The organism is Streptomyces sp. NPDC003027 (assembly GCF_053591435.1).
This window is the reverse complement of sequence record NZ_JBSFTU010000007.1, coordinates 1-56,451: the sequence shown is the minus strand read 5'-3', so window position 1 is coordinate 56,451 and position 56,451 is coordinate 1. Positions and strand designations below refer to the sequence as shown.

General features: G+C 72.7%; 50 protein-coding genes and 2 pseudogenes (1 of these 52 only partly in view). 32 read left to right on the top strand and 20 right to left on the bottom strand.

From position 1 onward, the window contains the following. From lnt to ACWDX6_RS07930, 4 genes are all read left to right on the top strand, one after another. Positions 1-590 carry the end of an apolipoprotein N-acyltransferase gene (gene lnt / locus ACWDX6_RS07945; protein WP_451484074.1) on the top strand. The gene continues 1,024 nt to the left of window position 1, outside the view, so 590 of the gene's 1,614 nt are visible here — the last part of the coding sequence; its start codon lies beyond the left edge, outside the window; it ends in the stop codon at positions 588-590. A 24-nt stretch (positions 591-614) separates the two neighbouring features. After that, a complete protein-coding gene (locus ACWDX6_RS07940) occupies positions 615-1,097 on the top strand; it encodes an NUDIX hydrolase (RefSeq protein WP_451484073.1) in 483 nt (160 codons plus the stop codon). A gap of 223 nt (positions 1,098-1,320) precedes the next feature. Continuing rightward, positions 1,321-2,082 carry a 3-hydroxybutyrate dehydrogenase gene (locus tag ACWDX6_RS07935; protein ID WP_451484072.1) on the top strand — a complete coding sequence of 254 codons (762 nt, stop codon included), beginning with the start codon at positions 1,321-1,323 and terminating at the stop codon, positions 2,080-2,082. A 66-nt stretch (positions 2,083-2,148) separates the two neighbouring features. Beyond that, complete coding sequence (locus ACWDX6_RS07930) at positions 2,149-4,038, top strand: helix-turn-helix domain-containing protein (RefSeq protein ID WP_451484071.1); 1,890 nt, start codon at positions 2,149-2,151, stop codon at positions 4,036-4,038. A 4-nt stretch (positions 4,039-4,042) separates the two neighbouring features. On the opposite strand, the gene ACWDX6_RS07925 is transcribed toward ACWDX6_RS07930, so the two are convergent. Next, complete coding sequence (locus ACWDX6_RS07925; protein WP_451484162.1) at positions 4,043-5,278, bottom strand: cation:proton antiporter domain-containing protein; 1,236 nt, start codon at positions 5,276-5,278, stop codon at positions 4,043-4,045. A 207-nt stretch (positions 5,279-5,485) separates the two neighbouring features. Between ACWDX6_RS07925 and ACWDX6_RS07920 the strand changes: the two genes are divergently transcribed. The 10 genes from ACWDX6_RS07920 (at position 5,486) to ACWDX6_RS07875 (ending at position 16,666) form a co-directional block, all read left to right on the top strand. Then, positions 5,486-6,166 carry a class I SAM-dependent methyltransferase gene (locus ACWDX6_RS07920; protein ID WP_451484070.1) on the top strand — a complete coding sequence of 227 codons (681 nt, stop codon included), beginning with the start codon at positions 5,486-5,488 and terminating at the stop codon, positions 6,164-6,166. Positions 6,167-6,398: 232 nt separating this feature from the next. Beyond that, complete coding sequence (locus ACWDX6_RS07915) at positions 6,399-7,253, top strand: NAD(P)-dependent oxidoreductase (RefSeq protein WP_451484069.1); 855 nt, start codon at positions 6,399-6,401, stop codon at positions 7,251-7,253. Positions 7,254-7,477: 224 nt separating this feature from the next. Then, a complete protein-coding gene (locus tag ACWDX6_RS07910) occupies positions 7,478-8,848 on the top strand; it encodes an MFS transporter (protein WP_451484068.1) in 1,371 nt (456 codons plus the stop codon). 164 nt (positions 8,849-9,012) lie between these two features. Next, positions 9,013-9,159, top strand: a complete 147-nt coding sequence (locus ACWDX6_RS07905; protein ID WP_451484067.1) for a hypothetical protein — start codon at positions 9,013-9,015, stop codon at positions 9,157-9,159. Between the two features lie 34 nt (positions 9,160-9,193). Further along, complete coding sequence (locus ACWDX6_RS07900) at positions 9,194-9,601, top strand: DUF3662 domain-containing protein (protein ID WP_451484066.1); 408 nt, start codon at positions 9,194-9,196, stop codon at positions 9,599-9,601. 220 nt (positions 9,602-9,821) lie between these two features. Next, positions 9,822-11,222, top strand: coding sequence for a globin domain-containing protein (locus tag ACWDX6_RS07895; protein WP_451484065.1), 1,401 nt, complete (start codon positions 9,822-9,824; stop codon positions 11,220-11,222). Beyond that, positions 11,219-12,025: a pyridoxamine 5'-phosphate oxidase family protein gene (locus ACWDX6_RS07890; protein WP_451484064.1), complete on the top strand. Its 807-nt coding sequence runs from the start codon at positions 11,219-11,221 to the stop codon at positions 12,023-12,025. Before ACWDX6_RS07895 ends, ACWDX6_RS07890 begins: the two co-directional genes overlap by 4 nt. A gap of 329 nt (positions 12,026-12,354) precedes the next feature. Further along, positions 12,355-12,558, top strand: coding sequence for a cold-shock protein (locus ACWDX6_RS07885; RefSeq protein ID WP_030689787.1), 204 nt, complete (start codon positions 12,355-12,357; stop codon positions 12,556-12,558). 208 nt (positions 12,559-12,766) lie between these two features. Beyond that, positions 12,767-14,206 (top strand): DEAD/DEAH box helicase, encoded by a 1,440-nt coding sequence (locus ACWDX6_RS07880; RefSeq protein WP_451484063.1) that lies wholly within the window; start codon positions 12,767-12,769, stop codon positions 14,204-14,206. Positions 14,207-14,602: 396 nt separating this feature from the next. Next, a complete protein-coding gene (locus tag ACWDX6_RS07875) occupies positions 14,603-16,666 on the top strand; it encodes a phosphocholine-specific phospholipase C (protein WP_451484062.1) in 2,064 nt (687 codons plus the stop codon). 33 nt (positions 16,667-16,699) lie between these two features. Here the strand turns inward: ACWDX6_RS07875 and ACWDX6_RS07870 are convergent, their stop codons facing one another. Further along, on the bottom strand, positions 16,700-17,500 hold the full coding sequence (locus ACWDX6_RS07870; RefSeq protein ID WP_451484061.1) for a DeoR/GlpR family DNA-binding transcription regulator: 801 nt from the start codon (positions 17,498-17,500) through the stop codon (positions 16,700-16,702). A gap of 149 nt (positions 17,501-17,649) precedes the next feature. Here ACWDX6_RS07870 and ACWDX6_RS07865 point away from each other — a divergent pair, with 149 nt between their 5' ends. Together ACWDX6_RS07865 and ACWDX6_RS07860 are read left to right on the top strand one after the other, a co-directional pair. Beyond that, positions 17,650-18,609, top strand: a complete 960-nt coding sequence (locus ACWDX6_RS07865) for an SIS domain-containing protein (RefSeq protein WP_451484060.1) — start codon at positions 17,650-17,652, stop codon at positions 18,607-18,609. Continuing rightward, positions 18,609-19,463, top strand: a complete 855-nt coding sequence (locus ACWDX6_RS07860) for a class II fructose-bisphosphate aldolase (protein ID WP_451484059.1) — start codon at positions 18,609-18,611, stop codon at positions 19,461-19,463. The genes ACWDX6_RS07865 and ACWDX6_RS07860 overlap by 1 nt, the downstream gene beginning before the upstream one ends. Here ACWDX6_RS07860 and ACWDX6_RS07855 read toward each other — a convergent pair. From ACWDX6_RS07855 to ACWDX6_RS07835, 5 genes are all read right to left on the bottom strand, one after another. Further along, on the bottom strand, positions 19,450-21,210 hold the full coding sequence (locus ACWDX6_RS07855; protein WP_451484058.1) for a VanW family protein: 1,761 nt from the start codon (positions 21,208-21,210) through the stop codon (positions 19,450-19,452). The genes ACWDX6_RS07860 and ACWDX6_RS07855 overlap by 14 nt on opposite strands. Before the next feature lie 126 nt (positions 21,211-21,336). Next, the gene (locus ACWDX6_RS07850; protein ID WP_451484057.1) at positions 21,337-22,803 is read right to left on the bottom strand and encodes a GH1 family beta-glucosidase; all 1,467 of its coding nucleotides are present in this window, start codon (positions 22,801-22,803) and stop codon (positions 21,337-21,339) included. Positions 22,804-22,892: 89 nt separating this feature from the next. Continuing rightward, positions 22,893-23,786 (bottom strand): carbohydrate ABC transporter permease, encoded by an 894-nt coding sequence (locus ACWDX6_RS07845; protein ID WP_451484056.1) that lies wholly within the window; start codon positions 23,784-23,786, stop codon positions 22,893-22,895. A 4-nt stretch (positions 23,787-23,790) separates the two neighbouring features. Continuing rightward, on the bottom strand, positions 23,791-24,792 hold the full coding sequence (locus tag ACWDX6_RS07840) for a carbohydrate ABC transporter permease (protein WP_451484055.1): 1,002 nt from the start codon (positions 24,790-24,792) through the stop codon (positions 23,791-23,793). 149 nt (positions 24,793-24,941) lie between these two features. After that, entirely contained in the window at positions 24,942-26,258 is a 1,317-nt protein-coding gene (locus tag ACWDX6_RS07835) for an ABC transporter substrate-binding protein (RefSeq protein ID WP_451484054.1), read from the bottom strand. 177 nt (positions 26,259-26,435) lie between these two features. On the opposite strand from ACWDX6_RS07835, the gene ACWDX6_RS07830 reads away from it, so the two are divergent. Next, positions 26,436-27,464: a LacI family DNA-binding transcriptional regulator gene (locus tag ACWDX6_RS07830; RefSeq protein WP_451484053.1), complete on the top strand. Its 1,029-nt coding sequence runs from the start codon at positions 26,436-26,438 to the stop codon at positions 27,462-27,464. Positions 27,465-27,676: 212 nt separating this feature from the next. On the opposite strand, the gene xylA is transcribed toward ACWDX6_RS07830, so the two are convergent. Continuing rightward, entirely contained in the window at positions 27,677-28,846 is a 1,170-nt protein-coding gene (xylA, locus tag ACWDX6_RS07825) for a xylose isomerase (protein WP_451484052.1), read from the bottom strand. A 155-nt stretch (positions 28,847-29,001) separates the two neighbouring features. On the opposite strand from xylA, the gene xylB reads away from it, so the two are divergent. From xylB to ACWDX6_RS07800, 5 genes are all read left to right on the top strand, one after another. Next, entirely contained in the window at positions 29,002-30,525 is a 1,524-nt protein-coding gene (gene xylB / locus ACWDX6_RS07820; protein ID WP_451484051.1) for a xylulokinase, read from the top strand. Between the two features lie 148 nt (positions 30,526-30,673). Beyond that, positions 30,674-31,681, top strand: a complete 1,008-nt coding sequence (locus tag ACWDX6_RS07815; protein ID WP_451484050.1) for a phosphatase PAP2 family protein — start codon at positions 30,674-30,676, stop codon at positions 31,679-31,681. A gap of 43 nt (positions 31,682-31,724) precedes the next feature. Then, entirely contained in the window at positions 31,725-33,947 is a 2,223-nt protein-coding gene (locus ACWDX6_RS07810) for an NADP-dependent isocitrate dehydrogenase (protein ID WP_451484049.1), read from the top strand. Between the two features lie 99 nt (positions 33,948-34,046). After that, complete coding sequence (locus tag ACWDX6_RS07805; RefSeq protein WP_403292269.1) at positions 34,047-34,337, top strand: hypothetical protein; 291 nt, start codon at positions 34,047-34,049, stop codon at positions 34,335-34,337. 85 nt (positions 34,338-34,422) lie between these two features. Further along, positions 34,423-35,949 (top strand): sigma-70 family RNA polymerase sigma factor, encoded by a 1,527-nt coding sequence (locus ACWDX6_RS07800; RefSeq protein WP_451484048.1) that lies wholly within the window; start codon positions 34,423-34,425, stop codon positions 35,947-35,949. Between the two features lie 28 nt (positions 35,950-35,977). Here the strand turns inward: ACWDX6_RS07800 and ACWDX6_RS07795 are convergent, their stop codons facing one another. The 4 genes from ACWDX6_RS07795 to ACWDX6_RS07780 form a co-directional block, all read right to left on the bottom strand. Next, positions 35,978-36,721 (bottom strand): CAP domain-containing protein, encoded by a 744-nt coding sequence (locus ACWDX6_RS07795; protein ID WP_451484047.1) that lies wholly within the window; start codon positions 36,719-36,721, stop codon positions 35,978-35,980. Positions 36,722-36,992: 271 nt separating this feature from the next. Further along, a complete protein-coding gene (locus tag ACWDX6_RS07790) occupies positions 36,993-37,877 on the bottom strand; it encodes a universal stress protein (protein WP_451484046.1) in 885 nt (294 codons plus the stop codon). Between the two features lie 229 nt (positions 37,878-38,106). Continuing rightward, positions 38,107-38,550 (bottom strand): hypothetical protein, encoded by a 444-nt coding sequence (locus ACWDX6_RS07785; protein ID WP_451484045.1) that lies wholly within the window; start codon positions 38,548-38,550, stop codon positions 38,107-38,109. A 10-nt stretch (positions 38,551-38,560) separates the two neighbouring features. Beyond that, positions 38,561-38,737 (bottom strand): CsbD family protein, encoded by a 177-nt coding sequence (locus ACWDX6_RS07780; protein WP_451484044.1) that lies wholly within the window; start codon positions 38,735-38,737, stop codon positions 38,561-38,563. Positions 38,738-38,902: 165 nt separating this feature from the next. Between ACWDX6_RS07780 and ACWDX6_RS07775 the strand changes: the two genes are divergently transcribed. Continuing rightward, a complete protein-coding gene (locus tag ACWDX6_RS07775) occupies positions 38,903-39,142 on the top strand; it encodes a CDGSH iron-sulfur domain-containing protein (protein WP_451484043.1) in 240 nt (79 codons plus the stop codon). A gap of 169 nt (positions 39,143-39,311) precedes the next feature. Here ACWDX6_RS07775 and ACWDX6_RS07770 read toward each other — a convergent pair whose 3' ends face one another. Next, positions 39,312-40,496, bottom strand: a complete 1,185-nt coding sequence (locus tag ACWDX6_RS07770; RefSeq protein ID WP_451484042.1) for a zinc-dependent alcohol dehydrogenase — start codon at positions 40,494-40,496, stop codon at positions 39,312-39,314. A 111-nt stretch (positions 40,497-40,607) separates the two neighbouring features. Beyond that, positions 40,608-41,645: an NAD-dependent epimerase/dehydratase family protein gene (locus tag ACWDX6_RS07765; RefSeq protein WP_451484041.1), complete on the bottom strand. Its 1,038-nt coding sequence runs from the start codon at positions 41,643-41,645 to the stop codon at positions 40,608-40,610. Between the two features lie 105 nt (positions 41,646-41,750). Here ACWDX6_RS07765 and ACWDX6_RS07760 point away from each other — a divergent pair, with 105 nt between their 5' ends. Continuing rightward, positions 41,751-41,993 (top strand): DUF5133 domain-containing protein, encoded by a 243-nt coding sequence (locus ACWDX6_RS07760; RefSeq protein WP_451484040.1) that lies wholly within the window; start codon positions 41,751-41,753, stop codon positions 41,991-41,993. 356 nt (positions 41,994-42,349) lie between these two features. On the opposite strand, the pseudogene ACWDX6_RS07755 reads toward ACWDX6_RS07760, so the two are convergent. The 3 genes and pseudogenes from ACWDX6_RS07755 to ACWDX6_RS07745 form a co-directional block, all read right to left on the bottom strand. After that, positions 42,350-43,096, bottom strand: a pseudogene (locus ACWDX6_RS07755) (metallophosphoesterase family protein); the annotation flags it as partial. Positions 43,097-43,122: 26 nt separating this feature from the next. Then, a complete protein-coding gene (locus tag ACWDX6_RS07750; RefSeq protein WP_451484039.1) occupies positions 43,123-43,377 on the bottom strand; it encodes a BON domain-containing protein in 255 nt (84 codons plus the stop codon). Beyond that, positions 43,364-44,092: a nucleotidyltransferase family protein gene (locus ACWDX6_RS07745; protein ID WP_451484038.1), complete on the bottom strand. Its 729-nt coding sequence runs from the start codon at positions 44,090-44,092 to the stop codon at positions 43,364-43,366. The genes ACWDX6_RS07750 and ACWDX6_RS07745 overlap by 14 nt, the downstream gene beginning before the upstream one ends. Before the next feature lie 185 nt (positions 44,093-44,277). On the opposite strand from ACWDX6_RS07745, the gene ACWDX6_RS07740 reads away from it, so the two are divergent. Beyond that, complete coding sequence (locus tag ACWDX6_RS07740; RefSeq protein WP_451484037.1) at positions 44,278-44,694, top strand: STAS domain-containing protein; 417 nt, start codon at positions 44,278-44,280, stop codon at positions 44,692-44,694. Positions 44,695-44,720: 26 nt separating this feature from the next. Further along, positions 44,721-45,173 (top strand): ATP-binding protein, encoded by a 453-nt coding sequence (locus ACWDX6_RS07735; RefSeq protein WP_451484036.1) that lies wholly within the window; start codon positions 44,721-44,723, stop codon positions 45,171-45,173. A 72-nt stretch (positions 45,174-45,245) separates the two neighbouring features. Here the strand turns inward: ACWDX6_RS07735 and ACWDX6_RS07730 are convergent, their stop codons facing one another. After that, entirely contained in the window at positions 45,246-46,187 is a 942-nt protein-coding gene (locus ACWDX6_RS07730; RefSeq protein ID WP_451484035.1) for a SigB/SigF/SigG family RNA polymerase sigma factor, read from the bottom strand. A gap of 133 nt (positions 46,188-46,320) precedes the next feature. Here ACWDX6_RS07730 and ACWDX6_RS07725 point away from each other — a divergent pair, with 133 nt between their 5' ends. Beyond that, the gene (locus ACWDX6_RS07725; RefSeq protein ID WP_451484034.1) at positions 46,321-46,950 is read left to right on the top strand and encodes an ATP-binding protein; all 630 of its coding nucleotides are present in this window, start codon (positions 46,321-46,323) and stop codon (positions 46,948-46,950) included. Positions 46,951-47,034: 84 nt separating this feature from the next. Beyond that, the gene (locus ACWDX6_RS07720; RefSeq protein ID WP_451484033.1) at positions 47,035-50,007 is read left to right on the top strand and encodes a HAMP domain-containing protein; all 2,973 of its coding nucleotides are present in this window, start codon (positions 47,035-47,037) and stop codon (positions 50,005-50,007) included. Positions 50,008-50,100: 93 nt separating this feature from the next. Here the strand turns inward: ACWDX6_RS07720 and ACWDX6_RS07715 are convergent, their stop codons facing one another. Beyond that, the gene (locus tag ACWDX6_RS07715; RefSeq protein WP_451484032.1) at positions 50,101-52,419 is read right to left on the bottom strand and encodes a PP2C family protein-serine/threonine phosphatase; all 2,319 of its coding nucleotides are present in this window, start codon (positions 52,417-52,419) and stop codon (positions 50,101-50,103) included. A 255-nt stretch (positions 52,420-52,674) separates the two neighbouring features. Between ACWDX6_RS07715 and ACWDX6_RS07710 the strand changes: the two genes are divergently transcribed. From ACWDX6_RS07710 to ACWDX6_RS07700, 3 genes are all read left to right on the top strand, one after another. Next, a complete protein-coding gene (locus ACWDX6_RS07710; RefSeq protein WP_451484031.1) occupies positions 52,675-53,049 on the top strand; it encodes a hypothetical protein in 375 nt (124 codons plus the stop codon). Beyond that, positions 53,046-54,077, top strand: a complete 1,032-nt coding sequence (locus tag ACWDX6_RS07705; RefSeq protein ID WP_451484030.1) for an iron-containing redox enzyme family protein — start codon at positions 53,046-53,048, stop codon at positions 54,075-54,077. The genes ACWDX6_RS07710 and ACWDX6_RS07705 overlap by 4 nt, the downstream gene beginning before the upstream one ends. Before the next feature lie 125 nt (positions 54,078-54,202). After that, the gene (locus tag ACWDX6_RS07700) at positions 54,203-54,526 is read left to right on the top strand and encodes a plasmid stabilization protein (protein WP_403292306.1); all 324 of its coding nucleotides are present in this window, start codon (positions 54,203-54,205) and stop codon (positions 54,524-54,526) included. A 90-nt stretch (positions 54,527-54,616) separates the two neighbouring features. Here the strand turns inward: ACWDX6_RS07700 and ACWDX6_RS07695 are convergent, their stop codons facing one another. Beyond that, on the bottom strand, positions 54,617-55,915 hold the full coding sequence (locus tag ACWDX6_RS07695) for a D-alanyl-D-alanine carboxypeptidase family protein (RefSeq protein WP_451484029.1): 1,299 nt from the start codon (positions 55,913-55,915) through the stop codon (positions 54,617-54,619). Between the two features lie 162 nt (positions 55,916-56,077). Between ACWDX6_RS07695 and ACWDX6_RS07690 the strand changes: the two are divergent. After that, positions 56,078-56,330, top strand: a pseudogene (locus ACWDX6_RS07690) (potassium transporter TrkA); the annotation flags it as partial. Positions 56,331-56,451 lie beyond the last annotated feature (121 nt).

Genomic DNA, 56,451 nt, shown 5'->3' with positions numbered 1-56,451 from the left:
CCGAGGACGGACCCGTCGCCACCTACGACAAGCGGCATGTCCAGCCCTTCGGCGAGTACATCCCGATGCGGCCCTTCGTACGCCTCTTCAACAGCAACGTGGACCGGGTGAGCCGCGACTTCGGCCCCGGCGACCAGGTCGGCGTCTTCGACCTCGCGGGGACCCGGGTGGGCCTGGCGACCTGCTACGAGGCGGCCTTCGACTGGGCCGTACGGGACACCGTCACGCACGGCGCCCAGCTCGTCACCGTACCGAGCAACAACGCGACCTTCGGGCGCAGCGAGATGACCTACCAGCAGCTGGCGATGTCACGGGTGCGGGCGGTCGAGCACAGCCGCTCCGTCGTCGTCCCGGTCACCAGCGGTGTCAGCGCGATCATCATGCCGGACGGCAGGATCGTGGCGAAGTCGGCGATGTTCACCCCCGACGTGCTGGTCGAGGAGGTGCCGCTGCGTTCCTCGCTCACGCCGGCCACGCGGATGGGCACCCTGCCGGAGGCGCTCCTGGTGGCGGTGGCGGCCGCCGGTCTCGGCTGGTCCGCGCTGCGCGCCGTCCGCGCCCGTCGGAACTCCCCGGCCGCCGGTTCTTGATCCGTAAGGCTTTAGGGTCGGGACATGGGTACTCCTGACTTCATCCGCGACCTGCGGGCCAGCGCCGGCCACCAGCTGCTCTTCCTGCCCGGCGTGAGCGCGGTCGTCTTCGACGACCGGGGGAGGGTGCTGCTCGGCCGGCGGGCCGACAACGGCCTGTGGTCGATCATCGGCGGCATCGTCGAGCCCGGGGAGCAGCCCGCCGACTGCGCGGTGCGCGAGGTGTACGAGGAGACCGCCGTGCGATGCGAGGCCGAGCGGGTCGTGCTCGTCCAGACACTGCGCAAGCCCGTCGTCTACCCGAACGGCGACCGGTGCCAGTTCGTGGACATCTCCTTCCGCTGCCGGGCGGTCGGCGGCGAGGCGCGGGTGAACGACGAGGAGTCGACGGATGTCGGCTGGTTCGAGGTGGACCGGCTCCCGGAGATGAAGCGGTTCTCGCACTTCCGGATCGAGCAGGCGCTCGCCGACGAACCCACATGGTTCGACACCACGCCGCAGGGCTGAAGTATGGGCTCGGCGCACATCGGTCGGGGGTGGCGCGCTTCATAAGGTGCGGAGCATGAGCGCCCCCACCCCCTCAGGTCCCGCGCCGGCCCAGGTACCGGCCCCTTCCCCCCGTCCGGTACGGGCGCCGGCCGCCGGACCGGCCGCCGCAGCGAGGCCCGCGTCGGCCGCCGGACCGAGGCCCGCGCCGGCCCCCGCAGCGAGGCCCGCGCCCGGCTCGGTCATGCTGGACCTCGCCGGACGCACCGCGCTCGTGACCGGCGCGGCCGGCGGCATCGGACGTGCCTGCGCGCTCCGGCTCGCCGCCGCCGGGGCCCGGGTCAGAGCCGTCGACCGGGCCGCCGACGGCCTGGAGGCGCTCGCCCACGAGGCCACCGGCCTGCCGGGCGCGGTCGAGCCGCGACTCCTGGACCTCACCGACCTCGCCGCCGCGGAGACCGTGGCGGCGGGCGCCGACATCCTCGTGAACAACGCCGGACTGCAACTCGTCCGCCCCATCGAGGACTTCCCGCCGGACGTCTTCCACACCGTCCTGACCGTCATGCTGGAGGCCCCGTTCCGGCTGATCCGAGGCGCCCTGCCGCACATGTACGCTCAGGGCTGGGGCCGGATCGTCAACCTCTCCTCCGTGCACGGTCTGCGCGCCTCTCCCTTCAAGTCCGCCTATGTGGCCGCCAAACACGGACTCGAAGGACTCTCCAAGACCGCGGCCCTCGAAGGCGCACCCCATGGAGTCACCTCCAACTGCGTCAACCCCGGCTATGTGCGCACCCCCCTGGTCGAACGGCAGATCGCCGACCAGGCGGCCGCCCACTCCATCCCGCCGGACCGGGTCCTGACCGAGGTGCTCCTCAAGGACTCGGCGCTCAAGCGGCTCATCGAACCGGAGGAGGTCGCCGAGGCGGTGCTCTACCTCTGCACCCCGCAGGCCTCCTTCATCACCGGCACGTCCCTGACCCTCGACGGCGGCTGGACCGCCCACTGACGTTTTCCACAGGCGGTCGTCCACAGGGCTGGTGCGACCACCCGTACGGCAGGTATCCCTGTGTCCATGTCCCAGGAACAGGTCTCCTACCTGGAGCTCCTCGCACGAGGAGCCGCGGTGGAGGCGTACGACAGGCCCGTGCTGCTCGCCCGTGCGAGCGGCGCGGGCCCGGAGGCGCTGGCCGGGCTCGAACAGGCCAAGCAGCTCGCCCTGCGGGTCCGGGCCGAGCTGGAGGGGCGGCGGCGCCGCGAGGCCGAGCTGTCCGCCCTCTTCGAGACCGCCCACGACCTCGCGGGGCTGCGCGACCTCGACGCGGTGCTGCGCGCCATCGTCCAGCGCGCCCGCTCCCTGCTCGGCACCGAGGTCGCCTACCTCAGCCTCAACGACCCGGTCGCGGGCGACACGTACATGCGCGTCACCGAAGGCTCGGTGTCCGCGCGTTTCCAGCAGCTCCGGCTCGGCATGGGCGAGGGCCTCGGCGGGCTCGTCGCCCAGACCGCCCGTCCTTACGTCACCGACGACTACTTCGACGACCCGCGCTTCCAGCACACCCGCACCATCGACTCCGCCGTCGGCGACGAGGGCCTCGTCGCCATCCTCGGCGTACCGCTGACCCTCGGCAGCCAGGTCATCGGCGTGCTGTTCGCGGCGGACCGGCGCGCACGCGTCTTCGAACGGGAACAGGTCGCCCTGCTCGGCTCCTTCGCCGCTCACGCCGCCGTCGCCATCGACACCGCCAACCTGCTCGCCGAGACCCGCTCCGCCCTCGCCGAGCTCGAACGCGCCAACGACATCATCCGCGAACACAGCGGCGTCATCGAACGCGCCTCGGAGGTCCACGACCGGCTCACCGAGCTCGTGCTGCGCGGCGGCGGCGTCCTCGACGTGGCCGGCGCGGTCTCCGAAGTCCTCGGCGGGACCGTCGAGTTCGTCGAGGGCGGAGGCGGACCCGCCCCGCTCGCCGACGGCCACGCCCTGCGGGACGGCGACCACTGGGTGGCCGCCGTCTCGGCCGGCGGCGAGACCTTCGGCGCCCTCGTCCTGCGCGGTCAGCCGGACCTCGATCCGGTCGACCAGCGCACCCTGGAGCGGGCCGCCCTGGTGACATCGCTGCTGCTGCTCGCCCGCCGCTCGGCGGGCGAGGCCGAACAGCGGGTACGGGGCGAGCTGCTCGACGACCTCCTCGACGCCCCCGACCGCGACCGACGCCTGCTGCGCGAGCGCGCCGCCCGCCTGCGCACCGACGTCGACGCGCCCCATGTGGTGCTCGCCGCCCGCATCGACCGGACGGAAGCCGCGGCCGGGAACGACACCGGCGTACGCGAGAGCGCGGACCGTCAGCGGCTCTGGTCGGCCGCCTCGCATCTGGCCGCCACGCGCCACGGCCTCGCCTCCGCGCGCGACGGCGGGACCGTGCTGCTGCTCCCGCTCGGCCCCGGCGAGAGCGCCGCCGAGCTGGCCCGGCAGACCGCCAAGCACCTCGGCGGCGCGCTGCGCGAGCCGGTCACGGTCGGCGCCTCCGCCCCCGTCGAGGCACCCCTCGCCCGCCCGGGCGAGGTCGCCGCCGCGTACGAGGAGGCCCGCCGCTGCCTGGCCGCGCTGCGTCTGCTGCACCGCGCCGGACAGGGCGCGGCCGCCGAGGACCTGGGCTTCCTCGGTCTGCTGCTCGCCGACAGCCGGGACATCGAGGGCTTCGTCGAGCGCACGATCGGTCAGGTCCTCGCGTACGACCGGCGCCGGGGCACGGACCTGGTGCGCACCATGGAGGCGTACTTCGCGAGCGGCATGAGCCCCGCGCGCACCAAGGACGACCTCCATGTCCACGTGAACACGGTCGCCCAGCGCGTCGAGCGAATAGGCCGCCTCCTCGGCCCGGACTGGCAGTCCCCGGCCAGGGCGCTCGAGATCCAACTGGCACTGCGCCTGCACGCGATGTCGACGGCGGTCACCCTCTGACCGCTCACGGCGGTGCGGGCGAGGAGCGGCGCAGCCGGTCGAGGCGCCGGATGATCGGTGTCGCGGCAGCACCATGGAGGACGACGGAGAGCAGGACGGTGAAGGCGACCACGGACCAGAGCTGTCGTGCGTCGGCTTCGAAGGCGTCGCTGTGGCCGAGCGCGTAGGCGAGGTAGAACAGCGAGCCGATGCCGCGGATACCGAAGAAGGCGGTGACCGCTTTCTCCCTCGGTCCCGCCGCGAAGCCGATCAGGCCCAGCCACCCCGCGGCCGGCCGGACGACGAGGACGAGCAGGACGGCGACGAGGGCGCCTTGCCAGCTGAGGATGTGCAGTCCCCCGGTGACGAGGAAGCCTCCCAGCAGGAAGAGCAGGCACACGGTGAGCAGCCGTTCGATCTGTTCGGTGAACTCGTGCAGTACACGGTGGTAGCCGTGGCTGCGCTCGGCCGCACGGATGGTGCAGGCCGTCACGAACACGGCGAGGAAACCGTAGCCGTGGAGCAGCTCGGCCGCTCCGTACGCCAGGAACGTGGCGCCGAGGGCGACGAACCCCTCCATGTGCTCCGACAGCCGCAGCGCGTTCGTCCGCGCGCGGAAGAACATCCGGCCCAGCAGGCGCCCGGCCACGATCCCCACCGCCACTCCGACGACGACCTTGACCAGGACGTCGATGAGCAGCCAGCGCCCGATCCAGTCGGCCGACCACCCGTCGCCGGCAGCCGTGGCGAGTGCGAGGGCGGCCAGGACGAACGGGAAAGCGAGTCCGTCGTTCAGTCCGGCTTCGGAGGTGAGAGCGAACCGGACCTCGTCCTCGTCGTTCTCCGCGTCCGTGGGCTCGCCCACCCGCACCTCGGCCGCCAGCACGGGATCGGTCGGTGCGAGCACCGCGGCGATGAGCAGGGCGAGCGCCGGCGGCCAGTCGAGCAGGAGCGCGGCGATGAACGCCGTCCCGGCGATGGTCAGGGGCAGGCTGATGCCGAGCAGGCGCCAAGGCCCGCCCCACGCGCGCCGGCCGAAGGGCCGGTTGAGGGCGAGACCGGCTCCCATCAGCGACACGATCACGCACAGTTCGGTCGCATGCTCGACCCAGATCCGGTCGCGCACCGGGTCCACCGTCGGCACGGGCAACGGCAGAGCCGCCACGATGGCACCGGCCGCCAGGAAGACCATCGGCATGGAGAGCGGCCGCTTGAACACGAGCCTCGGTACGACGGCCGCGCCGAGCGCACCCAGGCCCATCGCGAGATAGACGGTGTCGGAGACGATCACCCCGCTCCTCCTTTCCGAAACGGCTCCCTCCATGCGTGCTGTCGCGAGGCGAGCCTGAGGAGGCAGCACACGGACGAGGCGACGGTCGTGTGCGGGTGCCGGCCGTTCCCGACCACCGTTTTGCCGGACCGGCAAGAGGAGTGGCGCAACCGTGGGGCGACAGGCGACGGTGGGCCGATGACCGACGACATCGCAGCGGGATCGCCCGCGTCCACCAGCCCCTCGCCTGCCGACGGATACGTCGGAGACCCCGCCGTGCGTGCGGAGTGGGACGCTCGCTATGCCGATCGGCAGCAGCTGTGGAGCGGCCGGCCCAACGGCGCGCTCGTGGCCGAGGTCACCGGACTCACCCCCGGCCGGGTGCTCGACGTCGGCTGCGGCGAGGGTGCCGACGCGGTCTGGCTCGCGCGCGGCGGATGGGAAGTGACCGCGCTCGAGGTCTCGGGCGTGGCGCTGGAGCGGGCGGCCGGGCACGCGCGGGACGCCAGCGTCGACATCCGCTGGGTCCACGCCACACTGACGGATGCGGCGCTTCCGCCGGCCTCCTTCGACCTGGTGGCCGCGTTGTACCCGGCGCTCCTGAGCACTCCCGACGCCGCGGCAGAACGCGCGCTGCTCTCGGCCGTCGCGGTCGGCGGTGTGCTGCTGCTCGTCCACCATGCGGGCATGGACACCCAGCAGGCGCAGGAGAGCGGCTTCGACCCCGCGGACTACATCTGGCCCTCGACGGTCGCGCCTCTCCTCGACGACGACTGGGTGGTGGAGGTGGCTGAGCAGCGGCCACGCGTGGCACCCGACGGCGGCGCCGGCGCGCACCATACCGACGACCTGGTGCTGCGCGCACGACGGCTGCGCTGAGCCCTCCCGGGCCCCCGGCAGGCGTGGCGGGAAAGCCCGTTCGGCATGACCGAGCAAGCTGCCCTCGGTGAGCGGCGCACGCTTCGGATCTCCCTTGACCTCAACTTCGGTTCAGGTCTTAGCGTGACGTTTCACGAACGCCAAGGGCCGCCCGGGACGGGCCGGCTCACCGAAACCGGGGAGAGCGACTGTGACGAACACTGCCTCAGAACGTACCGATGCCCAGCCGGCCGTGACCGTGATCGGTCTGGGCGAGATGGGCTTCGCGCTCGCCGGCGCCTTCCTGGATGGCGGGCACCCGACCACGGTGTGGAACCGTACGCCGGAGAAGGCCGCCCCCCTGGTCGCCAGGGGCGCCGAGCGGTCCGCGACTGTCCGCGACGCCGTTGCCGCCAGTCCCCTGGTGGTCGTCAGCGTGAAGGGCAATGAGACGGCCCGCGCGATTCTGGAATCGTCGGCCGACGCGCTCTCCGGCCGCTTTGTGCTCAACCTCACGGACGGGACGTCCGCAGAGGCGAGAGCCGTCGCCGAATGGGTCATGGACCACGGCGCGCGGTACCTCCATGGGCAGATCATGACGATCGCTCCGGGCATCGGGGGAGCGGAGACGGTGGTCTTCTACGGCGGTTCCGACGCCGTGTTCGACGGCTTTCATCCGACGCTCCGGCTGATCGGCGGCCGGGGAACGCTGATCTCCGCCGACGCGGGCGTGCCGGCCCTGTACGGAATGGCCGTGCACGGCACCATGTGGGGCGCGCTCAACGGATTCCTGCACGCGGCCGCCCTGCTGTCCAGCGAGGGCATCGAGGTGAAGCGGTTCCTGGACGACGCCGGCCCGTCCATGGCCGCACTCCTGGGGTCCTTCCCGATGATCGCCGACGAGGTCGACCGTGGTGAGTACGCGACGCGGTACGGAGCGCTCCAGCACCACAGGCCCTCGGTCGAGGACCTGGTCCGCGAGAGCGAGGCGCGGAACATCGACGTCGAATTCCCCGGCTACACCCTCGGCCTGGTGGACAAGGCCGTGCGGGACGGCCATGCCGACGACAGCTACTCGCGTCTGATCGAGCACTTCAAGAAGGAGTGAGTACGTCAGCAGACGCCCGCGCCCTACACTCCGGCCATGGATACCGGGGTGATGGGGAGCCCCTTGCAACGGCGCGAGAGCCTCCGCCGGGGGCCCGGCATGGTGGCGGCCCGCATCGCTGCCCGCGGAACTATGGTGTCCCACCACATACGCGTCTGACCTGGGCGTTTCTACGGTATGGCGACACGAACCCGTCCCCGTAACCCCGCCCGGAAGTGGTGCACATGGCCGCCGCAACAACCGCTCCCACACCCCCCAGCTCCCTCAAGCGCATCGTCGCCGCCAGCCTCATCGGCACCACCATCGAGTGGTACGACTTCTTCCTCTACGGCTCGGCCGCCGCGCTCGTCTTCAACAAGCTGTTCTTCCCCGACTCCGACCCGCTGGTCGGGACACTGCTCTCGTTCCTGACGTACGCGGTCGGGTTCGCCGCCCGGCCGCTGGGCGCGCTGGTCTTCGGGCACTACGGGGACCGGCTCGGGCGCAAGAAGCTACTGGTGCTGAGTCTGCTCCTGATGGGCGGGGCGACCTTCGCCATCGGTCTGCTGCCGACCCACGCCACCATCGGCTCGGCCGCACCCCTGCTGCTCACCGTGCTGCGCCTGGTGCAGGGCTTCGCGCTCGGCGGTGAGTGGGGCGGTGCCGTGCTGCTGGTCTCGGAGCACGGAGACGCGAAGCGGCGCGGGTTCTGGGCGTCGTGGCCGCAGACCGGGGCGCCGGCCGGACAACTGCTCGCGACGGGAGTGCTGTCCGCCCTGACCGCGCTGCTCTCCGAGTCCGCGTTCCTCTCATGGGGCTGGCGCATACCGTTCCTGCTCTCCGGTGTGCTGGTGATCGTCGGCCTGTGGATCCGTCTCTCGGTCGACGAGTCGCCTGTCTTCAAGGCGGCGCTCGCCGCCGCCGCCGAACGCCAGGCCGAGGCCGGCGTGGTGGAGAAGATGCCGCTGGTCGCCGTCCTGCGCCACCACTGGCGCGACGTACTCGTCGCGATGGGCGCCCGCATGGCGGAGAACATCAGCTACTACGTGATCACCGCGTTCATCCTCGTCTACGCCACGACCTCGGTGGGCCTGAGCAAGCAGACCGCGCTGAACGCCGTCCTCATCGCCTCCGCCGTCCACTTCGCGGTGATCCCCGCCTGGGGTGCGCTCTCGGACCGGATCGGCCGCCGACCGGTCTACCTCATCGGAGCCGTCGGCGTCGGCGCCTGGATGTTCCCCTTCTTCGCCCTCATCGACTCCGGCGGCTTCGGCGCCCTGCTGCTCGCCGTCACCGTCGGACTCGTCCTGCACGGGGCGATGTACGCGCCGCAGGCCGCGTTCTTCTCCGAGATGTTCGCGACCCGGATGCGCTACTCGGGGGCCTCCATCGGAGCGCAGTTCTCCTCCGTCGCCGCGGGCGCCCCGGCGCCGCTGATCGCCACCGCGCTGCTCGCCGACTACGGCAGCTCGACGCCGATCGCCCTCTACGTGATCGCGGCCGCGCTCCTCACGGTCGTCGCCCTCGCCTGCGCCCGCGAGACCCGCAACCGCGACCTCTCCGAGGTCGCCGAGGACGCGGCCCCCGTCCCGGCCCCGGTGCGCGCCGACGTCTGATCCGAGCACGCCCGGGCCCATGGCCCCCTTCGCCGCGTCGGTGGAGGGGGCCCACCGGCGTGCTGGGCCGGCTTCCCGCTCGGCGTTCGGGTGGACCACGCGTCTCGCGGCATCGACGGGGCGTCACCGGGTAAGCGGACGGTACACGGCCCGAAGGAGGAGACATGTCCGGATTGATGGCACGTATCAAGCAGTTCACCCGCAGCCCGCAGGGACAGCGGGCGATCGCGTCGGCGCGGCGGGCTGCCGCGGACCCGCGCAAGCGTTCCCAGGCCCGCGGCCTGCTCGGCAGGCTTCGCGGGCGGCGGTGAGAACACCCGGGGACGAGGAGCGGAGGGCAGGCGTATGGCCAGCGGAAGGCTGACCCGGTGGGAGCGATCTCTCGAGCGCTGGCAGAGCGCTCTGCTCTCCAAGGCCCGTCGGCGCGAGCCCGTCGAGCTGCTCGACGCGCTGCGCCGTGAGTGCGACGCCCACGCCGTGGTGTGCAGCGAGCGCAGAGTGGTCGTGCCCAACGCCTACGAGGTGGAACTGGACACGAAGGTGCACGAGGCGTTGATGCGGCACGGCGGCGCCGACGTGGGGCAGGCGCTGACGGACGACCTGGCTCGCCACGGCGAGCGGAAGGGATACGAGTGGGCCGGGCCGCTCGCCGTACGCGTCACCCCGACGCGACGCCCATCCGGCGACCCGTACCGCGTGAGCAGCGGCCCCATGCCGCACGTGCGCGCCGACGCCTTCCCGGCGGCCGACTGAACACCCGGTACGGGGGCGCCGACCGGGCATGGGCGGTCGGCGCCGTCGTCGGGAGAACCTGTGAAGAATTGGCGGCCCGGGTGGCGATCGGCCTTGTCGGCGGATTCCCCCCAGAGGTGGAGCGAGAGGTCTGTGCCATCCGTTGAACCGACCGGTAACTTCCGGCAATGCCCGGGTTTCTCGGTGTTGAGACTCCGGAGAACCGGGACACAAGGGTGGTTTGCGCCGCCGAGGATCCCGTTCATGGATTCGGACGGGCGGGGTAGGGTCGAGCCCGCGAAGAGCGACCGAAAGACGTTCGAGGCGAGGCAATCCGATGGACGGCAGTAATGGGGGCGGGGGCTGGTTCAGTCCAAGTCCGAGCAGGAAATCGACCGGTACGGCGCAGAAGGCACGTACGGAAGAGGGCCCGATACCCGCGGGCCCCGCGGCCGACGGCCGCCCCATACCCGGCAATCCCGTTCCCGACGCTCTCGGCGGACAGGACGAAGGCGGTTCCCCCGAGGCCGTCCTGATCCGTCGGACCATGGCCGAGATCGAGCCGATCGCCGACAAGGTCACGTCGTATTTCTACGCGCTGCTCTTCCTCCAGCACCCGGAACTGCGCGGCCTCTTTCCCGCGGCGATGGACGCCCAGCGCGACCGCCTCTTCAAGGCGCTGCTCACCGCCGCGAGACACGTGGACGACACCGACACCCTCACCACGTACCTCTCCCACCTCGGGCGCGGTCACCGGAAGTACGGCACCCGCCCGGAGCACTACCCGGCCGTGGGGGAGTGCCTCATCGGAGCCCTCTCCCGCCATGCCACGCGGAGCTGGAACGCCGAGACGGAGGCCGCCTGGGTCGGCGCGTACACCGCCATCTCCCAGATCATGATCGACGCCGCCGCCGAGGACGAGCTGCGGGCACCCGCCTGGTGGGAGGCGGAGGTGGTCGCGCACGAGATGCGCACGCCCGACATCGCGGTCGTGACCGTGCGCCCCAACCACCCCTACCCCTTCCTGGCCGGGCAGTACGCCGCGCTCGAGACCCCGTGGTGGCCGCGCGTCTGGCGGCACTACTCCTTCGCCTCCGCGCCCCGCTCCGACGGGCTGCTCTCCTTCCACGTCAAGGCGGTGCCGGCCGGCTGGGTCTCCAACGCCCTCGTGCACCGCGCCCGCCCGGGGGACATGATCCGCCTCGGTGCCCCCGCCGGCTCCATGACCGTGGACCACAGCACCGACAACGGACTGCTGTGCGTGGGCGGTGGCACGGGCATCGCACCCATCAAGGCCATGATCGAGGACGTGGCCGAGCACGGCCGCCGCCGCCGCGTCCAGGTGTTCTACGGCGCCCGCCGCGACCACGACCTGTACGACATCGACACGATGCTCCGGATGCAGCAGACCCACCCGTGGCTCTCGGTCCGCCCGGTCGTCGACGACGGCCCCGGTGGCGATCTCTGCGGCCAACTGCCCGAGGCCGTCTGCCAGTACGGCCCCTGGCACACGTACGACGCCTATCTGTCCGGCCCTCCGGCGATGATCCGCCGCAGCGTCGACACCCTGGTGGGGATCGGCATCCCCTCCCACCGCATACGGCACGACTCCATCGAGGAACTGGTCGGAGCAAGGAATTGAGCACTTTCGAACAGGCCGGGCAGCAGGCGGCGGCGGTGCGCACGACCCGTCCCGGCAGCGACGGCGAACACTTCGTCCAGCAGCGCATGGGGACGACCGAGCGGGCCGACAAGTTCTACGCCGAGCAGGTCCTCGACCGGCTCAACCCCCGGATGAGGGAGTTCGCCGCCCGGCAGGAGATGTTCTTCCTGGCCACCGCCGACCGGCACGGGGAGTGCGACAACACGTTCCGGGCCGGCCCGCCCGGCTTCCTCCAGGTCCTCGACGAGCTGACCGTCGCCTACCCGGAGTACCGGGGCAACGGCGTGCTCGCCAGCCTCGGCAACATCGAGGAGAACCCGCACGTCGGCATCCTGATGGTGGACTTCCTCCGGGACCGCATCGGACTGCACATCAACGGCAGGGCGCGGATCGTCGCCGACGACGTCATGCGCCAGGCGCACCCCGGGCTCGCCGTGGACCCCGTACCCGGCCGCCGCGCCCAGCTGTGGGTGGAGGTCACGGTCGAGGAGGCGTACATCCACTGCGCCAAGCACATCCCCCACCTGCAGAAGGTGCCGGTCCAGGGCGGCAGCCGCGCGTGGGGCACCGACGACTTCAAGCGCAAGGGCGGCGACTTCTTCGGAGCCGGCGCCGAAGCGGCCGAGCGGGGACCGTTCCTTCCCCCTCCCCGTGCGGACGCGGCGGCGTGGCGCGAGGAGGCGTCGAAGGTGCTGGCGAGGGCCGAGCGGCGCACGGGCGCCCCCCGGGACGAGGTGTTCAGCGGCTGGTTCAGCAGGAACGCGGGAAACGTGTCCGTCTGAGACGGGCGACGTACGCCCATCGGCGCCCCCGGTCTCGCGGGGGCGCCCCGGCGGGACCGGGGGCGCCACAGCCGCGGCCACGGCACGCCGGCCAGGCCCGCCACCCCGTCTCAATTTTCTCGGGCGTCCACAAAGCACGGGACCCCTTTCCGTGCTACAGTCGACAGCAGTTGCAGTTGTGGTTCCCATAAGACTTCAAGTGCCCGAGACGATCTCGCATCGTCGGGCACTTTTGTATTTTCGGTTCTTTTTCCGGACGGGGTAATCATCGCGGCGACGCCGGGATTCGCACAGTGCGGACCCGGGTAATGCCCCGAAGGAGATATGGCATGGCTACTGGCACCGTGAAGTGGTTCAACTCGGAAAAGGGCTTCGGCTTCATCGAGCAGGAGGGTGGCGGCCCCGACGTCTTCGCCCACTACTCGAACATCGCCACCCAGGGCTTCCGTGAGCTGCAGGAGGGCCAGAAGGTGAGCTTCGACGTCACGCAGGGCCAGAAGGGCCCGCAGGCCGAGAACATCGTTCCCGCCTGACGCACACGCTGAGGCGTACCGACGCAGCTGGGGTCCCCACCGCGAGGTGAGGGCCCCGGCTCGTTCGTTTTTCCACGGTCCGGCTCCCGGAGCCGGACCCGCATGACATCGGGCCGCCTTTTCCCGCTCAGGCCCTCGCTCATTCCCCGTGCATTCGCTCCATGGCCGCATCGAATTCCCCGAGACCGCCATGTCGAGGAAGGTGTCCATGAACCGCTCGTCCGCGACGAACCGTCCCTCCGTGAATCGTTCGGCCCGCTCCGACGAGTTCGCGCTCCCGGAGACCCTGACGCCTCCCCTTCCCGCCGCGGCGAGCTTCGGTGACATGGAGCTGCCCACCGCCCTGCTGAACACGCTCGCCGAGCTCGGCGTCGAGACGCCCTTCCCGATCCAGGCGGCCACCCTCCCGAACGCCCTCGCGGGCCGTGACGTGCTGGGCCGCGCCCGCACCGGATCGGGCAAGACGCTCGCCTTCGGCCTCGCCCTCCTGGCGCGTACGGCCGGACAGCGGGCGGACGCCAGGAAGCCACTGGCCCTGGTCCTCGTCCCGACCCGGGAACTCGCCCAGCAGGTCACCGACGCGCTCACCCCGTACGCCGGCGCGCTGAAACTGAGGCTGGCCACCGTCGTCGGCGGCGTGTCGATCGGGAGGCAGGCGACGGCGCTGCGCGCCGGGGCCGAGGTCCTCGTCGCCACCCCGGGCCGCCTGATGGATCTCGTCGAGCGCAAGGACTGCCGCCTGGACCGGGTGGCCCTCACCGTCCTGGACGAGGCCGACCAGATGGCCGACATGGGCTTCATGCCGCAGGTCACCGAACTGCTCGACCAGGTGCGCCCCGACGGTCAGCGGATGCTGTTCTCGGCCACGCTCGACCGCAACGTCGACCTCCTGGTGCGCCGCTACCTCCAGGACCCGGTGGTCCACTCGGTCGACCCCTCCGCCGGCGCCGTCACCACCATGGACCACCACGTCCTCCAGGTGCACGGAGCCGACAAGTACGCCACCGCCACGGAGATCGCCGCCCGGGACGGGCGCGTGCTCATGTTCCTGGACACCAAGCACGCCGTCGACCAGTTCACCCGGCACCTCCTCGGCAGCGGGGTACGGGCCGCGGCCCTGCACGGCGGCAAGGCCCAGCCGCTGCGCACCCGGACCCTGGAACGCTTCAAGTCCGGCGAGATCACGGTGCTCGTGGCGACGAACGTCGCGGCCCGCGGCATCCACATCGACCACCTCGACCTCGTCGTGAACGTCGACCCGCCGACCGACCACAAGGACTATCTGCACCGCGGTGGCCGTACCGCCCGCGCCGGCGAGTCCGGCAGCGTCGTCACCCTGGTGACGGCGGGTCAGCGCCGGGACATGGCGCGCGTCCTGTCGGAAGCGGGCATCCGCCCCCTGATCACCCAGGTCCGCTCCGGCGAGGCCGAACTGAGCCGCATCACCGGCGCCCAGGCCCCCTCCGGCGTCCCGCTCGGCGGCAACGCGCCCGCCACGGACCGCGTCAAGCGCGGCGGTGCCGCCTTCCGGGGCATGGGAACCGTTCCGGGGAAGCCCGGTCGCGCCAAGAACGAGTCCCGGCGGGCCGCCGAGGCCCGGCAGACGGCCGAGGCCCGCAAGGCCGCCCGCATCCGCCGCGGCGCGTGACCCTCCGAGGCACGTGAGCCCCCAAGGCACGTGGCCCCCGAGGCGCGTCAGCCTTCAGCACGTGCGCCCCGAGGGCGTCAGCCCCGAAGGGTGAACCCCGACGTGTGAAACCCGGCAGCGAGACCCTCCGGCCGCCGGGCCGTCCGGCGTACCCGTAGGTCCCCACAGCCACGGGCATGGACTTCTCGTACGACTCCATGGACTCTTCGTCGCGCCCCGCCACGACCGGCCCGCCCACCCCTACGGTGAACCCGGCCGTGAGGACGCCCCGTTGGTTCCGCGTTCATGACCTGTACCGCGCCCCCACGCGTCGACGACACGCCCCCGTCCCCTCACCCCGCTGATCTTGGGCTCGCTCGGACCACCGTCCCCCATCCCGCAGAGGTGCTCGGACCCATGACTGAACTCCATCGGCGCCGCTTCCTCCAGATCGCCGGCGCCACCGCCGGCTTCGCCGCGCTCGGCGGCAGCATCGCCCGGGCCGCCGCCATCCCCGCCGCCCGGACCTCCGGCACACTCGCCGACGTCGAGCACATCGTCGTGCTGATGCAGGAGAACCGCTCCTTCGACCATTACTTCGGCTCGCTCAACGGGGTCCGCGGCTTCGGCGACCCCCGCCCCGTGACCCTCCCCAGCGGAAAGCCGGTCTGGTACCAGGCGGACGGCAACAAGGAGGTGCTGCCGTACCACCCCACCGCCGACGACCTCGGCATGCAGTTCATCGCGGGTCTCAACCACGACTGGGCCGGCGGCCACAAGGCCTTCAACAACGGCAAGTACGACCAGTGGATCCCCGCCAAGTCCGCGGGAGCGATGGCGTACCTGACCCGCGACGACATCCCGTTCCACTACGCGCTCGCCGACGCGTTCACCGTCTGCGACGCCTACCACTGCTCCTTCATCGGCGCCACCGACCCCAACCGCTACTACATGTGGACGGGGCACACCGGGAACGACGGCACCGGCGGCGGCCCGGTGCTCGGCAACGACGAACTCGGCTACGGCTGGACGACGTACCCCGAGCGCCTGGAGCGGGCGGGGGTCTCCTGGAAGATCTACCAGGACATCGGCGACGGCCTGAACGCCGCCGGCCACTGGGGCTGGATCAACGACGCCTACCGCGGCAACTACGGCGACAACTCGCTGCTGTACTTCAACTCCTACCGCAACTCCCAGCCCGGGAACCCGCTCTACGACAAGGCCCGCACCGGCACCGACGTCAAGAACGGCGACGGGCTCTTCGACATCCTCCGCGCGGACGTCGCCGCGGACCGGCTGCCGCGGATCTCCTGGATCGCCGCCCCGGAGGCGTTCACCGAGCACCCCAACTGGCCCGCCAACTACGGTGCCTGGTACATCTCCCAGGTGCTCGACGCGCTCACCTCCAACCCCGAGGTGTGGAGCAGGACCGCGCTGTTCATCACGTACGACGAGAACGACGGCTACTTCGACCACGTCGTCCCGCCCTACCCGCCGGCCTCCGCCGCCCAGGGGCTCTCCACCGTCGACACCACCCTCGACCACTTCCCCGGCGACTCCCGCTACGCCGCCGGCGTCTACGGCCTCGGCCAGCGCGTCCCGATGATCGTCGTCTCGCCGTGGAGCAAGGGCGGTTACGTCTGCTCCGAGGTCTTCGACCACACCTCGATCATCCGCTTCATGGAGCGGCGCTTCGGGGTCACCGAACCGAACATCTCGCCCTGGCGCAGGGCCATCTGCGGCGATCTGACCTCGGCCTTCGACTTCGGTCTCGAGGACACGGCGCCCGAGGCGCTGCCGGACACCAGCGGCTACCGGCCGCCGGACGGCGACCGGCACCCCAGCTACGTACCGAAGCCGCCCGCCAAGCCGGTCCTGCCCCGGCAGGAGCCCGGCGCCCGCCCCACCAGGGCGCTGCCGTACGACCTCGTCGTCGACGGATCGGCCACGCCGTCGACCGGCCGCTACACACTCACGTTCGGCTCCGGGGCCAGGGCGGGTGCGTTCTTCCACGTCACCGCACGGGGCCGCACCGACGGGCCGTGGACCTACACCACGGAGGCGGGCAAGTCCCTGTCCGACACCTGGAACAGCGCCTACTCGCAAGGGGTACACGACCTGACGGTGAGCGGCCCCAACGGATTCCTGCGCACCTTCAGGGGGCCTGGCAAGACCGCGGGGCCCGAGGTGACGGCACGTCATGACCGCGCCACGGGCACCCTGTCCCTCACCATGACCAACCCCGGCGCCGTCGACGTCAACCTGACGGTCACTCAAGCGCGGGCGTACGGTGGGCAGTCGCAGACCTTCAAGGTGGCGAGAGGAGCCACGGTGCGCCACACCGTGGATCTTCGTGGCAGCAGGCGCTGGTACGACCTCTCCGTCACCTCCGACCGTGACAGCGCCTTCCTCCGGCGCTTCGCCGGACATGTCGAGACCGGCGGCACCGGTGTCAGCGACCCCGGGATCGTCACCGGCTGAGCACGTGGCGAGGTGGGGAGTCGGTGCGGCCGGTCACACGGTGACGACCCGCACCCCGGCATCCGCGAGGTGCCGCGCCGACTCCGCCGGGATCGCCGCGTCCGTCACCAGGACGTCCACCCGGTCGAGGCCGCAGATCCGGGCGAAAGCGCGCCGGCCCATCTTGGATGAGTCGGTGACCACGACGACCCGGCTCGCGTGTTCGGCGAAGAGGCGGCTGATCGCCGCCTCGTCCTCGTGGTGGGCCATGACGCCCAACTCGGGGTCGACGCCGTCGACTCCGAGGACGACGACGTCGAGCACCACTTCGTCGAGCACGCCGGCAGCCAGCGGCCCGACCAGTTCGTAGGTCTGCGGGCGGGCCACACCGCCGGAGACGACGATCTTGATCTGCGGGCGTACCGCCAGCTCACCGGCGATGTTGAGCGCGTTGGTGACCACCGTCAGCGCGGGGGCGGGCGATGCCCCGTGCGTCTCGGCCCGGCCGGTGCCGAAGCGCAGCGCCAGCGCCCGGGCCACCTCCGTCGTCGTGGTGCCGCCGTTGAGTCCCACGACCTCGCCCTCGTGGACGAGGTCGGCCACCGCGGCGGCGATGCGCTGCTTCTCGGAGGCGTGCCGCGACGACTTGTAGCGCAGCGGCAGTTCGTACGAGACCCCCTGCGGAACCGCCCCGCCACGGGTGCGGACGAGCAGGCGCTGCTCGGCGAGCTCGTCCAGGTCCCGGCGGATCGTGGCGGGGGAGACCGCGAGCGCGGACGCGGCCTCGTCGACCTCCAGCCTGCCGGTGGACGCGAGCAGTTCGAGGAGCGTGTTCCACCGCTCGTGTTTGGACATGATCGCGATTTTAGCGCCGTACGACGTCCGGGCCCTGGACCGTACGGCCCGGCTCATGGATACTGCGCACCATACAGCTGCTCGAAGATGCTCGAAATAGCGATCGACTGAGCATGATCGAGCATCGTTTGTCTGTGAAGGAGCCGTACGTGCCCATCTCGGGACCCTCCCGCACCGCCGCCGAGATCGCTTCCCAGCCCGAAACCTGGCGCCGGGCCGCCGAGACCCTCCCCCGGCACCGCGCGGCCCTGCCCCGGCGCGGAGAGCGCGTCGCCGTGGTCGGCTGCGGCACCTCCTGGTTCATCGCCCAGGCCTACGCACAGCTGAGGGAGACCGGCGGGCACGGTGAGACCGACGCCTTCGCCGCCTCCGAGTTCCCGCTCGGCCGCGGCTACGACCGGATCCTCGCCCTCACCCGCTCGGGCACCACCACCGAGGTCCTCGACCTGCTCGGCAAGGTCAAGGGCTCCGTCGCGACCGGAGCGCTCACCGCGGACCCGGCCACGCCCGTGACGGCGGCGGCCGATGCCGTGGCCGTGCTCGACTTCGCCGACGAGGAATCGGTCGTCCAGACCCGTTTCGCCACTACGGCCCTCGCCCTCCTCCGCGCCCACCTGGAGGCCGAGTCCGCCCTGCCCGCCGGTGTCCGTACGGTCCAGGAGGCGGCCCGGGACGCCGAACGGGCCGTCGCCGAACCGCTCGCCGACGCGGTCACCGAAGCCGAGCAGTTCACCTTCCTCGGCACGGGATGGACCTACGGCCTCGCCCTCGAAGCCGGACTCAAGATGCGCGAGGCGGCCGGCGCCTGGACCGAGGCGTACCCGGCGATGGAGTACCGCCACGGCCCCATCAGCATCACCGCACCGGGCCGCGTCGCCTGGGTCCTCGGCCCCGTGCCCGCCGGTCTCGCCGACGACGTGGCCCGCGTCGGCGGCACCCTGGTCGCCGAATCGGGCACCGCGCACGGGGACCTCGACCCGCTCGCCGACCTCGTCCGCGCCCAGCGCCTCGCTGTCGCCCTCGCCGAGGCCCAGGGCCAGGACCCGGACCGGCCCCGCAACCTCACCCGCTCCGTCGTGCTGCCCTCCACCCACCGGGAGAACGGCTGATGCCCCTGACCACCACCGGCTCCGTCGTCCTCGGCGCGCGCGACGGGAACGCCGGAGCCGGCGCCTTCAACGTGATCCAGATCGAACACGCCCAGGCCATCGTCGCCGGCGCCGAGGCGGCCGGCCGGCCGGTCATCCTCCAGATCAGCGAGAACACCGCCCGCTACCACGGCTCCCTGGAGCCCATCGGGCTCGCCACCCTCGCCGTCGCCCGCCGCGCGGCGGTCCCCGTCGCCGTCCACCTCGACCACGCCGAATCCCCCGCGCTGGTCCGGGAGGCGGTCGAACTCGGCTTCTGCTCCGTCATGTTCGACGCGTCCAGGCTTCCGTACGAGGAGAACGTCGCCGCCACCGGCGAGATGGCGGGCTTCTGCCACCGCCACGACGTCTGGGTGGAGGCCGAACTCGGCGAGGTCGGAGGCAAGGACGGCGCCCACGCCCCCGGCGTCCGCACCGACCCCGACGAGGCACGCGCGTTCGTCGCCGCGACCGCCGTCGACGCCCTCGCCGTGGCCGTCGGCAGCTCCCACGCGATGGTCACCCGCGACGCCGTCCTCGACTTCGCCCTCATCGGCCGGCTGCGCGAGGCGGTGGGCGTTCCCCTCGTCCTGCACGGATCGTCGGGGGTCGGCGACACCGACCTCGCCCGGGCCGTCGGCGCGGGGATGACGAAGGTGAACGTCTCCACCCACCTCAACAAGGCCTTCACCCGGGCCGTACGCGACCGCCTGGAGGAGCGGCCGGGGACGGTCGACCCCCGCCGCTACCTGGGCCCGGCCAGGGACGCGGTTGCCCGGGAGGTCACCCACCTGCTGGGGGTCCTCACGGCGGACGCCGAACTCATGTGCACGTGACGCGGTCGCGCGGGGTGTAGTGCGTGCGGAACGTCTCGCGCTTGACCTCTTCGCCGTCGTCGCGGAACACCCGGTCGACCGTGATGTCGAAGCCCTCCAGCGGGGTCTGCGGCTCGCAGTGCGGGCCGGTGCCCTTCCGCTCGGAGGGCTCCGTCAGTTTCGTCCGAGGGCCCTCCACGGCCAGCACCTCGTCGTACTTCTTGGTGCCGTAGAAGGTGACGGTCACCGAGGAGTCCGTGGAGGTCGCCTCGATGTAGATGCCGTGGCCGGAGTCGTTGCGGAACTTCAGGTCCAGCGTGCCCCAGGCGACCGTCGCCTCCCGGCCGGCCGGGTAGCGCTCGATGTAGAAGGAGTGCGCCCCGTACTCGACCGGCTTCACCCCGGCGAAGAAGACCGCGTTGAAGACGGTGGTCGCGACGGCGGACACCCCACCACCCGGAGCGGAGTGGTACTGCCCGTCGAGGATCATCGTGCCGTCCACGAATCCGTTGGCCTTCGTACGCTCGCCGACGGTCCGGTTGAAGCTCCAGACCTCGCCGGGCCGCACGAGGGAGCCGTTGATCAGCTCGACCGCCCGGCCGATGTTGATCGTCCGGTACGGCGCCGGGGGGAAGTCGACCGTGAAGGTCGACATCCGCTCCTTGATCCCCAGCTCCCGCACCGACGTGGCCGTCAACTCCGGCTGGATCAGCTCGGTGGCGACGGGCGCGGTGCGGGCCGCCGCGCCCGTCCTCGGCAGCAGGGGCAGCACAGCGTCCTTCAGTGCCTTGGCGGACACCTCGTGGCCGGGCCGTCCGTCCGACTCCACCACCACCCGGCCGTCGCGCACCCCCAGCTTCGCGTCGACCGGACCGTCGGCGATCGAGTCGAGCGGTCGCGCGACATCCGGATCGCGGATCAGCCCCTCCGCGTCGAGCGTCGCGCCCAGCCGGCCCTTGTCGTCCGCCTTCACCTTCAGATGGTCGCCGAGCGTGGCGGGGGCGATCCGCAGCGGTCTGCCGACGGCGGTGAGCGTGACCGGGCCCGACATGGCCGGTGTCGCGAACTCCTTCATGAACCGGGCGACCTCGGCCGCGCCGACCCTGGGCCGGGAGACGGCGGCCGGCAGCGCCACAGGATCCCGGCCGGTGGCGGGATAGGCCGCGCGCAGCGCGTCGACGGCACCGTCCCTGTCCAGCTTCAGCCCGTCGCTCGGCGGAGTCGCGACCGCCCTGCCCTCCTTGAACGCGACGGCGCCCTCGACCGTCGTACGGTCGTGGCGCTTCGCCACCTCGGTCATCGCCGTACGGGCCTTGGCCTCGTCGAAGGCGACGACGGGTGCGATCTCGCGGTCGCCGGGGGAGAAGAGGCGGCTGATCACGGTCACCGGATCGCGGGAGGGGTCGGCGGCCCGCTCGGCGGTCCGCGCCGCGTCGACCGTCAGCCCGGCGGAGGCCGGAGCGACGATGTCGGTGCGGTCACCGACGCGTACGGGGAGGGGCGCCGTCCAGGTGGCGGGCGCCGCGGAGGCCAGCCGGTCCCGCGCCTCGGCACGGCTCATTCCCCCGATGTCCACCCCGCTGACCCGCGTGCCCTCGGATATGTCCTCCCCGGTGGCGACGAGCCCGGCGACGTACAGCCCGCCCGCGACGACGACGACCGCTCCGGCCGCCGTCGCCGCGATCCGTATGCCGTTGCGCCTGGGCCTGCGCCTGCGGCCGCCGCGAGGTGAGGGGGCCGCGGCCTCACCGGTCGTGGAGCGACGCACACACCCTCCCGCAGCAGTCGGAGTCCCGGTACACCGGCGACGGTACGCCGGGAGATCGCCCGGCGCACCTCAGACCGCTCCGACCTGCACGGATGTGCGCGCCGGGCTTACCGGGCGGCGGCCGGGTCAGTCGTCCGCCGGGCCGTCCGCCAGCTCCTCCACCGGGTCGACGAGCTCACCGGCCCGCGCCACGCGCGCGTACCAGTGGGCGCTCGACTTCGGGGTACGGGCCTGCGTCGCGTAGTCGACATGGACGGCACCGAACCGCTTGGCGTAGCCGTACGCCCACTCGAAGTTGTCCAGGAGCGACCACAGGAAGTAACCGCGGACGTCCGCGCCGTCGGCGATCGCCCGGTGCACCGCCGCCAGATGGGCGTGCACATAGGCGATCCGGTCCGGGTCGTGGACCGAGCCGTCCGCGCCCACCTCGTCCTCGTAGGCCGCGCCGTTCTCGGTGATCAGCATCGGAAGGCCGGGGTAGCGGGCCGAGATCCGGCTCAGCAGGTCGTACAGACCGCTCGGGTCCACCGACCAGCCCATCGCCGTGCGCCCACCCGGCGCCTGGTGGAACGCGACATCGTCCGCACCAGGCCACGGGGAGTGCTCGCTCGCCCCGTGCCCGTCGTCCTGGGGCTTGTCCATCTCCCCGGTGACCGCCGACACCACCGTCGGCGTGTAGTAGTTGATGCCGAGCGAGTCCAGCGGCTGCCGGATCTCCGCCGTGTCGCCGTCCCGGACGAACGACCAGTCGGTGAGGGAGGCCGTGTCGGCGAGCAGGTCCTCCGGGTACGCGCCGTCCAGCAGCGGCCCGAGGAAGATCCGGTTGCCGACCGCGTCGATCCGGCGGGCCGCCTCCCGGTCGGCCGCCGACGGGGTGAGCGGCCGGATCTCGTGCAGATTGAGGCTGATGGAGAGCCGTGCCCGGCCGGGCAGCGCCGAGTGCAGCGCCTGGGCGGCCAGGCCGTGGGCCAGATTGAGATGGTGGGCGGCGCGCAGGGCGGCCACCGGGTCCGTACGGCCTGGCGCGTGGACGCCGGAGCCGTAGCCGAGGAAGGCGCTGCACCAGGGCTCGTTGAGCGTGGTGAAGCGGGTGACCCGGTCGCCGAGCGCGCCGCCGACGAGCGACGCGTACGCGCCGAACCGCTCGGCGGTCGCCCGCTCGGGCCAGCCGCCGGCGGCCTCCAGCTCCTGCGGCAGATCCCAGTGGTAGAGGGTGACGACCGGCTCGATGCCGGCGGCGAGCAGCTCGTCGACGAGCCGGCGGTAGAAGTCCAGGCCCTTCTGGACGGCCGGGCCTCGGCCGGTGGGCTGGACCCGGGGCCAGGAGACCGAGAACCGGTAGGCGCTCAGGCCGAGGTCCGCCATCATCCGTACGTCGTCGCGGAACCGGTGGTAGTGGTCGACGGCCACGTCTCCGGTGTGGCCCTCGAACACCTTCCCGGGCGTGTGGGAGAAGGTGTCCCAGATGGACGGCGTACGGCCGTCCTCGGCCGCGGCGCCCTCGATCTGGTACGCGGCGGTGGCGGCGCCCCACAGGAACCCGGCGGGGAAACGGCGGACCGTGGTGAGGGGGCGGGGGTCTGTCGTGGTCATACGGAGGTACTCCCGAGTGAGAGGAGGAGGGGGACGGGATGGGACGCGGCGCGGGACGCGCGGGAGGCGCCCGCGACGGGTGGGGCGGGTCAGTTCTTGACCGCGCCGGAGGTGATGCCGCCGACGATGTGCTTGCCGAGCACGGCGAAGACGAGAAGCAGCGGCAGCGTCGAGATCAGCGCGCCGGTCAGCACGACGGCCTGGTCGACGGTGTGGTTGCCCGAGCCGAGACCGGCCAGGGCGACCTGGAGCGTCGGGTTCCCGTCCGGGGTCAGCGCGATGAACGGCCAGAAGAAGTCGTTCCAGGCCTGCACGAAGACGAGCATCCCGAGGACCGCCATCGCCGGCCGGGCCACCGGGAACACCACGTGCCAGATGATCCGCAGGCTGTGCGCGCCGTCCATCCGGGCTGCCTCGACGAGCTCCACCGGCAGCGCCTCGATGAGGTACTGCCGCATGAAGAACACGCCGAAGGCGGCGACCAGCGAGGGCAGCACGACCGACTGGAGCTGGTCGACCCAGCCCAGGTCGGTGATGATCCGGTAGAGCGGGATCACGCTGAGCTGCGGTGGAATCGTCATGGTGGCGACGACGAGGGCCAGCATGGCCCCCCGCCCCTTGAACGGCAGCTTGGCGAAGGCGAATCCGGCCAGGGTGGAGAACATCACGGTGGACAGGGCCACCAGGCCGGCCACGACGGTGGTGTTGACCAGCGCCTCGCCCATGTCGACCTGGTTCCAGGCGAAGGAGAGGTTGTCGAAGAGGCGGGGGCCTGGCAGCAGCGGCGCGGGCGCCTCGACCACGCGCTCGCCCGAGTGGGAGGCGGCGACGAGGTTCCAGTACAGCGGGAAGAGCGACAGCAGGGCGGCCAGGCCGAGCAGGACGTAGGTGACCGGTCCGGCGTGGTGCTGGCGGCCGGCCCCGGAACGGCCGAAGCGCTTCTTCCCGGTCTCCTCGCGGACGCGGGTGCGGGTGTACGTCATGAGGTCAGGCCCCCAGCTTCTTGCGGTTCGCCCGCGACACGAGCCTCTGGACAGCCCCGATCAGCAGCAGGAGCAGCAGCATCACCCAGGCGATGGCGGACGCCTGCCCCAGCGCACCGGTCACCCAGCCCTTCTCGTACATCAGCAGGCTGAGCGTCTGGAACTGGTTGCCGCTGCCACCGCTGATGCCGAGGCTGCCGCCGAAGATCATCGGCTCGCCGAAGAGCTGGGTGGCGCCGATGGTGGAGACGATGATCGTGAAGAGGATCGTCGGGCGGATCGACGGGATGGTGACGCTGAGGAACTGGCGCCAGCGTGAGGCGCCGTCGAGGGCGGCGGCCTCGTACAGATCCTGCGGCACGGCCTGCATCGCGGCGAGATAGATGAGCGCGTTGTAGCCGGTCCAGCGCCAGGTGACGATGGTCGAGATGGCGATCTGCGACGGCCACTTCGACGACTCCCAGTCGACCGGGTCGAAGCCGACCCAGCCGAGGACGGTGTTGATCAGGCCGTAGTCGGTGTTGAAGAGCTGCGCGAAGACGAGGGTCGCCGCCGCGATCGAGGTGGCGTAGGGGGCGAGGACCGCGACCCGGAAGAAGCCGCGGCCGCGCAGCTTGTAGTTGAGCAGATGGGCCAGGCCCAGGGCCATCAGCAGCTGGGGCACGGTCGAGACGACGCCGATGGTGAAGGTGTTGAAGAGGGCGTTCCAGAAGAACTCGCTGCCGGTGAGGGAGGCGTAGTTCTCCAGGCCCCTCCACTGCGCGTCGCCGCCGAGCTCCACCCGGTGGAGCGAGAGCCAGCCGGTGTAGAGCAGCGGGAAGAGCCCGAAGGCCGCGAAGGTGAGGAAGAACGGGGCGACGAAGGCGTACGGGCTCAGCCGCAGGTCCCACCGGTACAGCCTGCTGCGCCAACGGCCGTGCGGGGCCGGGGTCTTCGGGACGGCGGGGGAGGGGTGCGGGGCGGGCGGCGGGGAGCCGTCGGCCGCCGCCCGGACGGAGGTGGCCACGAGGGGCGTCCCTTCGGGTGTCGATGCGTCGGTGGTGCGTCGTGCGTCGGATGCGGGCGCGTCCCGCGCCGGGTGAGGCGCCGGCGGACGGCCGCCCGGCGGGGGAGCGCCGGGCGGCTCGGGTCCGTCTGGTCGCCGCTACGGGGCGATCACTGGTCGATCTTGTCCGCGACCAGCTTCCTGACGTTCTCCCAGGCCTTCACCGGGTCGGTGCCGCGCTGCTCGATGTCGAGGACGCCGTTGTCCGTGATGAAGGTCTTCACCTGGCCGTCCCAGCGGCTGATCGGGGCCGGGGTGATGCCGGCGGCCGCCGCCGAGTAGATCTTTCCGACCGGGGTGTCACCGAAGTACGGCAGCTTGGCGTCCTGGACGGTCGGGGAGGAGAGCGTGTCCTTGGTGGAGGGGATGTTCCCGTTCACGGCGAAGACCTTGGCGTGCTGCGCGGGGGCGGTGAGCCAGGCGGCGAGCTTGGCCGCCTCCGCGGCGTGCTTGCCCGACTTCGGGACCGCGAGGAACGAGCCGCCCCAGTTCCCGGCCACGGGCGGTGCGGCGATGTCCCACTTACCTTGGTTGCCCGGGCCCGCCTGGTCCTTGATGATGCCGGTCATCCAGCTCGGGCAGGCGACGGTGGCGAACTTGGAGTTCTTGAAGGCGGCGTTCCAGCTGCCCTTCTCGTCGAACTGGCGCAGCTTGGCGGTGATTCCGCTCTGCGCGGCCTCGACAGCGGTGTCCCAGGCCTTCTTCACGCCGGGGCTGTTCTCGTAGTCGAGCTCGCCCTTGGTGTTGGCGTACTGGATCGGCTGGCTGGAGACGACGGCGTTGAACAGACCGCTCGCGGAGTCGTGGAAGGAGGTCCCGGCCGGGGCGCTCTTCTGGTAAGTCTTGCCCGTCGAGAGGAACTTCGACCAGTCGCCGGCCCACAGGGCGGCGACCTGTTCGCGGTCGGTCGGCAGCTTCGCCTTGGCGAAGAGCTCCTTGTTGTAGCAGATGGCCATGGGGCCGATGTCGGTGCCGAGGCCGATGACCTTGCCGTCGGAGGTGGTGGCCTGCTTGACCTTCCAGTCGAGGAACGCGCCGAGGTCGGCGCCGCCGACGGAGCCGAGGTCGGTCCACTTGCCGGCCATCGCCGGGCCGGTCGCCTCGGCGATGTAGCCGACCTCCAGAGCCTGGATGTCGGCGAGACCGCTGTTGCGCGAGAGGCGCAGCTTGAGCGTGTCCCAGTACTTCTGGCCGTCGGCGACGTTCGACTCGACGATCTTGATGTGCGGGTTCATCTTCTCGTACTCGGCGTAGAGCTTGGCGCCGGTCTTGTCGTCGTAGCCGAAGGAACCGAAGGTCCCGATGCGCAGGGTGATCTCTCCGTCGCCGGAGGCCTCGTCCGAGCCTCCGCCACCGCAGCCGGTGAGCAGGACCGCGCAGGCCGCGAGCCCGGTGGCCATGGCGGTTCTCGTTCTGGAAGTGCGCATGCGACTCTCCTCGTCCAAGGCGATGGTGGGAGCGCTCCCACTCCCATCTCGCCCGAAGGTTGCTTCCCGTCGGGGGTGGGTGTCAAGAGGTGTGCGCGGATCCGGGGCGCGAGGTGTGGGAGCGCTCCCACTGTTGATAGGGTCGCGGGAGCACAGGGCTGCGAGGGGAGACGGCAGATGGTGGTGAGCGGGCGCCAGACCGGCAGGCCCACCCTGGAGGAGGTCGCGGCCAGGGCGGGCGTCGGCCGTGGCACGGTCTCGCGGGTGATCAACGGCTCCCCGCGCGTGAGCGAGCAGGCCAAGGCCGCCGTCGGCCGGGCCATCGCCGAACTCGGGTACGTACCCAACCGGGCGGCCCGCGCGCTGGCCGGCAGCCGTACCGACGCGGTCGCCCTGGTGATCCCCGAGACGGAGGCGCGGCTGTTCGCCGAGCCCTACTTCCTCGACATCATCCGCGGGGTCAGCGCCGAACTCGCCGACGCCGACAAGCAGTTGCTGCTCACCCTGATCCGCAGCGACAAGGAGCGGCAGCGTTTCGAGCAGTATCTCGCCGCCCAGCGGGTGGACGGGGTGCTGCTGGTGTCGGTGCACGGCGACGACCCGCTTCCGGACCAGGTGCGGGAGCTCGGTCTTCCGGCCGTGCTCAACGGCCGCCGTACCGAGGAGGAGACCGTCGCCTATGTGGACTCCGACAACGTCGGGGCGGGCCGCTCGGCGGTCGCCCATCTCGCCGGCCGGGGTCGCCGCCGCATCGCGACCGTCACCGGCCCCCTCGACATGTACGTCGCCCGGTGCCGGCTCGACGGCTACCACCAGGGCCTCGCCGAGGCCGGGCTCGCCCCCGACGAAGGGCTCGTCGCCACCGGCGACTTCACCGAGGAGGGCGGGCGGCGGGCGACGCGGGAGCTGCTCGCGCGCCGCCCGGACCTGGACGCGGTCTTCGCCGCCTCGGACGTGATGGCGGCCGGTGCGCGCGGCGCGCTGCGCGAGGCGGGGCGGCGCGTCCCGGAGGACGTCGCTCTGGTCGGCGTCGACGACTCGGCGGTGGCGCGGCACATGGATCCGCCCCTGACCAGCGTGCGCCAGCCTATCGAGGAGATGGGGCGGACCATGGCGCGGCTGCTGCTCCAGGAGATCGCGGAGGCCTCGGCGGACCAGCCTCGCCGGGTGCTGCCGACGGAGCTGGTGGTCCGCGCCTCGTCCTGAGGCGCGGACATCCCGCGGGGCCCGCCGGATCGCCGTTCCCGGGCGGGTCGGCGCGCCGGGAGCGGGCGGTGCCGGGCGGGTCGCCGGCGGCGGGCCGGCGCTCCCCGCCGGGGCGGTGCACGGCGAGCAGCGCTCCCGCAGGCCGGTCGGCGCACCGCCAGCGGGTGCTCCCGGCGAGCCGTGGCACGGCGAGCAGCCGTCTCCCGGGGCGGTCAGCGCACCGCCAGCAGGTGTTCCAGGGCAAGCTGGTCCAGGCGCTCGAAGGCCATCGAGCGCTCGGCCGCCGCCGTCGCGTCGAAGTCCTCGTACGCCGAGCGGTCCGCGAGCAGCCCCGCCAGGCCGTCGGCGGCCGTGGGGGTGGCGAGCTCCGGCAGCCGGGAGGCGGCCAGCGCCTCCTGGACCTCCGGGTCCGCCCGGAACGCGGCGGCACGGTCCTTGAGGATCAGATAGTTGCGCATGCAGTTCTTCGCGGACTCCCACACACCGTCGAAGCCGTCGGTGCGCACGGGCTTGAAGTCGAAGTGCCGGGGCCCCTCGTAGCCGGCCGTCTCCAACAGGTCGACCAGCCAGAACGCCTGGCGCAGATCGCCCGCCCCGAAGCGGAAGTCCTGGTCGTACTTGATGCCGGACTGGCCGTTGAGGTCGATGTGGAAGAGCTTGCCCGCCCAGAGCGCCTGGGCGATGCCGTGCGGGAAGTTCAGCCCGGCCATCTGCTCGTGGCCCGTCTCCGGATTCACGCCGACCAGGTCCGGCCGCTCCAGGCGCTCGATGAACGCCAGCGCGTGCCCGATCGTCGGCAGCAGGATGTCCCCGCGCGGCTCGTTCGGCTTGGGCTCGATCGCGAAGCGGAGCCGGTACCCCTGGTCGGTGACGTACTGGCCGAGCAGGTCGAACGCCTCCTTCATACGGTCGAGCGCCACCCGTACGTCCTTCGCGGCGCCGGACTCGGCGCCCTCCCGTCCGCCCCAGGCGACGTACACGCTCGCGCCGAGTTCGACGGCGAGGTCGATGTTCCTGATCGTCTTGCGCAGGGCGAACCGGCGTACGTCGCGGTCGTTGGCGGTGAAGCCGCCGTCCTTGAAGACGGGGTGCGTGAAGAGGTTCGTCGTGGCCATCGGCACCTTCAGGCCCGTGCGGTCCAGAGCGGCCCGGAAGCGCTTGACGGCGGCCTCGCGCTCGGTCTCCGAGGAGCCGAAGGGGATCAGGTCGTCGTCGTGGAAGGTGACGCCGTACGCGCCGAGCGAGGCGAGGCGTTCGACCGACTCGACCGGGTCGAGTGCCGGCCGGGTGGCGTCACCGAAGGGATCGCGGCCCTGCCAGCCGACGGTCCACAGGCCGAAGGTGAACCGGTCCTGGGCGGTGGGGGCGAAACGTACGGACATGGTCCGGCCCTTTCGGTCGGAGGTCTGGGCGACCTATTTGTTTTGTGCGATAACTAATACGGCACCCGGGCGCTCCCGCGCCAGAGTGAGGCGCGGATCCGGACATCCCGTAGGGCCGCGCGTGACGACGACGAGGACGACGAGAGGCGAGGCCCATGCCCGCGCAGCACCCCGTGGTGATCGGAGTGGACAGCTCCACGCAGTCCACCAAGGCCGCCGTGGTGGACACCACGACCGGCGCCCTGCTCGCCGTCGGCCGAGCCCCGCACACCGTCAGCGGCACCGGCGGCGCACGCGAGAGCGACCCCGGCCAGTGGTGGACGGCCCTGGTCGAGGCGGTCGGACGGGCGCTGAGGGAGGCGGCGGTGCCCGCGTCCGCCGTCACCGGGATCGCGGTCGCGGGGCAGCAGCACGGCCTGGTCGTCCTCGACGCCGCGGGCCGCCCGCTCCGGCCCGCGCTCCTCTGGAACGACACCCGCTCCGCTCCGCAGGCGGCCGCCCTCACCGCCGAGCTGGGCGGCCCCGGCCCCTGGCTGGCGAGGACGGGGTCGCAGCCGGTCGCCTCGATGACGGCCGCCAAATGGCGGTGGCTGCGCGAGAACGAACCGGCCACCGCGGACGCCACGGCCGCGGTCCGGCTCCCGCACGACTTCCTCACCGAACGCCTCACCGGCATCGCCGTGACCGACCCGGGGGACGCCTCCGGTACCTGCTGGTACTCCACCGCCGACCACGCCTACGACCCGGACCTCCTCACCCTGCTCGGTCTCGACCCGGCCGTGCTGCCCGCCGTCGCCCCGACCGGAGCCGCCCGGGCCGGCACGCTCACCCCGGCGGCCGCCGAGGCGCTCGGCCTCCCCGGCACCGTCGCCGTCGCCGCCGGGACCGGGGACAACATGGCGGCCGCCGTCGGACTCGGCCTCGGAGGGGCCGGCCTCCTCGACCACCCCGTGGTGAGCCTCGGCACCTCGGGCACCGTCTTCGCCGCCACCCGCACCCGCCCCGCCGCCGCCGGACTCGCCGGGTTCGCCGCCGCCGACGGGACGTACCTCCCCCTCGGCTGCACCCTCAACTGCACGCTCGCCGTGGACAGGTTCGCCGACCTCCTCGGGCTGCACCGCGAGGACACCGCACCCGGCGGCGACGGCGTGGTCGTCCTGCCCTACCTCGACGGCGAACGCACCCCCGACCTCCCGCACGCCACCGGCCTGCTCACCGGGGTGCGCCACACCACCACCCCGAACGCGATCCTGGCCGCGGCCTACGAGGGCGCCGTCTTCACCGTGCTGCGGGCTCTCGACGGACTCCTCACCGCGTGCGGTGAGGACCTCGCCGACCCGGCGGTACGGGACCGTCCCCTGCGCCTGATCGGCGGCGGCGCACGCGGCCGCGCCTGGGTGCGGACGGTCCGCCGGCTCTCCGGGCGTCCCGTCGCGGTCCCGGCCGCGACCGAACTCGTCGCCCTCGGCGCGGCGGCACTCGCCGCCGGTGCGGCGACCGGCGACGACCCGGTCGCACTGGCCACCGCCTGGGACGCCGGCGCCGGCGACGTCCTTCCGCCCCTGACGCGGGACCGGGAGACCTGGGACCGCATCGCCTCGGTACTCGACGCGGCCGCACCCGCCGTGCCCGCTTCGGACGGCGGTGCGGCCGAAGGCGCCCGGACATGGCTGCTCTAGCGAGGCCCCGGCGTGGTTCCTCGCCCCGTGATCGCCTCGCGGCGTGTCGTTCGGGTGCCTCCAGCGGGCGGACGGGGGTGCCACGGGGTGGAATCGGGACATGGCTCCTCTACACAGGGTCGGTACGCGCCGCCGTGTGATACCGCCGATGGAGGTCGGCGACTGGTGGTACTCCGCGGTGGCCGCCGAAGCACCCGATTCCTTCAACGGGCGCATACGCAGACGGATGCGGAACGCCGCCCTCGGCGCCGTCCTGCTGCTCTCCGTCGTCTACGCGGGCCTCGTCCTGACGGCGACCGGACAGCGCTGGGAGAACACGGTGACCGCCGGCCGGCTGACGGACGGCAGGCTCTCCGCCGAGCAGGTCGCGCACCGGATCCCGCACGAGATCGCCCTCTCCACCCTCGGCCTCGCCCTGCTGCTCCTGGCAGTGGTCGGCGTCCTGCGCAAGCGGTACACGGCGACCGTGGCCGCCCTCGGCGTGGTGATCGCCTCCACGGCCCTCGCCGAGCTGCTCCAGCGGTACGTGCTGCACCGGCCGGACCTCGTCGGCGCACCGGCCCCTCTCCTGGACGGCGGCTTCCCCAGCGGGCACACCACCCTCGCGCTGAGCGTGACCCTCGGCTTCGCCCTGGTCGTGCCGTACCGGCTGCGCGGGATCGCCGTCGGCGCCTGCGCCCTGTGGGCCACGGCCCTCGGGTTCCACACCGTGGCCGCCGGATGGCACCGGCCGGCCGACCTCATCGGCGCCGACCTGCTCGTGCTCGCCATGGTCTGCGGGGCCGTCGCCGTCCTCGCCCGCAAGAGGCGGGTCCGCCCCGCCCCCCGGCACCGCGCGCCCTTCCGTACCGCCCTCGTGACCGTCCCGGTGATCCTGGGCGTGCTCGCCTGCCTCGGCGCGGGTGTCCTCCTGCTCACCCGCTCCCTCGGCGTCCCGCTCCCGGTCGACCCGTCGACCGCGCGCCTCGCCTACGAGTCCGGGCAGCTCCTCGCGGCCGGCACCGGGCTGGCCGCCGCCCTGCTCCTCCTCGCCCTGCTGCGCCATGTCGACCTCGACGGCACCGCCGTACAGCACCGCCGGATCCCAGAGGAGAGCGACGTCGAGGACGAGATCGCGGGGCCCTTTCCCGTGGAGCACGATCACGAGATATCTTGATGTCGAGCAATCTCGCAGACGCAGACGTGGAGCGGAGCACCCGGTGACTGACTCGACCATCATCTACACGCACACTGACGAGGCGCCCGCCCTGGCGACGTACTCGTTCCTGCCCGTGATCCAGGCGTACGCCTCGACCGCGGGAATCAATGTCGAGACCCGTGACATCTCCCTGGCCGGCCGCATCATCGCCAGCTTCCCCGAGCGTCTCGAAGAGGGTCAGCGCATCGACGACGCCCTCGCCGAGCTCGGCGAGCTGGCCAAGACGCCCGCCGCCAACATCATCAAGCTGCCGAACATCTCGGCCTCCATCCCGCAGCTGAAGGCCGCGATCGCCGAGCTGCAGTCCCAGGGCTACGCCCTCCCGGACTACCCCGACGACCCGCGGACCGACGAGGACAAGGACGTCCGCGCCCGCTACGACAAGGTCAAGGGCAGCGCCGTCAACCCGGTCCTGCGCGAGGGCAACTCCGACCGCCGCGCCCCCGCCTCGGTCAAGAACTACGCCAAGGCCCACCCGCACCGCATGGGCGCCTGGAGCCCCGAGTCGAAGACGAACGTCGCCACCATGGGCGAGAACGACTTCCGGTCCACCGAGAAGTCCACCGTCGTCGCCGAGGCCGGCACCCTGCGCATCGAGCACGTGGCCGCCGACGGCACCACCACCGTCCTGCGCGAGTCGGTCCCCGTCCTCGCCGGTGAGGTCGTCGACGCCTCGGTCATGCGCGCCGCCGCGCTGCGCACCTTCCTCGGCGAGCAGGTCGCCCGCGCCAAGGCGGAGGACGTCCTGTTCTCCGTGCACCTCAAGGCCACGATGATGAAGGTCTCCGACCCGATCGTCTTCGGCCACGTCGTACGCGCCTTCTTCCCGAAGACCTTCGCGAAGTACGGCGAGGCGCTCGCCGCCGCCGGTCTGTCCCCCAACGACGGCCTGGGCGCGATCCTCAAGGGCCTCGACTCCGTGCCGCACCTCGGCGAGGAGATCAAGGCGTCCTTCGAGGCCGAGATCGCCGAGGGCCCGGCCCTCGCCATGGTCGACTCCGACAAGGGCATCACCAACCTGCACGTCCCCTCGGACGTCATCGTCGACGCCTCCATGCCCGCCATGATCCGCACCTCCGGCCACATGTGGGGCCCGGACGGCCAGGAGCACGACACCCTCGCCGTCCTCCCCGACAGCAGCTACTCCGGCGTCTACCAGGCCGTCATCGACGACTGCCGCGCCCACGGCGCCTTCGACCCGTCGACCATGGGCTCCGTCCCGAACGTCGGCCTCATGGCGCAGAAGGCCGAGGAGTACGGCAGCCACGACAAGACGTTCGAGATCGCCGCCGCCGGGACCGTCCGCCTCGTCGACGCCTCCGGCGCCGTCGTCCTGGAGCAGGAGGTCGCCGAGGGCGACATCTTCCGCGCCTGCCAGACCAAGGACCTGCCGATCCAGGACTGGGTCAAGCTCGCCGTCACCCGCGCCCGCGCCACCGGCGACCCGGCCGTCTTCTGGCTCGACGAGAGCCGCGCCCACGACGCCCAGCTCATCGCCAAGGTCAAGCAGTACCTGCCGCAGCACGACACCGAGGGCCTCCAGATCGAGATCCTCTCCCCGGTCGAGGCGACCAAGTTCTCCCTGGAGCGCATCCGCCGCGGCGAGAACACCATCTCCGTCACCGGCAACGTCCTGCGCGACTACCTCACCGACCTCTTCCCGATCCTGGAGCTCGGCACCAGCGCCAAGATGCTCTCGGTCGTCCCGCTGATGAACGGCGGCGGCCTGTTCGAGACGGGGGCCGGCGGCTCCGCCCCCAAGCACGTCCAGCAGCTCGTCAAGGAGAACTACCTCCGCTGGGACTCGCTGGGCGAGTTCCTCGCCCTCGCGGTCTCCTTCGAGCACATGGCCACCACCACGGGCAACGCCCGCGCCCAGGTCCTCGCCGACACCCTCGACCGCGCCACCGGCACCTTCCTCAACGAGGACAAGTCGCCGAGCCGCCGCCTCGGTGGTATCGACAACCGCGGCAGCCACTTCTACCTCGCCCTCTACTGGGCCCAGGAGCTGGCCGGGCAGACCGAGGACGCGCAGCTCGCCGAGGCCTTCGCCGGCCTGGCCAAGACCCTCGCCGAGCAGGAGGAGACCATCGTCTCCGAGCTCATCGCGGTCCAGGGCTCCCCGGTCGACATCGGCGGCTACTACCAGCCGGACCCCGCCAAGGCCTCGGCCGTGATGCGTCCGTCCGCCACCTTCAACGAGGCCATCGCCAGCCTCGGCTGATCCCGGCGCACACGCGTGCCCGCCCCGGCCCGGACCTCCGTCCGGACCGGGGCGGCCCTGTCGGTGGCGGATGGGCCGTCCGGGTGTGAACCTGGATGGATGAGCTGGGCATCATGGACGACCGCCGGGGTCTATACCGGGCGTGGTGGGGTGCTGACCGAGGAGGCCGGCGCGCTCACCGGTGACGTGACCGTGCACACCACCTACGCGGACGGTGAGGCACGCGTGGCCGTGCAGTACAGCGGCGCGTCCGACTGGTTCACCATGTCGGGCAGTCCGGTGCCGTGCGCCTCCGAGCCGGAGAGCCGCGAGATACACGAAGCGGTCGTCGAAGCCGTACGGGCGGGCAACGCGGCGGTCGTGCCGTACCGGCCGCCCTCACCCACCTGACCGACCGCGCCCATAACCGTTATCGCGCCCCCTCCCACGGGTCTCCTCACCACGGGGACGGACCCAGGGACGAGGGAGCAGACACATGCACAGCGACGAGGACGCCACGGCCGGCCTGGTGGAGGCGGCCGCCGCCGGGGACGCGCACGCCCGTGAGCGGCTGATACGCGCCCACCTCCCGCTCGTCCACAACATCGTCGGCCGCGCGCTCGACGGTCACGCCGACGTCGACGACATCGTGCAGGAGACCCTGCTGCGGGCCCTGGACGGCCTGTCGGGCCTGCGCGACCCCGCGCGGTTCCGCTCCTGGCTGGTCGCCATCGCGATGAACCAGATCCGCAGGCGGTGGCGCGAACGGCAGAACGGCCCGCTGCCCGGCCTGGACCGGGTGTCCGAGCTCGCCGACCCGGGCTCCGACTTCACCGATCTCACCATCCTGCGGCTCGGGCTCTCCGGGCAGCGCCGCGAAGTGGCCGAGGCCACCCGCTGGCTGGACGCGAGCGACCGCGAACTCCTCGCCCTGTGGTGGCTGGAGGCCACCGGAGAGCTGACCCGGGCCGAACTCGCCGAGGCGCTCGCCGTCACCCCGCAGCACGCCGCGGTCCGCGTCCAGCGGATGAAGGGCCGGCTCGAGACCGGCCGGACCGTCGTCCGGGCCCTCGCCGCCACCCCGCCGTGCCCCGTCCTGGCGGTGGTCGTCGCCGGATGGGACGGCCGCCCGGCGCCGGTGTGGCGCAAACGCGTCGCCCGTCATCTGGAAACCTGCGACGCCTGCGCCCGCTCCCGCTCCGGACTCGCCCCCGCTGAGGGGCTCTTGGTGGGCCTCGGCCTCGTGACACCCCTGCTGGGGTATGAGAGGGCGCCGTACCCGCCGGTCGCCGCGCCCGAGACGGTCGCCTGGACCGGTCCGGCACCGGACGCGAGCGGGGCGGGGGAGGGGCCGCCGGGCCCGCCACCCACCGCACCAGGCGTACGAGGGCGGGGCCGGCCCCGTGGTACGGCGCGGCGGGCCGTTCTCGCCGGCGCGGTGGCGCTGGGTGCCCTGGGAGGCGTCATCCTGCTTCTCCCGTCACCGCCGCCGGCCCGTACCCCGGAGCCCGCCCCCGCCCTGGCGGCCCCCGCCCCGGCCCTCACCTCCGCCGCCGCCGAGCCGTCGCCGAGCACCGCGCCCCGGACGAGCCGGACACCCGTACCGGCCTCCGCGACGCCGACGCGGACGCAGGCGCCGACCGTCGAGGAGCGGCTCACCCGCCTGGTCAACGAGCGCCGCGCGCGGGCGGGTTGCGCCCCGCTGCGGACGGACCCGCGACTGACCGGGGCCGCGCGCGCGTACGCCCGGGACATGGTCCGACGCGGCTACTACGCCCACAGCAGCCCCGAGGGCGCCTTCGCGGACGCGCGGATCTCGGCCGCCGGCTATCCGTGGAGCCGGTGGGCCGAGAACCTGGCGCGCGGGACGACGGACCCCGCCGACGTCTTCGCGGGCTGGATGGACGACGGCGCGCACCGGCGGAACATGCTGGACTGCCGCTACCGGGACACGGGGGTCGCCGCGGTCCCCGGCCCGGACGGCACGGTGTGGGTGCAGAAACTGGCCACCACGTCGTCCTGAACCCATACCGCCCCCCGACGTGCCGTGCTCAGCGCTTGGCGGCGAAGTTCTGTACCCACCAGGGGCCGTTGGGGCTGAACCGCACCCCGACGCCGATGTCCTTGAAGGAGCAGTTGAGGATGTTCCGCCGGTGTCCTTCGCTGTCCATCCACTCGCGCATCGCCTGCGTGGCCGTCTTCGGCCCGCGGTGGATGTTCTCGGCCCAGGTGGACCAGGAGTACCCGGCCGCCGTGATCCGGTCGCCCGCGTTCCGCCCCTCGGGGCTGTCGTGGTCGTAGTAGTCGCGTTCGGACATGTCGTCCGCGTGCGCCTGGGCCGCCTTCCGCAGACGCGCGTCGGAGCGCAACGCCGCGCAACCGGCCTTCGCCCGCTCGGTGTTGGCCAGGGAGACCAGCCGGTCGACGTACCGCGCGATCCGTCCCGGTGATGCCGGGTCGATCGGTGCCGCCTCGGCCTCGGCCATCGCACGCAGCCGGGCAGGGGCCGCGGGCGCGGTGCCGGCCGCCGCCTCTCGCCGAGGCGGCGCGGGGTTCTCGGCGGGGGCGGAGGAGCGGCCGGCCGAGACGGAGGCGGAGGATACGGCCGAAGGGGTGACAGGGGCCGCCGGAGGACTCCCTCCCGGCGCCGGCGCCGACACGGCGGAGTTCCCGGCCGGCGGCGCCACGGCGGCCCGGAGCCCGGTCGCGCGCCCCGCCGCGTCGTCGGGGACGCCGAGGGACGCCACGTAGGCGCCCGTGGTCACGGTGAGGACGACCGCGGCCGTACCCGCCACGGTCACAGCGGTACGGAAGGACGGCGCCCGACGCGCGTGCCGTCCCGTACCACCCCCTCTGCGGTGGCGGCCGCCACCCTGGGCCGGCTGGTCGGACGGGACGCGATCGTCGTGGTGGTGCATGGGCTCCGCTCTCTTTCAGGGCACCGGACGGTCCGGCGCGGGGGAGAGCCGCCGGGGCGACGGCACTAACACTTTCCGGCCCCGGAGCCTTCGACACACCTCGTCAATCCGCCGAGTCAACCCACCACGCCGAGCGGCCGCGCTCGCGTCACTCGTCGTGCGGAACGACCGCCACCGGGCACGGCGCCAGGTACAGCGCCGCGTGCGCCACCGACCCGATCCGGGGCCCCGCCGCCCCGCGCCTGGCCCGCCGCCCCACCACCAGGAGCCGGGCGTCACCCGAGGACGAGAGGAGCACCTGCCCCGCGCTCCCGATCTCCACGTGCTCGGCCACCGGCACCTGCGGGAACCGCTCCCGCCACGGCGCGAGGGCCTCGCGCAGCGCCTTCTCCTCGTACGGGACGAGACCACCGGCCTCGTCGGCGAGCGCCAGCGACCCCGGGCTGTACGCGAAGAGGGGCGGCAGGCTCCATGCCCGCACCGCCCGCACGGACGCTCCTCGCGCCGCCGCCGTCTCGAAGGCGAAGCGCAGCGCCGGGGCGCTGTCCTCCGGCCCGCCCAGCTGCCCCACGACGATCTCACCGCCCCGGCCGCCCGCCCCGCTGCCACCGTCGCCGTCACGTGAGCGCACGGCCACCACCGGGCGGGTGGCGGCCGCGATGATCTGCTGTCCGTACGAGCCGAGCAGGAACCCGGCGACCGCCCCGTGTCCGCGCGAACCGATGACGAGCAGCTCGGCCCTCGCCTCGGTGCTCATCAGGGCCGCGACCGGGGTGTCGGCCAGCACCTCGGCGGTCAGCCGCACCTCAGGGTGGCGCCGCGCGAGTGCCGCCTCCGCGTCCCGCAGCACTTCCTGGGCGGTCCGTTCCTGCCCCCGCCGGTCGGGGAGGAACGGGATGTCCAGCGGTTCCCACCGCCAGGCGTGCACCAGGCGCAGCGGAAGCCCCCGGTGCAGGGCCTCGCGGGCGGCCCAGTCGGCCGCGGCGAGGCTCTCCGGCGAACCGTCCACTCCCGCGACGATCTCACGACTCATCAGGATGCCTCCGTAAGCTCCGTACCTCTGCGGCGGGCCCGGCCCGCCGGCCGCGCCCCTCTTCTGCTCCGCCGTCCAGCCTGGGCCCGTCGGCTCGCGGACGAGGGGACCGGCGGCCCCGACACGACGGCACGTCGCACGCCCCCCCCACGCGCCCGGATGCGGCGCACGCGCGGGGCGTGCGCCGCATCCGGTGGAGTCCGGGTCTCATCTCCGTGCCGGACCCGCCTCACCAGTCCTTCCTGATCTCGAACCGGTAGTCGCGCCGGTCGAGGACGTGGCCGTCGCCGTCGACGAGCGCGGCGTAGACGTCGTACGGCCCGCGTGCCCGCGGACCGCTGGGGACGCGCTCCGGGGGAAGCGCGAGTTCGTACGGTCCACCCCGCCGGAAGTCGCCGAGCAGCACCTCGCGGCCGCCCACCTCGGCGCCGGACCTGCTGCGTACGTCGAGAATCTTCAGGCCTGTCACGAACGGTCCGTCGACACGGAAGTGCACCACCGCGCGGCACTCCGTGCCCTCCTTCAGCGTGAAGGGCGGGGCTGCCGTGCCCGGCGGAGCCGCCGGTACCGCGATGGGGTCCCGTCCGGCGCACTGGAGGGACAGGCCCAGCAGTTCCACGGCGCGCCCGTCGCGGACCGGAGCCGACTCGGCCGCATCGGCCAGGGAGACCATGAGGCGCTCGCTACTCGTGCCCGTGCTTCTTCATCCGCCGCATCGCTTCCGCGGCCTTGGACCTGGCCTTGCCGGTGACCTCTTCGGCGCGACCCTCGCCCTTCATCCCCGGGTCGTCGACGGCGCCGCCGACGACCTTCTTCATCTTGCCCTTCATCTCCTGGGCCTTGCCCTTGACCTTGCTCATGACGTCGCCTCTCTGCGCATGCCCCTCAGGGGCCAGGTGGTGACGGGTCGCGGCTACCCCGATTCGCCTCGCGCACTCGCCGCCCCGGCGCCTGGAACGGTGCCGCGCATGCCCCGCCGCCGAGCGGGCACTCGGGGTGTCAGAGCCGAGAAGGGTGGTGGGACCATGTCGGGACCGAAGGAGCCGGCCGCAGACGTTCCGCGCGTGACGCCGGTCGCCGGCGGACCGCTCCTGGTCGAGGGGCCGGTCGAGATCGTCATGCCGGACGGCACCGTGACGCTGTGCGAGCGGCCCGTGGTCGCGCTGTGCACCTGCCGGCGCACGCTCCGCGCCCCGTTCTGCGACACGAGCCATCGCGGCCGCTTGCGACGTGACCGGCGCGACGCGGGCGACGGCGACGGCTGAGCGCGCCGCCCGGACCGAGGCGGACGCCCCAGACGCGGTGCTGACGAGGTGCGGGCGAGGCAGGCGGAGGGAACGGACGTGCGGGCGAGGCAGGCGGAGGGAACGGCGCCACCGTTCCCTCCGCCTGCCTCACCGTCCGCTTGAAACCGGGACCGGACCGCGGCCGCTGTCACGGCCGCAGCAGGGTCTTCACCATCCCGTCCTCCTTCGCCTGGAACGTCGCGTACGCCGACGGGCCCTCCTCCAGCGGCAGCACATGCGTCGCGAAGCCCTCCACCCCCAGCGGATCCCCGCCGTCCAGGAGCGGCAGGATCTCGTCGACCCAGCGCCGTACGTTCGCCTGACCCATGCGCAGCTGGATCTGCTTGTCGAACAGGGTGAGCATCGGCAGCGGATCCGCCATGCCGCCGTACACCCCGACGACCGAGATCGTCCCGCCGCGCCGCACGATGTCGATGGCCGTGTGCAGCGCCTGCAGCCGGTCGACCCCGGCGAACTCCATCAGGCGCTGGGCTACCGGGTCCGGCAGCATCCCGGTGACCCGCTGGGCCGCCTTCGCCACCGGCGAGCCGTGGGCCTCCATGCCGACCGCGTCGATCACCGCGTCGGTGCCCCTGCCGCCGGTCATCTCCCGGATGACGTCCGCCAGCCCCGCCCCGTGCTCGCGCAGGTCGACGGCGGTCACCCCGCGGGCGGCGGCCCGGGCGAGCCGCTCGGTCACCAGGTCCACGCCGATGACGACCCCGGCGCCCTGGTGCAGCGCGATCCGCGCGGCCATGTCCCCGATGGGTCCCAGGCCGAGGACGGTCAGCGAGCCGCCGGGGGGCACGTCCGCGTACCGCACCGCCTGCCACGCCGTCGGCAGGACGTCCGACAGGTAGACGAACCGCTCGTCGGGCGGCCCCTCCGGCACCTTCACCGGCAACCGGTCCGCGAACGGCACCCGCAGGTACTGCGCCTGGCCGCCCGGCACCTGCCCGTACAGCTTGGTGTAGCCGAACAGCGCGCCGCCCTTGCCGTGCTCGCGCACCTGCGTCGTCTCGCACTGCGAGTGCAGGCCGCGCCCGCACATGAAGCACTCCCCGCACGAGACGTTGAACGGGACGACGACCCGGTCGCCCGGGGCGAGCGTCGTCACCTCCGGACCGGCCTCGACGACCCGCCCCATCGGCTCGTGTCCCAGGATGTCCCCCGGATCGAGAAACGGCCCCAACGTCTCGTAGAGATGGAGATCCGAGCCGCAGATGCCGGTCGACGTGATGCCCACGATGACGTCCGTGGGCTCCTCGATCTTCGGATCGGGCACGGTGTCCACCCGGACGTCGCGCCTGCCGTGCCATGTCAGCGCCCGCATGGGACACCTCCTCCTCGACGCCCTCTCGCCGCGGCGCCGTGCGCTGTGACGCCCCGAGCCGTGCGGGCGAGTGCCCGACGACGAGGGGCCGAAACAGGGTCGCCGGCCGCCTCAGCCGACACGGCGACCGGTGAGCGGTGCCGTGTCGTCGCCGCCGCCCGCCCGTACTCCGCGCAGGAAGGCGCGCACGGCGTCCACCGAGCTCACCGCCGGTTCCCAGTCGAGTTCACGGCGCGCCCGGTCCGTGGCCAGCAGGGGCAGCCGCAGCACCGCGTCGAAGAGGTCGGGCGAGGCGGGCGCGACCCGTAGCTTCCAGGCCGCGGAGAGCGCGCCGCGCACGGCGCTCCTCGGGACCTTCACGGTCCGGGCGTCCAGCAGCCCGGCCAGCGTGTCCGCGTCGATCACCGGGTCCGCCGCCAGGTTGAACGCGCCCCGGACGTCGCGCAGCAGCGCCCGTACGTAGGCGTCGGCCGCGTCGTCGGTGTGCAGCGTCTGGACGCGCAAGCCCTCGAACCGCGGAACCAGGGGCAGGAGTTCGGGGCGCAGCAGAGCGCCGGGGAAGAAGCGGCCGGCGAAGATGCGGCGCTGCTCGCTCGCCGACTCCTCCTTGAAGAGGAAGCCCGGCCGCATCCGCACCACCCGGGTCAGCGGATGGTCGCGCTCGAAGGTGTCCAGGACCCGTTCGAGGTACGCCTTCTCGCGGGTGTACGCGGCCCCGGGCCAGCCGTGCGTGGGCCAGGACTCCGAGACGCCGGGGCCCGTCTTGGGGCCGGGGGAGTACGCCCCGACCGACGAGGCGTGCACCAGGACCGGCACCCGGCCCGCCGCGACCGCGTCGAAGACGCGCAGCGAGCCGAGGACGTTGGCCTTCCAGGTCTCGACCGGATCATGGGTCGGCTGGAAACGCCAGGCGAGATGGATGACGGCGTCGGCGTCCTCGACGTACTGGGCGAGCCGTGGCTCGTCGCGCTCCAGCGAGAGGTCCACCTCCGCCCACTCCGTCTTCGGAAGGGTCAACCCGGGCCTGCGCCGGGCCAGTCCGAGGACGGAGGCGACCCGCGGCTCCCGGGACAGTGCCCGGACCACGCTCGTACCGACATTGCCGGTGGCGCCGGTGACGACCACCTTCAGGGCCTCGCTCGCGTTCATGGGACAGACCTTCCATTACGGAGTGTGTCCGAACGGGTCGCGCAGATGAGCGTCCGACCGGACTATAGAGCGATGGAGGGAAGGGGGGCGTGCCAGGAGGACAAGATGTTGCTGCCCGACAAGAAGACGATCGACCGGCTGCTCCGGCACTACCGGGCCCAGGAGCGAGTGGTTCTCGCACGGCCGGGGGACCTGTCGACGCGCAGGCGCTTCGAGGACACGGCGTACACGCTGTGCGTCCTGATGGGAGAGCGGACCGCCCGCGAGGCGGTGCACGCGGCCGAGCGGTACGTCGGAACGGGAAGCCGCGCGCCCCGCAAGACGCTGGAAAGCCTTCCCGGCGCCTGACCGCCCCCTCAGGAGGGCCCGGCGCCCACCCGGGCCGGCCCGGGCCCGCCTGGGGACTTCGCGCACGCCGCGCCCGTCCGGGGCCTGTGCCGATCGTGCCGTCACGGGGGCCCCGCGTCCGTCCCGGGCGTCGAACGGCCGCCCGGCCGCGCGGAGGTGGCCGACGTCGGCGTTCCGTCGGGCGTCCTCGCGGCTCCCGGCCGGCCGTCGCCGCCCGTGCGCCCGACCGGCTCGCGCACGCCCTCGGAGCGGGGGCGGGAGGCCGGTTCGGGTGCCGCGGTGGACTGCCGGTGCCCCCGCGCGCGGCCGCCGTCGCCGTCCGCGGCGACTTCCGGCGCCCGGACGCCGATCGCGGCCTCCCCGTCCGTCGACGCCTTGCCGTCGAGGGGCAGGTGATAGACGGCGTACGCCCGGCCGATCACCGGCTGCGCCACGTTCCGCACCCGGATCCCGCCCGCCGTCATCCCGTGCTCCGTGCCCATGTGGGCGTGCCCGTGCACGGCCAGATCCGCGCCGCCCTCGTCCATGGCCTCGGCCAGCAGATAGCTGCCGAGGAACGGATAGATCTCCGGCGGTTCCCCGGCCAAGGTGTCCGGCACGGGCGCGAAGTGCGTCAGCGCGATCCTCACCCGGCAGCCGTCGGCGCCCAGTTCCTCCAGCGCGTGGCGAAGCCCGACCGCGCTGCGCCGGGTGTAGCGCACGAACGCCTTCATCTCGGGCTCCCCGAACTCGCCCGCGCTGCGCCCCTCGAAGCCGCCGCAGAACCCCTTGGTACCGGCCACACCGATCTTGTGGCCCGCCACGGCCAGCACCGCCGCCGAACCCTCCAGGACGATGACGCCCGCGGACCGCAGGGCGTCCGTCACGCCCGTCTCCTGGTCCGAGTGATAGTCGTGATTGCCCAGCACGGCCACCACCGGCACACCGAGACCGGCCACCTCCCCGGCCACGACCTCGGCCTCCTCGACGGTCCCGTGACAGGTCAGATCACCCGCAAGGAGCAACAGGTCCGCTCGATCGGAGAGCGTCTCGAACGCGGGCCGCAACAGGCCATGACTGTCCGGCCCCAAGTGGATGTCCCCGACCGCCGCCACACGCAGCACGTCGCTCCGCTCCTGCGTCCTCGCACTCATCGCAGCTCCTCGGAACGGTCCGGGGCGTCGGCGCAGACCACGACCAGATCGGAACGGACCGGCAGCCCGCCCAGCATCTCGTGCGCGATGCGCAGGATCTGGTCCCGCCGCGCGGCGGTGGGCACGGTTCCGGAGAGCAGCACCGCGCCTCCGCGCATCTCGATCCGTACACCCAGCTCGGCGACCTCGTCGCCCGCGAGCCGGTCCCGCAGATGGGCGATCACGTACTCGCCTTCGTCACCGTCCCTCATCGGTGGCCTCCCTCCCGGGAATCACGTCCAGCCGCTCCAGCAGGTACAGGAAGGCGTCCGGCATCGGAGCGTCCCCGTGCTCCCGGCGCACCCGGTCCCAGTCCACGCGCTCGCGCAGGCCCCGGGCGACCGGCAGCAGCGCCCCGAAGTCGCAGTGGTGCTCGGAGAGCGCGGCCAGCCGGCTGCTGACCAGGTCCGTGGGGGCGAGCACCGGCATGTGCACGGAGTCGACGGGCAACTGCTGGGCCCGTTCGAGCAGTTCCGTCGTCACCGGGCGGTCCGCGAGCGAGAAGATCAGGTCGATCTGCTCGCCCCGGGTGCGCGCCTTCACGAGCCAGTCCTCGGGCGGCTCGACGATCTCGATGCCGTTCTCCTCGAGGATGTGGACGACCGCCTCCGCGTCCTCGCGGCGCACCGCGAAGTCCGTGTCGTGCTGCAGCCTGACCGGAATGCCGTGCGCGTACACCGCCACGCTGCCCACCAGGGCGAAGGGGCAGCCCGACTTCTTCAGCAGCGCGGCCACCTGCTTGGTGGTCTCCAGGATCGCCTGGGTGTGGTCCGGCGGCAGGCTCTCCGGCGCCCCTCCCGCGCGGTCCCGGCCGCCGCCCCCGGCCGGGGCGGGTGCCGCGGCGGAGAGGCGGTTCGGGTCCGGCGCCGTGGTGTGCGAGCCGGTCCGGATGGCGTTGTTCCGGGCCGGGCCTTCCATCAGGTTCATGGCGGGTACTCCGTCCTGCTGAGGTCCATGCCGAGGTTCAGGGGCGGGAGCCATGCGGGTACCCAGTCGTCGGGAAATGATCCGTCACCGCTTCCTGGTCGATTCGAGGCAATGGTCGAGTTTCGGGCCGTTGGGTGGGTAGAGGCCGGTGAGGCGCGTGAAGACGCGAAGGGAAGGCGGTGGCCATGGAGACCGAGAGGTTCGCCGTCGAAGCCGTCTCCGGGAAGGAGCCCGGCTCCGTCGTGCTGACCCTCCGGGGGGAGCTCGACCACGACACCGTGGACACCCTGCGGGCGGCGCTGGAGGAGGCGAAGGGTACGGGGCGGGCGACCGCACCCGGCGCGGCAGCGGATCCACCCGACCGACCGGGTGGGACGCGCCGGATCGTCGTCGACTGCTCGGCGCTGACGTTCTGCGACTCCTCGGGTCTCAACGTGCTGCTGAAGGCCCGCCTCCACGCGCTGGAGACGGGCGGGAGTGTGGAGCTGGCCGGGCTGCGCCCGCCGGTCGCTCGGATGTTCGAGATCACCGGCGCGCGGAGCGTCTTCCGGGTGTACGAGGACGTCGCGGAGGCACTGGCGGACCGGCGGGCGGGCGGGTAGGACGCGCGAGGGCGGAGGCAGCACCCATGGACCAGGAAGCCACGGCCGGCGAAGCCGTCGGGGAACACGAGGGCCAGATTCGACGGCTCCTGCTGTTCGGCACCCGAGGTGTCGTGACGCGCTGCCGCGACTTCACCGCCGAGGCGCTGGCCGACTGGGGCTGGACGCCGGCCGAGACCGAGGAGGCGCGGGAGCGGGTGGACGACGTCCTGCTCCTGGTCTCCGAGGTGGTCACCAACGCCTGCCTCCATGCCGACGGCCCCGAGGAACTGGTCCTGCGCCACACGCGCGAACGCCTCCGGGTCGAGGTCGCCGACGGGAACCCCGACCATCCGACGCGCCGCCTGCCCCGGGCCGCCTCCCTTCCCGGGGGGCACGGCCTGATGGTGCTCGACCGGCTGGCGGGGAACTGGGGGTCGGAACCGCGCGAGGGCGGCAAGGTGGTCTGGCTGGAGATCGACCGCCCCGCCGCCCCCTGAGGGCGGGCAGGCTCGCCGCACGGCCCTCGTGCCACCGCGCTACAGGCTTCGCCTCAGGCGTCAGGTGTCGCTTCAGGCGTCCGTACCGTCCTTGGCGTCCACCAGCAGGCCGGTCCTGAGCTCGCCGAGGATCCTGGCGAGCAGCCGGGAGATGTGCATCTGGGACAGGCCGAGCCGCTCGCCTATCTCCGACTGGGTCAGCTCGTCGCCGAAGCGCAGCGCCAGGATCCGCCGGTCCCGCTCGTCGAGCTGGGCGATCAGCGGTTTGAGCGACTCCAGGGAGTCGATCAGCTCGAAGGAGCGCTCCTCCTCGCCCAGGCGCCGGGCCCCCGCCGTGAGCGACGTCTCCTCGTCGCCGGCCGGGGTGTCGAGGGAGCGTGCCACATAGCCGTTCGCGGCCTGCTCGCCCTCGGCCACGCTCGCCTCGTCGACCCGGAGGTGCGCGGCCAACTCGGCGCGGCTCGGCCGGCGGCCCAGGTCCTGCTCCAGCGTGTCGATCGCCTTGGCCAGCTCGATGCGCAGCTCCTGGAGTCGGCGCGGCACCTGGACGGCCCAGCTGGTGTCCCGGAAGAAGCGCTTCATCTCGCCCACGATCGTGGGGAGCGCGAACGCGGAGAACTCCACGTCACGGCTGGTCTCGAACCGGTCGATCGCCTTGATCAGCCCGATGGTGCCGACCTGGATGATGTCCTCCGTCGGCTCCGCCCGGTTCTTGAACCGGCGCGCCGCGAATTTCACCAGGCTGAGGTTCAGCTCCACCAGGGTGTTGCGGACGTACGCGTGTTCCGCCGTGCCCTCCTCCAGCGCCTCCAACCGGGTGAACAGCGCCAGGGAGAGGGTCTGGGCGTCGGCCGTGCTCACTTCGGTGGGCCGGTCGATCTCGGGCAGCCCGTCCAGCGCCCGCCGCCGCACCTCGGCCGGCTCGGCCGGCTCACGTGGCTCGGCCCCGGGGGGAGTGGCGGCAGCCGGGGCGGCGGGCTGACGTCGGGCGGTGTGCGCATGCGTAGTGGACATGATGCTCCCTCGACGGGTGGCGCAGCCCTTCGCCGTCCGGGGGAGGACGCCGAAAGGCCGTCGTTCGAGAGTCCCTAGGGAGAGATTCCCTTTTGGGATGAATTGACACCGATTGTGCGGGAAACGGCCACGTATGAAGCCCTCACAGCAGCGCGGTACGGCGCGGGCTCGGCGGTTTCCCCTGGCCGGCGGGCCCGGGGTGGTGGCCGAGTGCCGCGATCTCACACGCCAGGCGCTGCGGGAGTGGTTCGGGCAGGCCGGAGCTCCGGGACGGACCGCGGCCGAGGACGTCCTGCTCCTGGTCTCGGAAGTCGTCACCAACGCGTACACCCATGGGGGCTCCCCCTACGAGCTGTACCTGCACCGCACCGACGGCCGGCTGCGGGTCCAGGTCAGCGACACCAGCCCCGTACGGCCCCGCGCACGAGGACCGCACCGGCCGGCACGGTCCTCCGGGCACGGGCTGTACCTCCTGGAGCGGCTCTCCGCGGCCTGGGGCTGCCTGCCGCGCTCCAAGGGGAAGGCCGTCTGGTTCGAGGTCGACGTCCTGGGGCGGGAGTCCGAGCCCGGAGCGGGCGGCGGCGACAGGGCGGACGGGGCCGGACGTGCGGACAGGGCGGGCGCGGCCGAAAGGGCCGGCAGGGCCGAAAGGGTCACCGACGGCGGCGACGGTGGCGACCAGGTCACCGAGGACGGGGCCCTGCTCAGCCGGACGGCGCGGCAGGCGCCGCCTTCCGACGCCGGGCCCGCTCGCCCGGCCTGATCCACTCGGCAGCCCTAAAGTGGAGATGCGAACCGGGCCACCGCGGTGCACCCCGTACCGCTCCCGCGTCGCCGCGAGGCCGTGATGGACGTATCTCCCCGCACCACTCCCGCCGCCGGGGCCGCCGAGCCGGACGGTCCGGGCGAGTACGGGCTCAGAGAACTGCTGGCCGGACTCACCGCCGTACGGGACGGCGACCTCTCCGTGCGTCTGCCGGAAGCCGCCGAAGGCATCCACGGGCAGATCGCGGTCGTCTACAACGACATGGTCGACCAGCTCTCCCTGGTCACCTCCGAGGTCACCCGGGTGGCCCGCGAGGTCGGTGGGCAGGGGCTGCTCGGCGGGCGGGCCCGCGAACCGCGGGTGCACGGCGTCTGGCAGGAGCTGACCTCGGGCGTCAACACGATGGCCGACAACCTGACCTCCCAGGTCCGGTCCATCGCACAGGTCGCCACCGCCGTCGCGGGCGGCGACCTGACCCGGAAGATCCGCGTCGACGCGCGGGGCGAGATCCTGGAGCTGAAGGAGACCATCAACACGATGGTCGACCGGCTCTCCTCCTTCGCCGAGGAGGTCACCCGCGTCGCCCGCGAGGTCGGCACGGAGGGCAAACTCGGCGGCCGGGCCACCGTCCGCGGGGTGTCCGGCACCTGGAAGGACCTCACCGACAACGTCAACTCCATGGCCGACAACCTCACCAACCAGGTGCGGAACATCGCCCAGGTCACCACGGCCGTCGCCCAGGGGGACCTGACCAGCCGGATCGACGTGTCCGCGCGGGGCGAGATCCTGGAGCTCAAGACCACGATCAACACCATGGTGGACCAGCTGTCCTCGTTCGCCGCCGAGGTCACCCGCGTGGCCCGGGAAGTCGGCACGGAGGGAAAGCTCGGCGGTCAGGCGGAGGTCGAAGGCGTCTCGGGCACCTGGAAGCGGCTCACCGAGAACGTCAACGAACTCGCCGGGAACCTCACCCGCCAGGTCCGCGCCATCGCCGAGGTGACCAGCGCCGTCGCCGAGGGCGACCTCACCCGCTCCATCACCGTCGACGCCCCCGGCGAGGTCGGCGACCTGCGCGACAACATCAACGCGATGGTCGAGTCACTGCGGGCCACCACCCGCGCCAACGAGGAACAGGACTGGCTCAAGACCAACATCGCCCGGATAGCCAGCCTCATGCAGGGCACCCGGGGCCTGCCCCACATCGCCGAGCTGATCATGACCGAGGTGCCGCCGCTGGTCGCCGCGCAGTACGGAGCCTTCTTCCTGGCCCGGCACGACGAACGGGGCACCGAGCTCGTCATGACCGCGGCGTACGGCGCGCCGGAGGACCCCGGTGACCCGCCCCGCCGCTTCCGCCTCGGCCAGTCGCTCGTCGGGCAGGCGGCGCGCGACCGGCGCACCCTCGTCGTGGACCGGGTGCCGCCCGGCTACGCCACCATCGCCTCCGGGGCGGGCCGCGGCGAACCGGGCATGCTGATCATCCTGCCGATCGTCGTCGAGGACCAGGTCCTGGGCGCCGTGGAACTCGCCTCCCTCCACCCCTTCACCCCCATCCACCGCGACTTCCTCGAACAGTTCGTCGACACGGCGGGGGCCGTCGTCAGCTCGCTCGTCGCCAACCTCCGCACGGACGAGCTGCTCGGCCAGTCGCAGCGGCTCACCGACGAACTGCGCTCCCGCTCCGAGGAGTTGCAGGCCCGCCAGCAGGAACTCCAGCGTTCCAACGCCGAACTGGAGGAGAAGGCGGCGCTGCTCGCCGAGCGCAACAAGGACATCGAGTCCAAGAACCTCGTCATCGAGCAGGCCCGCCAGGAGCTGGAGGCGCGTGCCCAGCAGCTCTCGCGTACCTCCATGTACAAGTCCGAGTTCCTCGCCAACATGAGCCACGAGCTGCGCACGCCGCTCAACAGCCTGCTCATCCTGGCCCGGCTGCTCGCCCAGAACCCGGAGGGGAACCTGACGGAGAAGCAGGTCGACTACGCCGAGGTCATCCACTCCGCCGGTTCCGACCTGCTACAGCTGATCAACGACATCCTCGACCTGTCGAAGGTCGAGGCGGGCAAGATGGAGATCCGGCCCGAGCCGTTCGCGCTGCACCAGCTCCTGGAGTATCTGGAGGCCACCTTCGTCCCGGTGGCCGACGAGCGGGAACTGGAGTTCTCGGTCACCGTGGGGCCGGGCGTACCGGACGAGCTGACCACGGACGAGTCGCGGCTCCGCCAGATCCTGCGCAATCTGCTCTCCAACGCGATGAAGTTCACCGACAAGGGCCGGGTCGAGCTGACCATCGACCGCGCCGAGAGCGACGAACTGCCGCCCCGCATGCGCGAGAACGGCTCCGCCCTCGCCTTCCGGGTCAGCGACACCGGCACCGGCATCCCGCCCGAGCGTCTGGAGAGCATCTTCGGCGCCTTCCAGCAGGGCGACGGCACCGGCGTGCGCGGCTACGGAGGAACCGGCCTCGGGCTCTCCATCAGCCGTGAGGTGGCCGGGCTGCTCGGCGGCGCCATCGACGTCCGGAGCACCCCCGGGCGCGGCAGCGTGTTCACCTTCTACCTTCCCGAGCCGCGGCTCGGCGACCTGCCGGGGCTCGACGGCGGGCCGGACGCCGTCGAAGGCGGCCGGGCCGAGGACGCCGCCCGCACCGGGTCCCTCCCCGAGGGCGTGCCGGACCCCCGTACGGCGGGTCGGACCGTGCTGGTCGTCGACGACGACGTACGCAACGTCTACGCCCTCACCGAGGTGCTGGAGGGACACGGCGTCCGCGTTCTGCGGGCCGACGGCGGCCGCTCGGGTCTGGACCTGCTGAGCAGCCATCCCGAGGTCGAACTGGTCCTGATGGACGTGATGATGGCCGGTATGGACGGCTACGCCGCCACCGAGGCCATCCGGCAGCTCCCGGGCCGCGCGGAGCTGCCGGTCATCGCGGTGACGGCGAAGGCGATGCCGGGCGACCGCGCCCGGGCCCTCGCGGCGGGGGCCAGCGACTACATCGCCAAGCCCGTCGACGCGGAGGAGCTGATGACCAAGGTCCGCCAGTGGCTTCCGTCCTGACACCGGCCACGGCACTCGGCGACCGGGCCTCCGGCCACGGCATCCGCGCCGGCTACGGCCCCGAGGACGGTCCCGGACCCGGGCCGTGACGCGTCAGCGCACCCGGACCGCGACGATGCTGGTGTCGTCGTCCGTGTCCCCCGCGGCCGCGCCCAACAGCCGTTCCACCAGCTCGTCCAGGGAATGGCGGCTCTGCCGTTCCGCCTCCGCGACGAGCAGCGCGAGGCCCTCGTCGAGGCCGTCGTGGCGCCGCTCGATCAACCCGTCCGTGTACAGCAGCAGCGTGTCGCCCGCTCTCAGCTGGGCATGCCGCTCCTCGTACTCGTACGCCGGCACCGCGCCGAGCAGGACATCGTGCGGGGGGTCGAGCAGCCGCGCCCTCCCGTCCCGGATGAGCAGCGGCGGCAGGTGCCCGGCGCTCGACCAGACGATGCCGTGGTCGCCGGGGTCGTACAGCGCGCAGACGGCCGTGGCGGTGGGGTGGCCGCTGGTGCGCAGCGTCACCTCGTTGAGCCAGTGCATCAGGCAGCGGGGGGAGTTGCCGGTGAAGGCGAGCCCCCGCTGGGCGTTGCGGAGCGCCACCATGCCGTTGACGGACGTGATGCCGTGGCCTGCGATGTCGCCGACCGCCACCAGGACCTTTCCGCTCGGCAGCGGCAGGACGTCGTACCAGTCGCCGCCGACCCGGTACTCCTCCGCGGCCGGCCGGTAGCGGGCCGCCGCCAGCAGACCAGGCAGCTCCTGCAGATCGGCGACCTCGGGCACGATGGCCTGCTGCAGTTGCAGGGCCAGTTGGTGCCGGATCTCCGCACGGCCCTGTACGGCCGTCAGATGGTCGAAGGTCGCGTTGAGCGCCGCCTCCGTCCGGCGGCTCGCGGACACGTCCTGGTACACCCCGGCGATCCCGCTGACGGCCCGCCCGTCGAGCAGCGGTTCGGCCGCCACCCGCACATGGCGTACGGTCCCGTCGTCCAGCAGGATCCGCAGCACCGTCTGCGCCCCGGTGCGCCGTTCGGTGAGCGTCTTGAGCAGCCCGGTCAGCGCCACGCCGTCCTCCGGGTGCACCCGGCCGCGCAGCCCGAGCAGGGGTACGGGCTTCTCGTCACGGGCCATGCCGAAGATCGCGAACGCCTGCTCCGACCAGATGGTCTCCCCGCCGGTGAGGCTGTCCTGGAACGTGGCCACGCTCTGCAGACGGGCGACCGCCCGCCCGGTCGCGAGACCCGCGTCGCTCGCCGTGTGCCACAGCACCACCGTCCGCTCCGGACCGGCCGGCAGCACCCGTACGTCGAACAGGTGCGGCGAGCCGCCTTCGGAGGGGTCCGACAGGGGCAGCAGGGCCGCCCGTTGCATCCGCGCACCGCGGTGGGCGCGGCGCGCGAGATGGGCGAGATCGGTGTGGACCCCGGGCAGGGCGAGGGCGAGGGAGCGGTCCTCAGGCGGCGGAGCGGCCCCCAGCGCCTCCACGGCCTCCTCGTTGAGGTGCTCGATCGTGGGAGCCGTCGACGACGGGGGAGTGTGCAGCAGCATCGCCGGGTGGACCAGCGCGTCCAGGACGTCGGCGAGTACCGGAGTGGCCGGCGGCGCCGCCTCGGCCGCGTCCAGGACCGTGCCCGCCACGTCCATGAGGCCCATCAGCGCCCGCTTCACCGGGGGGTCGAGGCTCTGCGGCCCGGGCCAGCAGACCAGGGCGAGTCCGACCGTCGCGCCGCGCAGCCGCAGCGGGAGCAGCGCCCGCGCGGCGCGCGGTCCCGCGCCGGGCAGGACGACGTCGTCGCGCCCCGACTCCAGCCAGGCGGCGGACCCGTCCGCGAGGACCTCGTGGAAGAGTGCGGGGCCCGCCGGGGGGATCCATTGCCACAGCGCCGCCTCGGCCGCGCTCACTCCGGCGTGTCCGGCGAGCCGCAGACAGCCCGAGTCGACGCAGCGCCAGAGCCACAGACTCTCCGCCCCGAACGGGGCCAGGCCGCCTTCCAGCAGGGTCCGGGCCGCCTCGCCCACGGTGTCGGCGGTCTCGGCGGCCGCCACCGTGCGGCGGGCACGGCGTGCGTCGACGACATGGTCCGCGAGGGCCCGCGACGCGCCGGCGTCCGGCGGGTCCGGGGCCGCCACTGCGGCTCCGGACACCACCGGAGGGTGCGGCGACGGTCCCGCGACGGCGTTGACGATGTCCGCGGCGAGGTCCTCGACCGCCAGCCCGGTGGCGTGGGCCAGGGCGTCGAGGTGGGCGGCCGCGTCGGCGGGCGAGGCCTTGAGCTGGGCGGCGAGGACGCCGGTGGCCAGGTCGAGAAGGTGCCGACGGGTGAGTTCGGCGCGCAGTCGGCGGTTCTCCGCGCGGAGGCGGCCGGTGCTGTCCTGGCCGGACCGGGCCTCGTCGGCCCCGGGAGATCTCGCCGCGGGCGTCGTCGTCACGGCTCCTCCGTCCCTGCACCGCACGGTCGTCCGGAATCATCGTGTCCGCTCAGGATTCTACCCGCGAGGGGGGATTGTCAGGTTTTGCGGAAGGGTGACCGGGGGCCGCGACGTGTCTGAAAGGTGCTTCTCCGGGTAGTCGCCGCTGCAGAACGGATGAGGATCGCCGGAGCTCCGCCTCCCGCGCACCGGCCCGGCCCGGACCTTCATCCGCGCAGACGACGAACCCGGACCGGACCCGAGGAGGTGTCGGCGATGGAGGAGGCACGGCTCTCACCGCGCGAACGGCGCATCCTGGCCGAGATCGAGCGAGAGCTGAGAGAGGACGCGCCACGGGAACCCGGACCGCGGACGACGCGGCGCGCGAGGGGACAGCGGCGCGGGGCCGGACAGCCGGCCGGCACCCACCACGGTCGTCGTGACCGGTGGGACCGACGTGACCGGCGGGACCGCCTGGCCGCCCTGGGCACCGCCCTGTCGGGGGCGCTGACCCTCGCCCTTCTCGTCTCCGCGGTCGTGACCGGGGCGCCGGTCCTGGTCTGGGCGTTCGCGGCGGTGTGGGTCGTCACGCTGGTCTGCCTGCTGCGCCTGGTGATCCACTGGTCGACGAAGACGAGGACGAAAACATGAGCAGTGTGACCGAGACGGCCACCGGGACCGCGGATCCGACCGTGGCCGCGCCCGGAATGCCCGCCGCCCGCGGCGACGTGTCCGCGGCGGTGCGGGCGTATCTGCGCGACGAAGCCGACCGGCTCCCCGACGCCGCCGGGACCGCACGCCTCGACCCGTACGGCGAGGACCTCCACCTCGCCCTCCACCTCTGCTACGAACTCCACTACCGGGGCCTCCCCGGGGTGGCGGACGAGCTGGAGTGGGACCCGCGTCTGCTGGAGCTGAGGGCCCGTCTGGAAGCGGTCTTCCACACGGCCCTGCGTGAGGAGTGCGGCACCACCGACGACGTCGAGGAGGCGCTCGGCGAGATCCTCGTCGAGCCGGTGGGCGGCACCGGGGCCTCGCACTTCCTCGTGGACCGGGGTGAACTCTGGCAGCTGCGGGAGTACGCCGCGCTGCGCTCGGTCTACCACCTGAAGGAGGCCGATCCGCACGCCTGGGTCATCCCGCGGTTGCGGGGACGTGCCAAGGCGGCCATGGTGGCGGTGGAGTACGACGAGTTCGGCTGCGGTCGAGCGGAACGGATGCACGCGCGTCTGTTCGCGGAACTCATGGCCGACCTCGGACTGGACACGACGTACGGTCGTTATGTCGACGCCGCCGGGGCCCGGACCCTGGCGACCGTCAACCTCATGTCGCTGTTCGGCCTGCACCGCGCCCTGCGCGGAGCGCTCGTCGGTCACTTCGCGGCGGTCGAGATCACCTCGTCGCCCGGCTCCTCCCGGCTCGCACTCGCCCTCGAACGGGCGGGAGCGGGACCCGCGGCGGTCCGCTTCTACGAGGAACACGTGGAGGCGGACGCCGTCCACGAGCAGCTGGTACGCCGCGAGGTCGTCGACGGCCTCCTGGAGGACGAGCCGGAGCTCGCGGCGGACATCGCCTTCGGGATCCGTGCCACCGGCCTGCTGGAGGACCGACTGGGCGACGCCCTGGTCGATGCCTGGTCCGAGGGCAAGTCGGCGCTCCGTCAACCGCTGGACGCGTGAACCTCGGCGCGTGAAAGCGGACGAAAAGGGCACAGGTGTCGTGGGGTCCGCCGGATCGACGGTGCGGCCCCGCGCTCGACGACAGACCGCTCATGCAGCTCACGCACGGTGGAAAGGAACGGACGATGCCTCGCGGATCGAGTCCGAAGCGGGAACGGCAGTACGAACACATCAAGGAGAGCGCCCAGGACCGGGGCGCGAGCAAGAAGCGCGCGGAGGAGATGGCCGCCCGCACCGTCAACAAGGAACGCGCCCGCTCGGGCGAGTCCAAGACCGCCAGCAAGACGTCCACCGAGGACATGTCGTCCTCCCGGCGGGGCGGGAAGCGCTCGCACAGCGGGTCGGAGGGGCCGACCTACGACCAGCTCTACGCCGAGGCCCAGAAGAAGAACGTCCACGGTCGCTCCTCCATGAACAAGGAGCAGCTGAAGCGCTCGCTCGGCAAGTGAACCACCGGCCGCCGGGACGTCTCCCGGCGTGACCCGTACGAGAGCGCCGCGCCCCGGCCACCACCGGCGCGCGGCGCTCTCGTACGGCCGTCACGCGCCGCCGTCGTCCCGCCCGGTAGACCGGCGCCGCCACAGCCACAGGGAGAGCGCCGCTCCGAGGGACGAGCCGACCAGCGCCAGCGGGAGCCCGGCCCAGGGACCGGAGGGTACGGAGCCCCGGGGCACGGTGTCGGCCGCGGCGTCCCTCGGCGCCGCTTCGGCTGCCGTCGGGTCGGGCGCCCCGGCCGCCCGCGCGCCCTCGGGGCGCCCCGAGGGCTCCGCGCCCGGCGCCTGCCGCGGTGCCTTCGGCGCTCCCGCCGCCGGTCCCGCCTGTTCGGCCTGAGCGGCCGGCCCCGCCTTCAGCGGCTCCGGCCGCAGGGAGCCCACCGGATGGACCCGGCCCGCCGCGGCGAATCCCCAGTCCAGCAGCGAACGGGCCTCCTCGTAGACGGCGCGCCCGCCGCCCGAGCGCGGATTCATCACCGACACCACCAGCGTCCGCGACCCCCTGCGGGCGGCGGCGATCAAGGTGTTCCCCGCGCCGCTGGTGTAGCCGTTCTTGACCCCGATGATCCCCGGATAGCGCGCCACCCCGTTCGCCCCCGTCAGCAGCCGGTTGGTGTTGCGGATGCCGTACGACCAGGACCCCGCGGGAAACTGGGCGTACGGGGTCGAGCAGTACCGGATGAACAGCGGGTCCCGCAGCCCGGCCCGGCCGAAGACCGCCAGATCGTACGCGGACGACACCTGGCCCGGAGCGTCGTAGCCGTCGGGCGACACCACGCGGGTGTCGTACGCCCCCAGGGCCCGCGCCTTCACCTGCATCTGGCGGGCCGTCGACGCCCATCCGCCGTTCATCGCCGCCAGCACATGGACGGCGTCGTTGCCCGAGCTGAGGAAGACGCCGTTCCAGAGGTCCGACACCTTGTACGTGTATCCGGCCCGCACCCCGACGAGGCTGCTGCCCTGCCCGATGCCGGCCAGCTCGGACTCGGCGACGGTGTGCAGCCGATCGTGGTCGAGGCGCGGCAGCGCCGTCACGGCGAACAGGGCCTTGAGGGTGCTGGCGGGGGGCAGCCGCCGGTGGGCGTCGCGCGCCGCGAGCACCTCGCCGGTGGCGACGTCGGCGATCAGCCACGACCGGGCGGAGACAAAGGACGGGAGGGCGGGCGCGCCCGGCAGTGGCTCGACCTGGGTCCCGGCGAGATGGAGACGGGACGCGTCGATGAAACGGGTGACGGGAGGCGTGGGTTCGGTGACGGAGGAAGCCGTGGCCGAGGGGACCGGCAGCACGAGCAGCAGCGCCGCGGTACCGGCGGCGGCATGACGGACAGCTGACGTGACGATCATTCAGCCACCGTAGGAAGCGGCGGCCGTACCCGCAGATCGAAGTGCGCCGACCGGCGTACGGACGGAGCCGGACGGCCCCGGCCCAGGGGCGGGCCGGACGGGTGCCCGCGGGCGGCGGATGCGTACGGGGAGGGGCGGGCGGGGCCGTAGGGGGCACGAGGCACGGCCCACCCGGACGCCCTCACCCGCAGCCGCAGCGTCTCCCACCTCGCCGCGCCGGCCTTCGCGGGCTGCCCTCGCCACCAGGCTCCGCGCCCCTCGGGCGCCCGGGCGCCGGTCTCCTCTGGCAGCTCGATCCCGGCCGGATGCCGGCGCCCGGCGACCGGGTGGTGGTCGCCGCCACCCGGCGCGCCTGGCCGAACTCCTCGGCAGGCGTCCGCGCCGGCCCGTACCGGACGCCGTAGGCGGAGCCTGACCCCACCCTTCGGCGGCACCTAGGGCCTTTCGTTTGGATCAGGCCGGATCAGGGAGCGGGGTCTGGTGCATGGGGTCTCCCCAGGCCCGCCAGGGCCGAGGGGACGGATCGCAAGGCGGAG

Bases quoted from the DNA above. Each gene is read 5' to 3' on its own strand.
- ACWDX6_RS07940 (WP_451484073.1), top strand. From the start codon at position 615: ATGGGTACTCCTGACTTCATCCGCGACCTGCGGGCCAGCGCCGGCCAC.
- ACWDX6_RS07935 (WP_451484072.1), top strand. From the start codon at position 1,321: ATGCTGGACCTCGCCGGACGCACCGCGCTCGTGACCGGCGCGGCCGGC.
- ACWDX6_RS07930 (WP_451484071.1), top strand. From the start codon at position 2,149: ATGTCCCAGGAACAGGTCTCCTACCTGGAGCTCCTCGCACGAGGAGCC.
- ACWDX6_RS07925 (WP_451484162.1), bottom strand. From the start codon at position 5,278: ATGGGCCTGGGTGCGCTCGGCGCGGCCGTCGTACCGAGGCTCGTGTTC.
- ACWDX6_RS07920 (WP_451484070.1), top strand. From the start codon at position 5,486: ATGACCGACGACATCGCAGCGGGATCGCCCGCGTCCACCAGCCCCTCG.
- ACWDX6_RS07910 (WP_451484068.1), top strand. From the start codon at position 7,478: ATGGCCGCCGCAACAACCGCTCCCACACCCCCCAGCTCCCTCAAGCGC.
- ACWDX6_RS07905 (WP_451484067.1), top strand. From the start codon at position 9,013: ATGTCCGGATTGATGGCACGTATCAAGCAGTTCACCCGCAGCCCGCAG.
- ACWDX6_RS07900 (WP_451484066.1), top strand. From the start codon at position 9,194: ATGGCCAGCGGAAGGCTGACCCGGTGGGAGCGATCTCTCGAGCGCTGG.
- ACWDX6_RS07885 (WP_030689787.1), top strand. From the start codon at position 12,355: ATGGCTACTGGCACCGTGAAGTGGTTCAACTCGGAAAAGGGCTTCGGC.
- ACWDX6_RS07880 (WP_451484063.1), top strand. From the start codon at position 12,767: ATGAACCGCTCGTCCGCGACGAACCGTCCCTCCGTGAATCGTTCGGCC.
- ACWDX6_RS07875 (WP_451484062.1), top strand. From the start codon at position 14,603: ATGACTGAACTCCATCGGCGCCGCTTCCTCCAGATCGCCGGCGCCACC.
- ACWDX6_RS07870 (WP_451484061.1), bottom strand. From the start codon at position 17,500: ATGTCCAAACACGAGCGGTGGAACACGCTCCTCGAACTGCTCGCGTCC.
- ACWDX6_RS07860 (WP_451484059.1), top strand. From the start codon at position 18,609: ATGCCCCTGACCACCACCGGCTCCGTCGTCCTCGGCGCGCGCGACGGG.
- ACWDX6_RS07850 (WP_451484057.1), bottom strand. From the start codon at position 22,803: ATGACCACGACAGACCCCCGCCCCCTCACCACGGTCCGCCGTTTCCCC.
- ACWDX6_RS07845 (WP_451484056.1), bottom strand. From the start codon at position 23,786: ATGACGTACACCCGCACCCGCGTCCGCGAGGAGACCGGGAAGAAGCGC.
- ACWDX6_RS07835 (WP_451484054.1), bottom strand. From the start codon at position 26,258: ATGCGCACTTCCAGAACGAGAACCGCCATGGCCACCGGGCTCGCGGCC.
- ACWDX6_RS07830 (WP_451484053.1), top strand. From the start codon at position 26,436: ATGGTGGTGAGCGGGCGCCAGACCGGCAGGCCCACCCTGGAGGAGGTC.
- xylA (WP_451484052.1), bottom strand. From the start codon at position 28,846: ATGTCCGTACGTTTCGCCCCCACCGCCCAGGACCGGTTCACCTTCGGC.
- xylB (WP_451484051.1), top strand. From the start codon at position 29,002: ATGCCCGCGCAGCACCCCGTGGTGATCGGAGTGGACAGCTCCACGCAG.
- ACWDX6_RS07815 (WP_451484050.1), top strand. From the start codon at position 30,674: ATGGAGGTCGGCGACTGGTGGTACTCCGCGGTGGCCGCCGAAGCACCC.
- ACWDX6_RS07805 (WP_403292269.1), top strand. From the start codon at position 34,047: ATGAGCTGGGCATCATGGACGACCGCCGGGGTCTATACCGGGCGTGGT.
- ACWDX6_RS07800 (WP_451484048.1), top strand. From the start codon at position 34,423: ATGCACAGCGACGAGGACGCCACGGCCGGCCTGGTGGAGGCGGCCGCC.
- ACWDX6_RS07790 (WP_451484046.1), bottom strand. From the start codon at position 37,877: ATGAGTCGTGAGATCGTCGCGGGAGTGGACGGTTCGCCGGAGAGCCTC.
- ACWDX6_RS07785 (WP_451484045.1), bottom strand. From the start codon at position 38,550: ATGGTCTCCCTGGCCGATGCGGCCGAGTCGGCTCCGGTCCGCGACGGG.
- ACWDX6_RS07780 (WP_451484044.1), bottom strand. From the start codon at position 38,737: ATGAGCAAGGTCAAGGGCAAGGCCCAGGAGATGAAGGGCAAGATGAAG.
- ACWDX6_RS07775 (WP_451484043.1), top strand. From the start codon at position 38,903: ATGTCGGGACCGAAGGAGCCGGCCGCAGACGTTCCGCGCGTGACGCCG.
- ACWDX6_RS07770 (WP_451484042.1), bottom strand. From the start codon at position 40,496: ATGCGGGCGCTGACATGGCACGGCAGGCGCGACGTCCGGGTGGACACC.
- ACWDX6_RS07765 (WP_451484041.1), bottom strand. From the start codon at position 41,645: ATGAACGCGAGCGAGGCCCTGAAGGTGGTCGTCACCGGCGCCACCGGC.
- ACWDX6_RS07760 (WP_451484040.1), top strand. From the start codon at position 41,751: ATGTTGCTGCCCGACAAGAAGACGATCGACCGGCTGCTCCGGCACTAC.
- ACWDX6_RS07750 (WP_451484039.1), bottom strand. From the start codon at position 43,377: ATGAGGGACGGTGACGAAGGCGAGTACGTGATCGCCCATCTGCGGGAC.
- ACWDX6_RS07745 (WP_451484038.1), bottom strand. From the start codon at position 44,092: ATGAACCTGATGGAAGGCCCGGCCCGGAACAACGCCATCCGGACCGGC.
- ACWDX6_RS07740 (WP_451484037.1), top strand. From the start codon at position 44,278: ATGGAGACCGAGAGGTTCGCCGTCGAAGCCGTCTCCGGGAAGGAGCCC.
- ACWDX6_RS07735 (WP_451484036.1), top strand. From the start codon at position 44,721: ATGGACCAGGAAGCCACGGCCGGCGAAGCCGTCGGGGAACACGAGGGC.
- ACWDX6_RS07730 (WP_451484035.1), bottom strand. From the start codon at position 46,187: ATGTCCACTACGCATGCGCACACCGCCCGACGTCAGCCCGCCGCCCCG.
- ACWDX6_RS07725 (WP_451484034.1), top strand. From the start codon at position 46,321: ATGAAGCCCTCACAGCAGCGCGGTACGGCGCGGGCTCGGCGGTTTCCC.
- ACWDX6_RS07720 (WP_451484033.1), top strand. From the start codon at position 47,035: ATGGACGTATCTCCCCGCACCACTCCCGCCGCCGGGGCCGCCGAGCCG.
- ACWDX6_RS07710 (WP_451484031.1), top strand. From the start codon at position 52,675: ATGGAGGAGGCACGGCTCTCACCGCGCGAACGGCGCATCCTGGCCGAG.
- ACWDX6_RS07705 (WP_451484030.1), top strand. From the start codon at position 53,046: ATGAGCAGTGTGACCGAGACGGCCACCGGGACCGCGGATCCGACCGTG.
- ACWDX6_RS07700 (WP_403292306.1), top strand. From the start codon at position 54,203: ATGCCTCGCGGATCGAGTCCGAAGCGGGAACGGCAGTACGAACACATC.
- ACWDX6_RS07695 (WP_451484029.1), bottom strand. From the start codon at position 55,915: ATGATCGTCACGTCAGCTGTCCGTCATGCCGCCGCCGGTACCGCGGCG.